The sequence below is a fragment of the Microcystis viridis FACHB-1342 genome (assembly GCF_014698335.1).
GTDB lineage: Bacteria > Cyanobacteriota > Cyanobacteriia > Cyanobacteriales > Microcystaceae > Microcystis > Microcystis ichthyoblabe_A.
In genome coordinates, this window is record NZ_JACJSV010000021.1 from 1 (window position 1) to 57397 (window position 57397).

Sequence of the window (57397 nt, forward strand, 5' to 3'; positions counted from 1 at the left end):
CTATAATCAGATGGCCTCTCTGATGAAAAAGACAGAACAGTATCAAGCTTTACCCGCTAAAGTTTCCCAACAAGTTTTAAGAGGATTAGACCGGAACTGGCCATCATTTTTTGCCGATTCATCATTTGACTATACTTTTACTAACTATCTTTCAACACGAATACGATCATCTGGAAGGAATCCTCTTTCTCGATCGCCTTGCTTCTCCGGCGGATTTATACTCGGAGGAAGAATACCAAAAAATCAGTAATATTGCTGAATATAAGCGATAAAATCGCAAAATATCTCTACATCTTCAAAATAAGTTAAATAGCTTAACGGGACTATCTTTATCTGGCGACAAAATTTTTGTTGGTAAATCTAAATTTTTTGTTAAAATGATAACGATTATCATTCTAGGAGAACTACCCTAACAAACAAACAAATGAACTACTTGACAAAATAAATTAATTATGCAGTAGAACTCTGCCCTCAATTAACTAGGGAGATACTCAAGACTTTTTCGGTGACTAGGAAAATCAATTTTTCCAAGTTTCCGCACCGGAGATAACCCCAAAGACGAGGAAATAAACCGATAGCTTTCATTAGTTATCGTCTAGATGCCCAGAAAAATAAATACTCTAGCAAAGGGTATTTATTAACATTGGTAAAATCAGAAAACTCGGCCGATCAATTAACTATTGGAGTCCATAAAAATATCTATGACCTTAGCTAAGTCCAAAGCAATTTTCGACAATGATGACTACAATCACTTTCCCGAAGTGATTACCGAACCTAAATCGCCGGTATCGGAAGCCGAGATGATGCAAGCGGTAAGAACACTGCTGTTAGGATTAGGAGAAGATCCCGATCGCGAAGGTTTACGAGACACTCCTAAACGAGTAGTAAAAGCCCTAAAATTTCTCACTTCTGGTTATCAGCAATCCCTGGATGAATTGCTGAATGGGGCAGTTTTTCACGAGGATGCTAACGAGATGGTTTTAATCCGAGACATCGATATTTTTAGCTCCTGTGAACACCATATTTTACCAATTATCGGCCGCGCTCATGTTGCCTATATTCCTAACGGGAAAGTGATCGGTTTATCGAAAATTGCCCGCATCTGTGAAATGTACGCCAGACGACTGCAAGTACAGGAACGTTTAACCGCACAAATTGCCGATGCTTTGCAGGGATTACTGCAACCTCAAGGGGTAGCTGTGGTGATTGAAGCGACTCATATGTGTATGGTAATGCGCGGGGTTGAAAAACCCGGTTCTTGGACTTCTACGAGTGCCGTGCGCGGTATTTTTGCCGATTCTGCTAAGACTCGTCAAGAGTTTATGAGTTTGATTCGTCATAGTCCCGATTTTCACTAATTAGTCAGGGGGATTGGGATTATTTTATCGTCCTATCCCCAGTTTTTTCCTAGGTAAAAAACCAGAGCAAAACCAGCTATTTACTGTTTACTTTTTATTTTTAACTCGCTGTTATCATGCTGATTCGTCCCCGTCGTCTTCGTTATACTCCAGCGATTCGCCGTCTTGTTCGTGAAACTGAATTAACCGTTAATGACTTGATTTATCCCCTCTTTATCATGGAGGGAGAAAATCAAAGGGTTGCTATTCCTTCTATGCCCGATTGTTATCGTTATTCCCTCGATTTATTGCTCAAAGAAGTGGTTAATGCCTATAACTTAGGCATTAATGCCATCGCTCTTTTCCCCCTGATTGCCGAGGATAAAAAAGATAATTTCGGCAGAGAAAGTTATAATCCCGATGGCTTAGTGCCAAGGGCGGTGAAAGCGATCAAAAAAGAAGTCCCTGAAATAATTATTATTACCGATGTTGCCCTCGATCCTTTTTCGATTTATGGTCATGATGGTATTGTGGAGGACGGTAAAATTCTCAATGATGAAACCCTAGAAGTTTTAGTGAAAATGTCGCTCTCGCAAGCGGCAGCCGGGGCTAATTTCGTCGCTCCTTCCGATATGATGGATGGTAGGATTGGGGCGATCCGTCGAGCTTTAGATGCGGCTGGCTATTTGGATGTGGGAATTCTCGCTTATACGGCTAAATATGCCTCTGCTTATTATGGTCCCTTCCGAGATGCCTTAGAATCAGCACCAAAATTTGGTGATAAGAAAACCTATCAAATGGATGGGGCTAATAGTCGGGAAGCCTTACGGGAAGCCAGTTTAGACATAATAGAAGGGGCAGATATTATTATGGTTAAGCCCGCTCTGGCCTACCTCGATATTATCCGTCGTCTGCGCGATAGTAGCCATCTTCCCGTCGCCGCTTACAACGTCAGTGGTGAATACGCAATGATTAAAGCGGCGGCAAAACAGGGCTGGATTGACGAAAAAAGCCTGATTTTGGAAACTTTAATCAGTATGAAACGAGCGGGGGCCGATTTGATTTTGACCTATTTTGCTGCCGATGTGGCATTAATGAAACAGGAAAGCCGATTTTAGGGTTTTTGCCAGCGAAATTGATAGAAATTATCCTGCGCTCCCCATACCTGCTGCCCGCTGCTATCATAACCTCGATCGCTGGTATCCATGCCCTGGGAATTTAGAATAATTGTATTAGTTATTTTTACCGCACCTCTGGCATTAGTGGGACAACCCTGGGGGGGAGTTTCTCCCCGATACCCCCCCGCTATCGGTTGTAAAAACACAGTACACACCGACTCGGCCAAATCTGATACATTTAATTTTCTTTCTGTCAAGTCTTTGTTACAAAAATTAATAAAGTTAGGGGCATTATTTAACTTATAAGCTTTCGATTCCACAGTGGAATTATCAGCGCTAGGTTGAATGACTAAAATTCTTTGACGATAGGGTTGATTTAAGCGATCGATAATTGCCTGTTCCTGATAAAGATAAATATTATCCTGTTTGGGGGAAAAATCCACGGCACAGGTGGTCATTTGCACCTTAGCAATGCGGGGGTTAGTCTGCGCTTGTTCCCTGGTATCCATAACCCCAATTAAATGATTAGCCACCCCCTGCACTTGCGGATTAAGGGGCAAAGATTGAGTGAGAAAAAATCCTAGGGCGATCGAAGTTTTCAGCATGAGCAGAAGCTTGATTCCGGTTAGTCTCTAATTAGCTTAAACTAATAAGCAGCAAGAGCAAAAATACCCCTTTTCCCATGGCTAATCATCTGGCTGCATCCGAAAGTCTTTACCTGCGAAAACACGCCGAAAACCCGATCGATTGGTGGTATTGGTGTGACAGCGCCCTAGAAATTGCCGGGAGAGAAGATAAACCGATCTTTCTGTCGATCGGTTATTCTAGCTGTCATTGGTGTACGGTTATGGAAGGAGAAGCGTTTTCCGATCGGGCCATTGCCGATTATCTCAATCAGTATTTTTTGCCGATCAAAGTTGATCGGGAGGAAAGACCGGACATCGATAGTATCTATATGCAAGCATTGCAGATGATGGTCGGTCAAGGGGGTTGGCCGCTGAATGTCTTCCTAACACCGGATAGTTTAATTCCCTTCTATGGTGGCACCTATTTTCCCGTGCAACCGCGCTTTAACCGGCCCGGTTTTCTGCAAGTGTTGCAATCGGTACGTCGCTATTATGACGAAGAAAAGGAGAAATTAAGCAAATTCACGGCCGAAATGCTGGGCGCGCTGCGTCAATCGGCTATTTTACCCCGAGCAGAGACCAATTTAGCCGCTCCTTCCCTTTTAGCCACAGGAATCGAGACAAATACTGCGGTGATTCAGGTTAATCCCAATAACTACGGTCGGCCCAGTTTTCCGATGATTCCCTATGCTAATCTGGCTTTGCAGGGTAGTCGCTTTGGTGACGATTTTGAGGATTCCCTCCGGCAAGCAGCCTATCAACGGGGGGAAGATCTGGCCCTGGGGGGAATCTATGACCATGTGGGGGGAGGATTCCATCGTTATACGGTGGATTCGACGTGGACAGTTCCCCATTTTGAAAAAATGCTCTACGATAACGGGCAAATTGTCGAATATTTAGCCAATTTGTGGAGTGCGGGTGATCAAGAGGCGGCCTTTGAGAGAGGGATTAAAGGCACGGTTAACTGGCTAAAACGGGAAATGACCGCCCCAGAAGGTTATTTTTATGCGGCCCAAGATGCCGATAGTTTTGAGAAGGCCACGGATGGGGAACCGGAGGAAGGGGCCTTTTATGTCTGGTCGGATTTAGAGTTAAGGGATTATCTCTCGACCGAGGAATTGGGGCTGCTGCAGGCTAATTTTACCGTTACTGCCGAGGGGAATTTTGAGGGTCGTAATGTGCTGCAACGTCGGCAAGGGGGAGAATTAGGGAAGGAGATAGAAAATCTGCTCGATAAGTTATTTATTCGGCGTTATGGCAGTTCTCAAGCCCAATTAGCTCTTTTTCCCCCGGCCAGAGACAATCAAGAGGCGAAAACCGTCTCTTGGCCGGGACGCATTCCGGCGGTAACAGATACGAAAATGATCGTCGCTTGGAATAGTTTGATGATTTCCGGTTTAGCCCGGGCCTTTGCCGTCTTTAGCGAACCTTTGTACTGGCAAATGGCTACGGTCGCGGCCGAGTTTATTCTCCAGCATCAATGGTTAGATGGACGTTTTCAGCGCTTGAATTATCAGGGTCAGGCCTCGGTTTTGGCCCAATCGGAGGATTTTGCCTATTTTATTAAGGCTTTGCTGGACCTGCAAACCGCTAAACCCCAAGAAACTGGCTGGTTAGAGGCGGCTATCGATCTACAGGGGGAATTCGATCGCTGGTTTTGGTCCGAGGATGAGGGGGGATATTTTAATACTGCTTCTGATCATAGTCTCGATCTGATCGTGCGGGAACGAGGTTATACGGATAATGCCACCCCTTCAGCCAACGGAATTGCGATCGCTAATTTAGTTCGTCTGTCGCGATTGACGGAAAATCTAGAATATCTCGATCGGGCCGAAAAGGCCTTGCAATCTTTTAGTACCATCCTAGAACAGTCCCCCACCGCTTGCCCCAGTTTATTTGTTGCCCTCGATCACTATCGTCACGGGTTCTGTCTGCGCGCCCCGGAAAGCTCGATCGAACGGCTGTTAGGTCGCTATTTGCCCACTGCGGTGTATCGAGTCGATGACAGTTTGCCCCCTAGCACATTTGGGTTAATTTGTCAAGGGTTATGCTGCCTTGAACCGGCGGAAAATTTAGAACAGTTAGACCGACAAATTGCCGGGGTGATGGCGGGTCCGTCAATACTGCTCGGTTAGGGATTTTTTCTCTCTGCATCTGGTTATTAAAAACTGATTATCTATTGCCCCTGTTGCCTTTTGCCTGTCCTTATAAGTAGCCTATACTCAACGGATTTAGTATTAGTAGTGTGATTGCTCTAAAATAAGGTCATCGCCTGATCAGTATATAGCAATGACCTTAATCGCTGTCATCGATTATGACATGGGAAATCTGCACTCTGCCTGTAAAGGACTGGAAACCGTGGGTGCAGTGCCGAAAATTACCGATTCTCCCCTCGATCTCGAAAAAGCTGACGCTATTGTCTTACCCGGAGTCGGTTCTTTTGATCCTGCTGTCCGGCAAATTCGCGCTCGTCATCTTGAAAAACCGATCAAAGCGGCGATCGCTAACGGTAAACCCTTTCTCGGTATCTGTCTCGGTTTACAAATTCTCTTTGACTCATCAGAGGAAGGACAAGAGGCGGGTTTAGGGGTTATTCCGGGGACAGTGCGCCGTTTTCGCTCGGAACCGGGCATTACCATTCCCCACATGGGTTGGAATCAATTAGACTTCACCCAGCCGGATCATGCTCTTTGGCAGGGATTACCCCCGCATCCTCACGTCTATTTTGTCCATTCCTATTATGTTGATCCCCTTGATAGTCATCTAACTGCTGCCACCGTCACCCACGGCAGTCAAACGGTGACGGCAGCGATCGCTCGTGAGCGTTTGGTAGCGGTGCAGTTTCACCCGGAAAAATCCTCGACTAATGGCTTAAAAATTCTGGCTAACTTTGTTCAGCAGGTGCAAAAATTAGCTTTAGTCTCCTAAATAAGCCTTTAAAACCCGCTCGTTTTTTTGGATTTCACTGGGAATACCATCGGCTAAATTTGTCCCTTCTGCTAATACCCAAATGTGGTGACAAAGGGACATAATCACATCCATATTATGCTCGATAATTAAAAAGGTAATTCCCTGACGATTCCATTCGATAATATGGTCGCTGATTTGACCGATTAAAGTGGGATTAACTCCAGCGGCCGGTTCATCTAATAAAATTAATTTTGGCTCGGTCATTAGCGCTCGGCCAATCTCTAATAATTTACGCTGTCCTCCCGATAAAGCCCCCGCATAATCGTGCGCTTTTTCCCCTAGACCGATCGAATCTAATATGTCCAAAGCTTTGGCACGATTTTCCTGTTCCTGTTGGCGAATTTTTGCCCCCTGAAACCAGACTTTGAGAAAATTTTCTCCCGTTTGTCCCGGACTAGCTAAGAGCATATTTTCTAACACCGTTAATCGGGATAATACCCTGGCGACTTGAAAAGTTCTCACACATCCTTTCAGGGCAATTTGATAGGGAGGCAGCTGATGAATCGGCTGACCATCAAGAAAAACTTCTCCTTTATCCGGGCGAATAAAATTAGATAAAAGGTTAAAAAGTGTGGTTTTGCCGGCTCCATTAGGACCGATTAACCCGGTAATGCTGCCCTGCGGCACGTCCAAATAAGCATTATTGACGGCACGAATGCCTCCAAAACTTTTCGATAATCCTTTGGCAGAAAGTAACATATATAAATTATGAATTATGAATTATGAATTATGAAGTGGGAAGTGTTTTCAGTGAAGAGTAATCGATGAACTGATAACTGATAACTGATAACTGATAACTGAAATTATTTTCCCAAAGTTAACTCCTCTTTTTTGCCGAGGATACCCTGGGGTCGCCAGATCATTAAAACCATGAGCAGCAGACCGATAATCATAATCCGTAAAGCCCCTAATTGGCTATCATTAAAAATATCTAATTGGGGTAGAATAAAGCGAGTCAGGGAATCGTAAGCCCAGAAAATTACTGCTCCTAGTAAGGTGCCGGCATTGCTACCAGAGCCACCGAGAATAATAATAATCCAAGCGTTAAAAGTCAATAACGGTTCAAAATTAGTCGGGTAAATAGTGGTTAATTGCCATGCTAAAAAAGCCCCGGCTAAACCAGCGATCGCACCGCCTAACATCAAAGATTGTAACTTATACCAAAAGACATTTTTTCCCAAGGCCCGGGGAATTTCTTCATCTTCGCGGATAGCTTTGAGGATGCGTCCCCAAGGCGATCGCAAAAGTAATTCTAAACCAGTATAAACGAGAGCGAGGAGGACTAAAACTACCACCATCAGCCCCGCTTTGTAATTATAATCATTCAAGGCAATTACGCCGTTTATATACAGAAAAAGCAGGATTATCGCCCCTAACAACCCCCAAAAGATTAAAGCTCTCTTTTGCGTCGGTTGATAGCTTTTGCCGCTAATTTGCCCGGCTTCGCGCCATTGTCGTTGCAGATTGCGCCCCAATTGCCAGAGAGCAAAGATAGCAAGCAGGGTAAACAGGGCAATAATTAATAATTTGACGGGAAAACTGGGATTTATATCCAAAGGTAGGGGATAACGTTGTAGTCCGAAACTGCCTTTCGTCAACCAATCCTCGTTAAGCACCAGCAAACGAATTAACTCAGACACCCCGATGGTGACAATCGCTAGATAATCGGCTCTTAATCTCAGGGTGGAAAAACCGATGGCTAATCCCAACAATGCCCCTAGGAGCGCCCCGACAATGGCGGCAAAAATCATCGGTACACCCTGTAAAGTTAATAAAACCGTGGCATAAGCCCCTAAAGTGGCAAAAGCAACGTGACCAAAGTTAATTAAGCCAGTAAATCCCCATTGTAGATTTAAACCGAGGGCAAAAATCGCGTAAATACCCGCCCAAATTGTCAGGGAAACTAAATAATCTGTCATCTTAAGTAAAAAGTAAAAAAGGGGTTGGGGGAGTGGGGGAGTGCCGGAGTTGGGGAGAAAAAAGCTGAAAACTCACATCTGATTACTGAAAAGGCTGATTGCTAACTGCTAGTATAATATCAGTTAAAATGGCCTCTGTAGCTTGATGGACAATTGTGACGAGCGGAGGGTGCTAGGCTATTAATAACGAAAAAACCTTGTCCTGTTGATTTCTATGCCTCTTTTGATTCTAATTGCCGATGATGACCCCGGTATCCGCCTAGCGGTCAAAGATTATTTAGAATTAGCAGGTTATAGTGTGGTAGCGGCGAGTAATGGTTTGGAAGCTTTGAATTTATTGGATACCTATCATCCCCATCTTTTGGTATCGGATATCAAAATGCCGCGTTTAGACGGTTATTCTTTGGTGACTAAGGTGCGGCAACAGCCAGAATTTAGGTTATTACCAGTAATTTTTTTAACCGAAAGAGGGTCAACGGAGGAAAGAATCCGCGGTTATCAAGTGGGTTGTGATATCTATCTTCCTAAACCTTTTGAGATGGAGGAATTAAAAGCAGTTATTCGCAATCTTTTAGAGCGATCGCAAATGGTGCAAAGTGAACGTCAATATCAGAAATTAAAACCAGAAGAAAGTCCCAAAACTAGGGATGTTTTAACTTCTTCTTTACAGGACGATTTTAAGTTAACTAATCGCGAGCGGGAAGTGTTAGAACATTTAGCCCGGGGACTTTCTAATAGTGAAATTGGGCAAAAACTGCATCTTAGTTCTCGCACGATCGAAAAATATGTTAGTAGTTTACTCAGAAAAACAATTACTAACAATCGCGCCGAACTGGTTCGTTTTTCCCTTGAACATAGATTAATCGATTAGCTGAAAGAAAAAACTTAAATTTTGTTTTTTACTTCCTCCAAAAGACTGCCACAGGAGTCTAAAAGTAGCTCGATTACGCGGTCAAAACCTTCACGACCACCGTAGTAGGGATCGGGAACTTCTTTTTCTGGGTGATAACGAGCATAGTCACACATTAACTTGATCTTTTCTTGATATTTTCCTGTCCGATCTAGGGATAAAATATCTTGATAATTGGCTTTATCCATGGCTAGGATTAGATCAAAATTCTCGAAATCCTCGCGGGTAAATTGTCTAGCTGTCCCTTGCAGAGGAATACCGCGTTTTTTAGCCGCCGTATTCATGCGAGAATCGGGAGGAGAACCGATATGATAACCCGCAGTCCCCGCAGAATCACAGAGGATTTTATTGCCTAATCCTTCTTGTTCAATCAGATAAGTCATGATATTCTCGGCAGCGGGAGAACGACAGATATTTCCTAAACAGACAAAGAGTAGTTTATAGGGCATAAATTGACTGGTAGAATCATCACTAAATTGCCAATTATAGGGCATTTCTAACATCCCGATAAAGATTTATCCTCAAAAAACTCCTCGCTGTCCATTAACCTAATTTTGGCTAATCCCAAGCTTTCTAAATAATCTTGCCACCCTTGGGGAGTATCTTCGATCGCTAATAATCCTAATATCCTAGCTACGTCTGCTACCCAGGGTAGGGTATGAATTCTATAACCCTGCCAGTTTACCTCTAAGGATAACCAAGCGGGAATCTCTTGGGGGTTAAATTGTTGGGAGGCAAGATAATCAGCTTGAAAGCAGTAAATCCGAGGTGGTTTTTGACTCTCTAACAAGGTTAAACACTCCTTCTAATCTGGACATTAATCTCTTTCCCCATATTTTAGGGGAACCTCAGCATAATTTTTGTTAAATATGAACTTCTCTTGTCAAGAAATAGTTAAGTTTGCTCAAGACAATTTACCCTTAATTCTCCCCTAAGCGAGGACGAATAATTAAATAAATTGCCGGACCGATTAGAGGCAAAAGGGAAATTACCGGGAACAGGAAAGGATTTTTTAATCCCCGTCGGGTTAGATCATCTTGCAGCAAAATTGGACATAATAGGGTTAAAAGACAGAAATCTAAACTCATAACATGAATAAAACGGCTAGTTTGCCACTGATACCAAAAATCAGACCAATTGCCGTTAATTAATCCGTAAGCGATTAAAATTGCCGCAGTAATTAGGGCAATTACTCCTAACCAAGGTGAGTCTAAAAGTTTAATGACCAGATTTTTTTTGCCAGTAAAATTGCTGTTGGGTTGACGGAGAGTTAGATAGGGTAAAATAGCGAAAGCACCCACGGCAAAGGAGGCAAAAGTAAAGGGCCACGCGATGATTTTTTGGTCACGACCATCGATAATTAAAAGGCTAGTGTAGATCAGTGGCCAAACTCCCATCAGGTTGAAAAGAGAGATAATTAACGGGTTAATATTTTGCCATTTGCCAGTGGAAAGATCGATAATTAAATTCATTGTATCTGGTTGATCGGGGGGTGCTAGTAAAAAAGCGTATAATCCGAAGCCTAACCAAAGTAAACCGAGAATAATTTTTGTTAACATGGGAGTAGATAATTAGATTAATTGAGTAATCGGGTCTTCAGCATATATATTACTAGAAAAGTGATCAAAAGATCAAGCAAGATTACCTAATCAATGATCACTAAGTAGGTAGGCGTTAAAAATTATCAGATGCCCCCCTTATTAAGGGGAGATCCCCCCGCCTATCGGCACCCCCCTTATCAAGGGGAGATCCCCCCGCCTATCGGCACCCCCCTTATCAAGGGGGGCAGGGGGGATCGAACCTAAAATCCATTTTTAATTTAATTATAACCAGCTACTTAATTTTTAGGGAAGACGACGAGGATTCATGGTTTCTCCTGGGGTAATTTCTGCACTTTTGGAGTGGAGTAAGCGAGTTTGTTCGAGGATAGTTTCTAAGTCTTCATCCGAGAATTCTTGTACATAGTTTAATTTGACTTCTTCTAGGAAGATAATTAATAACATCTCGATTCTTTCTAGACTGTGACGGGATTGTAATTCCCCGGCGAGAGATTGCCCGAAACGTTGGACTAATTGCTGTAATAAACGCTCAAAAACTTCGTCTTCCTGGGTAATCTTGTCAGCTATATTAACAAAGGATTGATACAATTGACTAGATAGACGATTACTCAAGTCAGTTTTTAACCCTTTCATGCCGGGTAATCGCAATAAGCTCTGATACGCAGGAGTTTGACTGAGAATTTTCTCGATATTGTATTTAATTAAAGCTTCTGCTTCCGGTTTAACTTGCGGTAAAACCTTATCAACAGTGCTATTAACTACTAACCGAAAAATTTCGATAACTTCATTAGTATCATTGAGATTATTATATCCACCACTAAGGGATTGATCGAGAAATTTCTCCACTTGTCCCCGTCGGATATATTCCTGTATTTGATTAATAATTCTCAGGAATATTATCTCAGTAATATCTTTAGAAATTAGCGCAACTAAGCCTTTAACTGCCTGTTCTTTAATCAACCTTAAGTTAATAATTTTAACTTGATCTAGGCGAATAACGGTAGGAATAAATCGCAACCATCTCCAGATAGGAATAAACAGAAAAATATCATACCAACGCCATAACATAGCCTCGCGCCAACGCAGGCCTTTATGAGTGCGAGCAATCCACCAAGTTCTCAGCATAAATTCCCAGAAAAAGATGGTGCCAAAGAAAAAATCGATCGCCTCAAAGTTATCTATCGGTCTCCCATCTTCTCCCAGGGGACGAAAATAATTAGTTTCTATTAAAGGTTGAATTTCTTGATTGAAAAATTTCAACTCTTTTTCCCAGCCATTTTGACTGAGATAATCCCAAGTCCAAAACTTCTGAAAGGCTGCTTTTGCGGAAACATTTTCTGTTTTAAAAACCCGCAAGCGCATTTTATTTTTAATCTTTTCTAAAGTCCCAGTTTTCTCGGCCGAGGCAAAGGGATTATTATCGACCATATTGACACTATTCTGGCGCAAATTTTCTAAAATTTTCTCAATCTCTTGGCGATATTCTCCCAGATTAAACTCTGGGTTAAAGAGTTTTTGATTAATTATTTGATTAAGTTTATTAACTGTATCTAAATATTCACTGGTACTGCGATAGGGTTTAATCCCTTTCACCACATCATAATTAGCGATTCCTCTAACAAAGGGAATTTCTAGGGGTTTATCGGGAGGTATTTGTAATTCTTGAAAGGAAATCGGACCGAGTTTTATTGGTTCATTAAATCTTAATAAAGTTATTTGCAAGCGTCCCTGTAACCAAAAATCTCGCAGGGGAATATAGGTTAAATCGAAAATAACCAGAATATAATTACATAACACCAACAGGGCCATGCAAGTCTCAAAGAGATTGCGCGGGGAAAAACGACGGTTTCTACTCACGGGGGTTTTAGTCAAAGTCATTAGCCTAGAAAGCACACTTTGACCATGGTAAACCGAAAACGCCTAATTTTTTGGACCCAAAGCGATAGAAGTAGTGAAAAAAGAGCGGTTAAACTTAGTTCTGCCTCAGCAATTAATAGATGTGGTCTTCTATTCTGTGATAGCATCCTAGCAGATTCAGTTATATCCCAAGTTACGGCGTTTTTCCTAAAGATGAAGCCTCGTAGCCTCCTAGGGTGTGTTAATAAAGTATTGACAATGTAAATACATCCTGCCTATACTACAAGTATGGATGTCTATTTTGTCCTCAGTGGCATTACTTTTGTTTGGAATGACGAGAAATCTAGGATTAACCCGATCAACCATGACGGTATTACGTTTCAGCAAGCAGCAGAAGTCTTCTTCGATCCACTGCTGGTTGTTGTTGATGCAAGTCGCAATGATGAGGCACGAGATGCGATCATTGGGTTAGATAGACGGTGGAATCTCCTGTACGTCGTCTATATTGAGCGTGAAAACGACATCATTCGGATCATTTCGGCTCGCAAAGCCACACGCAAGGAACGTGAGTATTATGAAAGTTGAGGCATTAAAAAAACGACTGGAGAAAAATCGCCCTATGACTACAATCACGATTCGTATTCCCGAAGATGTGATTGAAGATTTAAAGCGGGTTGCACCGTTACTTGGTTTCTCAGGTTATCAACCTTTGATCCGTGCTTACATTGGACAAGGGCTGCGTGCGGATTTGGAGCGTCTAGAGGGAGATACAATTTCTGCTCTCGTTGCTAGTTTGAAGCGTCATGGTGTGAGTGATGAACTGCTGCAAGAAGCGTTGAGTGAAGTTACTCAGGGTTAGTCTAGGTTTTCAGTTGTAGTGCGATCGCTTGTAGAACATAGAGTTTTATCTGTCGAGGGCGCTTCTTGCGGATAGATTGCTGGAGAGTTTGGAATTCGACACCGATTCAGCGATTGAGTCGATTGAGTTTCTTTAATCTAGCTTTCCAAGAACTGGACTCAGTTTGGTTCATTTGTTCCCTTGTTTCCGTCTACTTTCTTAGCCTACAATATCTTTTTATCACCCATCAATTTTTCCAGCTTCCCTCAATTTTCCCAAACGAGTCCCCATGTACTATCCTCAATAAATGACTAAAGATTATTGTCAGGAGTGACTTTAAAAATGCGACCAGATTTGCAAGAACTAGAAATCACGCTAGGAGAGTTAAAAAGATTAACTGGATTGAATTGGCAGAAATATCAAAAATCAAAAAGAGTATATCTGTTGAGTCCAATAGGGACAATATTGTCTTTGCAAATGTATTTATTGGGTATGCTAGGTTCATTTTTTGGAATTGGTGCTTTCGGATTATTGTATCATTCAGGTGACTTTTGGGTTTTTATTTTATGCGCTTTACCCTCTATGTTCTTTTTTTGGCTACTTGCAAGGCTTGGCAACGAATATAACAAAACAAATGTTTTTGGTAAAGAAATCAATCAGTATTATCAACTTATTTTAAACATTAATACTTTAGATCAATTAGAAGCAGTGGGTAATCCCGTTAAATTAAATGAAAGAGAGAAAGTTTTAGAAGCATTAAGAATTAATCGGGAAAATCTAGTTCGAGCTTTACAAACAGAACGAATTTTGAGAGAAAATCCCCAATTTAGACCAGAACAATTTAATATTGATTTAAGTGACTTGAGATCCTTACAAGCAACCGAAAAAGCCACAGAATATGGTAGATTTTTAGATGAAGCCTTACAAATTGGTGTTAGCGTACAAACGGAGATGAGAAAACTAGAAAATAAACGTTTGGGTTTATAGTCGGCTCTCCATCTTGTATATCTTGTCGGCTGCATTGAGGGTTAAAATTGGTTCCTTCTAATGGTTGCTAGAAATGGGTTATGATGTTTATGCGTTTAGGGGCTAAAGGAGAAAAATCATGGTACGTTGGTCACTAACCGAATCAGCTTTAGGACAAAAAGGCGCAAAAAAGGGAAGCTTATCCCAATACGTTGAAGAAGCGGCACAAAGAGCGAGCTTTGAAGAAACCGTGGATTCTGTCCAAGAACGTAACTTGCGTTATTCCGAGGAAGAAATCGAAGAATCTATCAATGAGGCTATCCGAGAAACTCGTGCTGCGTCTCGTTCTTGATACCAATATTCTAATTTCTGCACTGTTACGCAAAAACACACCGCCTTATCTTTTTTATACAGCTTATCCCTACCTAGGATGAAAATAATTATAAATTTCCTTAGCTAATTGTTCCCCAATTCCTGTCACCTGTTGCAATTGTTCTAGGGAAGCTTCGCGAATATAATCCAGAGAATGAAAATGAGCTAATAAATCTTTTTGTCGCTTAAAACCTAAACCCGGTATCTCATCCAGACGGGAACGGCGACTTTTTTGCATCCTTTGTTGTCGGTGAAAACTAACAGCAAAGCGATGCGCTTCATCCCTGACTCGACGCAATAATTGCACTCCGGGTTGTTCCTTATCTGTCTCTAAAGGAGAGGATTCCCCCGGTAAAAAAATCTCCTCTCTCTGTTTAGCTAAACTAACAACTTTTACCTGTTCTAATAAATTCATCTCCCCTAAAACTGCCACCACTGCCGATAATTGTCCTTTTCCCCCATCAATCATGACCAAATCGGGAAAATCATCACTTTCGGCAATATTATCGGTATTTTCGGCATAACGACGGAAACGCCGGCGAATTACTTCTGCTAAACTGGCAAAATCATCGGAATGGCCGATTTTAACCTCGGGATTTTTGATTTTATAGTGACGATAATGTTGATTAGCGGCCACCCCATCGATAAACACCACTCCCGACGCGACTGCATTAGAACCCTGAATATGAGAAATATCATAACCCTCGATGCGGTGGGGTAGTGCCGGTAAATCGAGAATTACCGCTAAATCCTGCAAAGACTGTAAATCCCGGTCGGCGCTTCTTTTCGTCTTTTCTAACTCATAAAGAGCGTTTTTCTCGACCATAGCTAATAAATCCGCTTTACTTTGCCGTTGGGGGACAGTTAACTCGACTTTGCGACCTTTTTTTTCCCTTAACCACCCCGCTAACACCTCACCTTCCGGTAATTCGCAGGGTAACAGGATTTCGCTGGGAATTTCCACCCCTTCCACCGATAAATAATGTTCTTCTAGGACTTTTTGCAGGATTTCTCCCTCGTTTGCTGACTGACTATCGGCAAAAAATCCCAAACGTCCCACCAAACGACCAGAACGCACTTGGAATAATTGTATGCAACAATGCTGCTCGTCCTTAGCTAAAGCGATCGCGTCCCGGGATACGGTATCATCAGATAAAGAGACTTTTTGATCGGTATTAAGGGCCTGTAATCCGCGAATTTGATCCCTAATCGTGGCCGCTTGTTCAAAATCTAGGTTTTCCGACGCTGCGAGCATCTTTGCCGCTAATTTCTCTAATAATTCCCCCGTCCTTCCCTGAAAAATCATCGCCACTTTCTGCAAGGTTTCCCGATAATCTTGGGGACTGATTAATTTTTGACAAACCCCCGGACAACGACCGATATCATAATTTAAACAGGGACGGTCTTTAAACAGAGGTTGGGGACGTTGACGCAGGGGAAAAGTGCGTTTAATTAGGTGTAAAGTGTAGCGCAGCAGCCTAGTATCGACGTAGGGACCATAATAACGGTCTTTTTGGTTATTTATCCTACGTTTGCGGGTGATAAAAATGCGCGGGTAGGTTTCCGACCAAGTAATACAAATGTATGGATATTTTTTATCGTCCTTGAGGAGAGTATTAAAATGGGGCTGATGTTGTTTAATTAGATTAGCTTCCAGGGCCAAGGATTCTGCTTCCGTGTCGGTGACGATAAATTCAATTTCTGTCACCTGTCGCACCATCAAAGCAATGCGGGGACTAAGGGGTTGACTGGGACGAAAATAGGAACGGACTCTAGACCGGAGTTTTTTGGATTTACCGATGTAGAGAATTTCGCCATTTTGGTCGCGCAGGAAGTACACCCCCGGTTCGAGGGGAATTTCCCGAAGACGATTTTCTAGGCGATCGAGGTCTTGGATTAGGGTAGAGTTAAGATTATTCCCGAACATCTTTTTATATTAGGGTTTGCGGCAAAAAGTTTGTCTTGGGTGTGGGGTGTGGGGTGTAGGGTGTGGGGTGTAGGGTTTTACCGATTTTCAGGGAAAAAGTCCAGGAATTTTCCCCCCCATTACTCCAATGGCCGGTACTTTTGGATTGCAAAAAGGTCTAAAAGTCTTATCGAACAATGTTTTTAGATTTATTCAGCAAACCCTATATTAGACAAAAAAATTACGTCAGTGGGTATTAGCTGACGTTTGGCAAGATATTCGGGGCAAATCTTCACAAAAATTAATAGGCTTCCGATTCGATTTGCTTAATCGGGACGAAACACTCTCCGGGGAGAAGAATCGGTTTATTGTTAAAAATCAATTGGCCGCGATGATTGTCGCGGTTAATAGCGACACCGAAAGGACGTTTACTAACTCGGCTATTGAGGGTACAGTAGATGCGATAAATGCGTCTGGCTGCCCGTAAGACAGTAGGATCTAACAAAATTGGGATTTCCATATCGACACGCTGTTGTTCTGTTTTCTCGGATAGGGCCACCATATCACTCGTCTCCCCACGATTAAATTGAGATATTTATTAAATCAATGGTATATGACGATTTCCGAATTATGCCACTTTTGTTATGATTCTAAAACTTTCAGGATGGCCTGGCCCATAGCTTGGCATCCCACCAAGGTCATACCTTCTGAGAAAATATCTCCAGTACGATAACCGAGGTCTAAGACTTTTTCTACGGCTTTTTCCAGTGCTGCTGCCGCTAAAGGCTGATTTAGCCCATATTTTAACATCATAGCAGCACTGAGAATCTGGGCGATCGGATTGGCTTTATCTTGGCCGGCGATATCCGGGGCCGAACCGTGGACGGGTTCAAAAACTCCCACCCCAGCAGTCCCTAAACTAGCGGAGGGTAACATTCCGATACTACCGGTTAACATGGCCGCTTCATCGGAGAGAATATCACCGAATAAATTGCCCGTGACGATAGTATCAAATTGTTTGGGGGCCCGGACTAACTGCATGGCTGCGTTATCGACGTAGAGATGGGAAAGTTCCACATCGGGATAATTAGCGGCGATTTTCGTCATCCGGTCGCGCCAGAGTTGGGAAACATCAAGAACATTAGCTTTATCGACGGAACAGAGTTTCTTGCCGCGTTTTTGGGCAATTTCAAAGGCTACCTTAGCGATGCGGTCCACCTCCGATTCTAAGTAAACCATGGTATTTACACCGCATTTTTCTCCCGTTTCTGTCTCAAAAATCCCCTTCGGTTGACCGAAATAGACACCCCCGGTCAATTCCCGGACGACCATGATATCCACTCCCTCGATAATCTCCCGTTTGAGACTAGAAGCGTCGATTAATTGCGGAAAAATGGTGGCAGGACGTAAATTAGCAAAAAGACCTAAACCAGATCTTAAGCCTAATAATCCGGTTTCCGGCCTTTGCTGCCGGGGCAAATTATCCCATTTATAACCCCCAATAGCGGCCAGGAGAACAGCATCACTATTTTTACAGGCGCTCAGGGTTGCTTCGGGGAGAGGATTGCCGGTTTCATCAATGGCTGCCCCTCCAATTAAAGCGGTTTGGAAGTCAAACTGGAGGTCAAATTTTTTACCGATGACTTTCAGTATCTCTACGGTGACAGCGAGGATTTCCGGCCCGATGCCATCGCCGGGTAGTAGGGTAATGCGATACTGTTGCGTCATAGTTCTAGAACGGTAAAATAGGTCAGACTCTTGATTATAACATAGTTAGGGTTGGCTGAATAAATCTAAAAACCTTGTTGGATAAGGCTTTTAGACTTTTTTCCCATCAAAAAGTGCCAGCGATTGCAGTGATTGGGAGGAAAATTCCGGGACTTTTTCCCTGAAAATCGGTAAAATCCTACACCCTACACCCAGGAAAAACTTTTTGCCGCAAACCCTAATTAAAGGGGCAGTTAATCCCCAATAACTAGACTAATTCCACATGGGAATCGTCCCCAATCATAAAGCGTAAAGCTTTTGGACGTTGGGGGGCGATTTCTAATTTTGCCCGTCGTCCGATAACACTATCAACTATGCGCTGATGAATGCCAATAATCGTGGCATCTTTGAGAATTACACTGTGTTCTATGTCGGCATCAATTAATTTTACTCCATTAGCTATACTGCTGTAGGGACCGATAAAACAATTCTCAATGTGACAATTTTCTCCAATAATGACAGGACCGCGAATGGTACTATTAATAATTTTACTACCCTGACCAATTTGTACCCGTCCGATCACCTGACTATTAGCATCAATTTCTCCCTGTAAAGCGATTTCTAGACTGGTATCGAGGATAATCCGATTTGCTTCTAATAAATCATCTTTTTTACCGGTATCTAACCACCAACCCAGTAGTTTATTGGCTTCTACTGCTTTATTTTGATTGATTAATTCTTGGATAGCGTCGGTAATTTCTAACTCACCCCGGCCCGAAGGTTGAATAGATGCGATCGCTTGGTGAATGGTGGGGGCAAAAAAATAAATCCCCACCAAAGCTAAATTTGAGGGGGGTTCTTTGGGTTTTTCGACTAAGTATAAAACTTTGCCGGTTTCATCTACTTTTGCCACCCCAAAAGCACTAGGATTAGAGACTTTTCGCAATAGAATTAAAGCATCAAGGGACTGTTTTTGGAAAGAGTCTAAAAAGGGCGATAAATCATCCTCGATTAGGTTATCACCCAAGTACATAATAAAGGGGGAATCTCCTAGGAAAGATTGGGCAGTTTTAACCGCGTGAGCTAATCCTGCCGGTTGATCTTGGCGAATATAAGTTATCTTAGCGCCAAACTGTTCACCATTGCCCGTGGTCTGACGAATTTCTTCCCCAGTTTCGGGACTGATAATAATGCCAATATCGGTAATTCCTGCGGCCACAATTGATTCGATTCCATACCATAAAATCGGTTTATTGGCCACGGGAACTAACTGTTTTGCCCCGGTATAAGTTAGGGGACGTAACCTCGTACCTTTACCACCAGATAAAATTAGTGCTTTCATAGTTTTAAAGATTAAATAGTTGGTTGAGCATAGCTTTGAGAGAATCTCGCCAATAGGGAGGAATATAATCCAATTGTTGCGAGATTTTTTGACCAGAAAGAACCGAATAGGCCGGACGCACTGCTGGGGTAGGATATTCAGCAGTAGTAATGGGAATTACTCTCTGAATTTTTAAGGGAATACCGCTTATTTTTGCCTCCTCAAAAATCGCTTTAGTTAAATCAAACCAACTGGCGACACCGCTATTAGTAAAATTATAGATTCCTGGGGGATTATCGACATTAATTAGAAGGTGAGTAATGGCCGTGGCGATATCTTTTGCCCAAGTGGGACTTCCCACCTGATCAACAACTACTTTTAACTCCTCTCTTTCCTTGCCTAATCTCAGCATAGTTTTGACAAAATTACTTTTGCCATAACTGCCGTAAACCCAAGCAGTCCGGAGGATAATTGCCTGAGAATTAACAGTTTTAATTTCCTCTTCTCCCCTTAACTTTGATTGTCCATAAACCCCTAAAGGATTAGTTAAATCGGTTTCTAGATAGGGGGTATTTTTCCGACCATCAAAGACATAATCGGTGGAAATGTGGAGAAATTTAGCTTTAATTTTCTCGGCAGATTCCGCCATAATTTTCGGGGCTATAGCATTGATAGAATAGGCTAAATCTGGCTCGGTTTCGGCTTTATCCACTGCCGTATAAGCGGCGGCATTAACCAGATAATCGGGGTGAATTTCCCTAATTAACTGGCTGATTTTTTCCGAGTTATTTAAATCTAGTTCTTCTCGACCGATACTAATAACTTCGCCCAAGTATGGCAAAGTTACTTGTAACTCTTGTCCTACCTGACCTTTAGCACCAATTAGTAAAACTTTTTTCATCGTCTTTAGGGGAAAACTTCCACGGATTTAAAGGGTTGTCCAGCTTGGTCTTTAGGGGAGAGAATCGGGGGGGTCTCTAGAGGCCAATCAATCCCTAAATCGGCATCATTCCATGAAATAGTTTTTTCGTACTTTGGATAATAATAATTAGTGGTTTTGTAGAGAAATTCTGCTCGATCGGAGAGAACTAGAAAGCCATGGGCAAAACCTTCGGGAACCCAGAAAATCCGTTTATTTTCCGCACTTAAAACACAGCCTACCCATTGCCCAAAAGTGGGGGAACTTTGACGCGCATCCACTGCCACATCAAAAACACTACCGCTCACTACTCGCACCAGTTTACCCTGGGGATTGGGGATTTGATAGTGCAATCCTCGCAGGACATTTTTTAAGGACATAGAGTGATTATCCTGGACAAAAGTGGTATTAACCCCAGTTTTCTCTCGAAAATCTTTCTGATTAAAACTCTCCAAGAAAAAACCTCGATCGTCTCCGTAAACTTGCGGTTCAATAATTAAAACATCAGGAATTTCCGTCGGAATAACTTTCATAAAATCGGAGACAAGATAACTTTTGCGGGTAGTCTAGCACAAAAGGGCATTTTTTTCTAAAGTTTTTTATTAATCTTTCCCCGGTAACTGAATAATGATAAGATGAGCCTAACTTAGTCAGAGCATAAACGACGTGGTACAAGTCTCTACACACACCGCTACTCAATCTATCCCCATGGAGGGAGAAGCCTTAAAAAACTGGTTACAGACTAGGGCTAATCAGATTATCGCCGGCGATCGACTCAGTAAGCAAGAGGCCCTAGCTTTAACTGCGATCGAAGGTCAGGAAAATATTTTCAGCTTATGTGAAGCTGCCGATCGCATTCGTCAGGCCTGTTGTGGTAATACGGTGGATTTATGTAGCATTATCAACATAAAATCGGGAAGTTGTTCGGAAAATTGCAGTTTTTGTTCCCAATCCGTCCACCATCCCGGTCAAGATTCGCCTATCTACGGTTTAAAAAGTCGCGAGGAAATCGTCAGCCATGCGAAAGCGGCAGCCGACGCGGGGGCCAAACGCTTCTGTTTAGTTAGTCAAGGCCGGGGATTAAAGTACAATAGCCCCAAATCCAAGGAATTCGAGGAAATACTGGCCACAGTTCAAGAAATCATCGAAACCGCCAAGATTAAACCCTGTTGCGCCTTGGGAGAGTTAACCCTCCCCCAAGCCCAGGCCTTAAAAGAAGCTGGAGTTACCCGTTATAATCACAATCTGGAGGCTTCCGAGAATTTTTATCCTAACGTGGTCTCCACCCACAGTTGGCAGGATCGGGTAGAAACGGTAAAAAACCTGAAAGCGGCGGGAATTCAGGCTTGTACGGGCGGAATTATCGGTATGGGGGAAAGTTGGACTGATCGCATTGATTTAGCTTTTTCTCTGGCGGAATTAGAAGTGGAATCAGTGCCGATTAACCTATTAAACCCCAGAAGTGGCACCCCTTTAGGTCATTTACCCAAACTGGATCCTTTTACTGCCCTAAAAGCGATCGCTATTTTCCGGTTTATCTTACCCCAACAAATCCTCCGTTATGCCGGGGGACGAGAGGCAGTGATGGGAGAATTGCAAAATCTGGGGCTAAAATCGGGAATTAATGCTATGCTGATTGGGCATTATTTGACCACCCTAGGACAACCGCCCCAACAGGATCAGGCGATGTTGGCTGATCTTAGTTTAATAGGAGGAGAAGCCCCCATCCCCGGTGAATACCAACCCCAACAGACAACCTAAATCACGTCGAGGACGAGAATCTCCGCCGCGGCGCACTTCCGCATCGGTTCCCAATGAGTTAATCTGGGCCTTGATTGGCTTGTTGCTGACAATTTTTAGTACATTTGTTCCAGTAAGCCTAGCTAGTTGGTCGGCTGCGGGTCTATCTTCGCAAAAACTAGGCATAACTTACCAAATTGGGGCAGTATTGTTAACGGGCTGTCTGGGGGGCAAAAATGCCGGGCTTCTTGCCCAGGTGGCCTATATTTTTCTCGGTTTAACTTGGTTGCCGGTGTTTGCTCAGGGTGGGGGAATGGGTTATCTGAAAGAAGCCAGTTTTGGCTATATTTTAGGCTTTATGCCGGGGGCATGGCTGTGTGGTTGGCTGGCTTTTCGCTGGCGGGCTAAGATAGAAACTCTGGCTTTAAGTGCCTTTGCCGGTTTGTTAGTGATTCATCTGTGCGGTTTATTATATATGCTGGGATTGTCGATTTTTCAGCCCCAAGCCAGTCAAATCACCTTTCCCGATAGTTTGCCCACCCTATTTATGAATTATTCAGTCTGGCCATTTTTAGGGCAGTTAGTAGTAATTTGTGTGGTGGCAATTATTGCCTTTTTCTTCCGTAAATTATTATTTTATTGATGCCAGAGCCAATGTTAAAAAAAAATCGCTGGTTTTGGATAGTGGCGGTGCTTGGTCTAAGTTTAGACCAAGTAACTAAGTATATAACCGTGCAGAGTTTTGAGCAAATCGGTGATACTTTTCCGGTTATTCCGGGGGTTTTTCATTTAACCTATGTGATTAATACCGGGGCGGCTTTTAGTGCTTTTCGGGGCGGTGTTGGTTGGCTCAAATGGCTATCCTTATTAGTTAGTTTGGGATTAATGGCTTTTGCTTACTTTGGACCGCATTTAAGCCGTTGGGAACAATTAGCCTACGGTTTTATTTTAGCAGGGGCTTTCGGCAATGGTATCGATCGCTTTTTGTTTGGTTATGTGGTGGATTTTCTCGATTTTAGATTGATTAATTTTCCTGTTTTTAATCTGGCTGATGTCTTTATTAATATCGGGATTATTTGCCTATTAATTTCTACCTTTCCCCACAAGTCGCCTCGTTCTAAGTAGTGCCTTGGCTCTCTTAGGTTTGGTGGGTAAAATGTATTCACCAAATACAGTCCTGCTGGCGAGGGAGTGGAAGGAACCACTCCAGACACAGAGGACACAAAGATTGATCTATCCTATATCGCTTAAACTTATCACACAGAACCCAGAAGAGCCTTTATCCTCGATCGGGTGAGAATTGCCCACCCGAAAAACTATGCTTCTGTTTCAGAAATAGAGCGATCGAATTTACTAACTAACTGAGGATTTTCTGACCAAGCATCGATAATACTAATATTCCCATTGAGAAAATTCTGTTTAATAGCGCGACGTTGAATTTTGCCACTGGCAGTTTTGAGAATTGTTCCCGATTTAGCTAAAACAATGGCATGGGTCATAATTTCGTGTTCTTCGGCGATTTCCTGACGGATATCGGCGATTAATTTGGCCGTATCTAATTCCCCGCTGCGACGCTCTAATTCCTGGACAATAACTAACTGTTCTTCCCCGTTATCTTCAATAGAAAAAGCGGCGCCATAATCGGGACGAAAAACCTCATTAAGATGCTGTACTGACCATTCTAAATCTTGGGGATAATGATTACTACCACGGACAATAATTAAATCCTTAATCCGTCCCGTGATATGTAATTCCCCATCGAGAAGAAAACCTAAATCTCCAGTGCGTAAAAACGGTCCTTCTCCTGTATCAGCAAGATAAGCTTGAAAAGTTTCTTTGGTTGCGTCTTCCCGTTGCCAATATCCAGCGGCCATACTGGGGTCACTAGCCCAAATTTCGCCCACTTCATCGGCTGCACAAAGGGTGAAAGTATCGGGATTAACCATAGCTATACGGGTATCACAGACGCGACGACCACAACTGGGGACGTATCTAACTCCCGTAGTTCGATCAGAGCCTACAGGGACAATTTTACCGCGTTCGTAGGCGGTTGCATCCAAAGCGGTAATAATTGGGGTGGTTCCCTTGGGTTTATTGGAAATCAAGAGGGTATATTCAGCTAATCCGTAGGCAGGGGCGAAAGTTTGCCAAGAAAAGCCATAATCGGCAAAAGTATCGACAAATTTGGCCATGACCTTCGGGTTAATCGGTTCGGCGGCATTTCCCGCGGCCTGCCAACTGCTCAGGTCTAATTCCGCTAAATCGGCAGCTTTAATCCTGCGAGTACAAAGATCATAGGCGAAGTTGGGCGCTTGACTATGAGTAACTTTGTACTTAGTAATATTTTTTAACCACTGCATCGGACGCTTAATAAAAGCAAAGGGAGACATGAGATAGCAGGGTGTACCGTTGTAGAGGGGGACGGTGATACCCTCGACTAACCCGTAATCGTGAAAATAGGGCATCCAAGTGAGGGTAACGCTATCCGGTTCGTAACCACAAGCTTTTTGCAAGTAACCGCAATGGTGCATCAGGTTAAAATGACTTAACATCACTCCTTTGGGGATATTAGTCGAACCGGAGGTATATTGCAGATAGGCAAGCGCCGATTTATCCACCTGGGGATCTTGCCATTGGTCCGCCAGGGAAATATCAATTCTTTCGGTAGTAATCCATTTCATTTGGTCGAATTCTGGGAATTCTTCCTTAACACCTTCAATAAGAGTCAGAATACTTTCGGTAACTAAGGCAAAGGTGGCATTAGCATCCTTGACAATTGCGCGTAAACGGGGCAGAGTGCGCTTAAGTCGTCCCGATTCCGGTGGGGGGACGGGAATGGCAATCACTCCCGCGTAGAGACAACCACAAAAAGCGGCCACTACTTCTAAACTTTGAGGATAGAGTAACAGGGCCCGTTCTCCCAGCGCCTGGTATTTTTGCAAATAGGCGGCGATTGCTCTTGCTTGGCGATCGAGTTCACTGTAGGTTAAAGGTGGGGTTTCTTTTTTGCCATCAATAAGAAAAGTGTAGGCATGGCCCTCTGGTTGTGCCGTGGCGCGGTAACGTAAGAGTTCTACTAGGGTGGCAGGTTGAATTAAGGTTTCAGTCATCGTTGTTATCGGACTTATTGGGGCTATTGTATAGAAGTTTTAAGGTGCGGAGGGCGATCGGTCAAGGTATAGGATTAAGTTATTGGTTGGCTCTCTTAGGTTTGGTGGGTAAAATGTATTCTAAGATACAGTCCTGCTGGCGAGCGAGTGGAAGGAACCACAAAGACACAAAGGACACAGAGATTGATCACTCCTGTATAAGTTAAACTTATCACACAAAGAAGAAGAGAGCCTATTAGCTGAAATCCCCCCGCCTTATCTCTGCAATTGTGAGAAAAAAGCTATAATTAATCAATCCTAAAATACCGGGAAAAAGTCATGACAGCCCTAGACATAATCCCAGAAGTTGCCTATCCCCCCACAGATTTATGGAGTGATGAACCACCATTGGAAAGTGATCTACACCTGCAACAGATCATCATTCTCCTTAGTTGTCTAGAATTATTATGGCGCGAGAGGAGTGATTACTACGCTTCGGGAAATCTAACCATCTACTACAACGCGGAACAACTAAAAAAACGTGATTTCTGTGGTCCTGATTTTTTTGTGGTTTTAGATACCGAAAAACGCCCCCGCAAAAGTTGGGTGGTTTGGGGAGAACAGGGTAAATATCCCGATGTAATTGTCGAAATTCTCTCCGATTCTACGGCCAATATTGACCGCAATAACAAGAAAATTCTCTATCAAAATACCTTTCGCACTCCTAATTATTTTTGGTTCGATCCTAATACTTTAGAATTGCAAGGATTTAGACTAATTGGGGGACAATATCAAGCCATTTCTCCCAATGACCGGGGTTATCTGTGGAGTGAACAGTTAGGATTATATTTAGGCATATTTGACCGGAAACTGCGTTATTTTACCGCCGATGGTCAATTAGTCCCCACTCCTCAAGAAGCGGAATTAGAGCAACGACAGGCAAAAGAACAGGCTCTTTTAGAGAAAGAAAGGGAACGACAAGCCAAGGAAAAATTGGCACAAAAATTGCGAGAATTAGGCATCGATCCCGATACAATTTAACTGAAGTGGCAAAAGTCCTAAGTAGTCAGATGTTAAAATCAGACACCCCCCTTATTAAGGGGGGATCAAGGGGGGATCGACACCCCCCTTATTAAGGGGGGATTAAGGGGGGATCAAGGGGGGATTTATAATCAGCTACCTAGAGAAAGTAAACCTAAATGAGAGGTCGTGAGAAAACTTATGAGTGATATTGAACTTCGGCAGTCAGTTTATGACCTTCTTTCATCCCTGAGAGGATTAGATGCGCTCAAAAAATTATTCTGGTCTGAGTTAAATTACGAGCGAGAAAATCAAACCCTGTCCCGACGCAATTGGCCAGATAAAGCAGTAGAAGCATTAGCAGAAGATCCAATTTTATTAGCTTCTGGGGGGGAAGATTTTCAGGTTATTTATGCTCGTCTCAACTCTAAGCAACTGCTGCTCAATTTAGAGCGTCTTGTCGTTACTCAACTGCTAAAAAACCATCCCTACACTCTCTTTGTTTTCTCTGATTTCCACCAAGAACGGTGGCATTTTATCAATGTTAAATATGATGTCAAACAAGAAAAACGGCAAGTCTTGCGGCGAATTACAGTGGGTCCGGGGGAACAGTTACGAACCGCCACAGAACGCCTAAGTTTACTGGATTTAGATAATATTAGTTCCGAGTCTCCTTTAGCGATTCAGGAACGTCATGATGAAGCTTTTGATGTTGAGAAAGTTACTAAGAAATTTTTTGAACAGTATCGCTCGGTCTTTGAAAAAGTTGAGCAATTAATTACTAAAACTATCCCTAATGCTGACCAGAGAAGACTATTTACTCAGAAGCTGTTTAATCGCCTGATGTTTATTGTTTTTATCCAGAAAAAAGGTTGGCTGAAGTTTAACGAACAAACAGACTATCTAGAAACCTTATGGCAGGATTATCAGAATGATAACAGCACCTCGGACAAAAACTTTTATTATAATCGCTTGACTCATCTGTTTTTTACGGGACTGAATAATCCCCAACAAACGGATATTATTGGTATCAATAACGGTGGTTTTCTTCGGCAAATAATCGGCACAGTTCCCTATCTTAATGGGGGATTATTTGAACAGGATGAGGATGACCGCAATCCTAATATAATAGTACCCGATCAGGCGATCGATGTTATCTTACAGGGCCTTTTTAGTAATTTTAATTTCACTGTAACTGAGAGTACACCCCTTGATGTGGAGGTAGCAGTGGACCCAGAAATGTTGGGAAAAGTGTTTGAGGAATTAGTCACGGGGAGACATGAATCAGGCAGTTATTACACACCTAAACCGATAGTTTCTTTTATGTGTCGGGAGGCTTTGAAGGGATATTTAAGCAGTAAATTAACTTCTGAAAATAAAGAAGCGATTGAGCTTTTTGTTGACGAATATAATGCTATTAATTTAAAGAATCCAGAGGCAGTTTTAGAAACCTTAAAACAGGTCAAAGTCTGTGATCCTGCCTGTGGAAGTGGAGCTTATTTATTGGGAATGTTGCATGAGTTATTAGATTTGCGTCAGTGTTTATTTGCTACTAAAGGCATTGATTATAAAACGGTTTATCAGCGCAAGTTAGAGATTATTGAAACCAATATCTATGGAGTTGATATCGATCCTTTTGCGGTTAATATTGCTCGCTTAAGGTTATGGCTTTCCTTAGCGGTTGAATATGAGGGAGACAATCCGCCACCGCTACCCAATTTGAAGTTTAAAATCGAAACAGGAGATAGTCTAACTGCTCCTAATCCCCAAGGTTCTGGGATGGTGCGCGAGGAGTTTATCCATCGGTTTAGGGAAGCTAAAGCGAAGTATTTAAGAGCGCATTTAGGCAGTGATAAACAAAGTCTTGAACAGGAGATTAATGAGGTTAAGAAACAGATTGCTTTATTAACTCATGGCAGTGCTTCTGTGATTGCGAGTGATAAGGAAGCTATCTCAAAAGGGTTTGATTGGGTGGTGGAGTTTGCCGAGGTATTAGCGGAGGGAGGTTTTGATATTCAGGTAGCAAATCCCCCCTATGTGAGACAGGAATTGATTAAGGATTTAAAACCAACTTTAAAGCAGGTTTACCCTGGCGTTTATACAGGAACATCGGATTTATATTGTTTCTTTTATGCGAGAGCTTTACAATTACTTAAAACTGGGGGAATGTTAGCTTTTATTTCTTCTAATAAGTGGTTTCGGGCAAAGTATGGGGAGAAGTTAAGACAGCATATCGCTGATACTTGTCAGGTAAAAAGTATTACCGATTTTGGTGAATTGCCAGTTTTTGCAACCGCAGCCACTTTCCCAATGATTTTTATCTCTCAAAAGAGTAGTAAAATTAGTAATTTACCGATTTTTACTCAAGTTAAATCCTTAGAAGAACCTTATCCGGATGTCTTAGCTATTATTAAAAAGACTGGACAGAATTTACCAAAAGATGCGATTAAGGGAGCAAATTGGTTGCTCACAGATAGTAACAATGCTGACATTTTGCAAAAAATGGAAAAAGTGGGAATTACTTTAGAAAATTATATTAATACCAAAATATATGTTGGCTTAAAAACTGGATTTAATCAAGCTTTTTGGATTGACGAATCTCAGAAAGAACAATTGTTAAAATTGGACTATAGAAGTCAAGAAGTAATTAAACCTCTGATAGTAGGTAAGGATGTTTGTAAATGGTATATCAAGTACCAAAATAAATATCTAATCGCAACAAAAATAGGAATTAATATTTATGAATATCCAGCTATTTTAAATTATCTAAAACAATGGGAAGAGAATCTAAAACAACGCAGTGATCAAGGAAACTATTGGTGGGAATTAAGAGCTTGTGCGTATTATTCAGCTTTTGAACAAAATAAAATAATTTTCCCTGATATTTCTTTAGAACCTAGATTTACTCTTGATTCAACCGGTGCTTATGTTGATATGACCGCACTTATCATTCCTGTTAATGATTTATATTTATTAGGTTTATTAAACTCCAAATCTGTTTGGAATTATCTTCAACAAAAGGCAGCAGTATTAGGAGATGCACAGAAACGCGGAAGAATACGGCTAAAACGTCAATATGTAGCCAAAATCCCCATCCCTCTCGCTTCTGAATCTGAAAAAGAACCCATCATTAAATTAGTACAAAAATGCTTAGATGCCAAAGGAGTTAACTGTGAAGAATGGGAGAAAGAGATAGATGAGAGAGTAGCGGCATTGTATGGATTGTAAAGGGTTAGATACCCGAATTCTTTAAGAAGTCGGGTTTCTGAAATCATCACAGCGAATCTGTTAAAATAGAGGTAAATAAACCAGTCGTCAGATGAGAGAGTAGCGGCATTGTATGGATTGTGAACCTTAAGATTGTTACAAGATGCTAAAATTAGGAAAACCTGCTAAAATCAGGATATGCCAGCTAGGGATATCACAGAGAGGAGATCGTAGAATGGTAATCAACTACAGTGAATTAGTTAAATCCCTCATTGAAGAACAAGCTAAAATTCAGCAGTCTAGTGAAATTTCCCTAGAAATAATCTTTGACGATCTGAGAAAACATTATTTATTAGTACAAGTTGGTTGGCATAATAATCATTGGATTTATGGATGTCTTTTACATTTAGATATTATTAACAACAAAGTTTATATTCAACAGAACAACACAGAAATTTCGGTGGCTGAAAAGTTAGTTGAACTAGGAATTCCTAAAACAGATATTGTCATCGGATTTCACTCTCCATTTAAACGAAAATTCACAGAATATGCCATTAATTAGGAGTAAAAATAATATGGAAAAAACAACTTATCAAGCATTATAATTACCGATTGAATTAATTCAGAAACCTCTCTCTATTCTAGATCGTGAAACTGCCGTCTTAGTTGAGCAAGCTTTATCCTAAACTACTATGAAAATACAAGGAATTATCAAAGGCAATACTATTGAGCTATTAGAGGATTTATCTCTTCCTAATGGCGTAAAAATTTCTCTAGAAATCCCCGATAATTTAATTTCTAAAAAAGTATCATGGGAACAAATTGAAACCTCAATCGGAGTCTGGAAAAATCAACCAGAACTCGATGATATATTTTCTGAAATTGACCGAGAGCGCCATGCCGATCTAGGTGTGGAAATTAAATTCGATGATTAAGCCGAAAATTCATGTATTTACTGGATACTAACATCTGTATTGCCATTCTCAAAGGGAATCTGACGGTCGTTTCACATTTTAGACTTAAGTATCAGGAATCTTACCTGTCCACTTTAGTCTTAGGGGAACTATATAAAGGAGTTTATTGCTCAACTCAGTTAGAACGTAACTTAGATACATTAACCAGATTTGCCAACCAGTTACCGATAATAGCTTTTGATGAACAAGCTGCAATCGAATTTGGCAAAATTCAATCTGAACTTAGAAAAATTGGCAAACCAACAGGACAGTTAGATGCTTTAATCGCAAGCGTTGCTCGTTCTCGGCAGGATATTTTAGTAACCGATAATACTCGTCATTTTGAAAATATTTCTAATCTAGTAATAGAAAACTGGTTACAGCCCTAAAATTAAAAAATTGAACTATGCCTACCCACGACATCATCGACAATCGCCAGCAAAAATTAGTCGATAACATCAACCAAATTCTTCACTCTTCAGAAGCCGCTCATTTTGCCGTCGGTTACTTCTTCCTCTCCGGCTTTACTGCGATCGCAACTCGTCTCGCCACCATCCAACAAATGCGCCTCCTGATTGGCAACACCAGCAGCAGGGAAACCATCGAACAACTAGCAGAAGGCTACCGCCGCTTAGAACTAATTAAAAACCATCTGGAAGCACAAGAATACCCCAAACGGACAGAACGCAAGCAGATGGCAACAGAAACCGCCGACAATATTCGTTCCAGCGTCGAACTAATGGACCAAACAGATGAAGCAGAAACCTTAGTAAAAAATCTGGTTCAAATGATTGAAGAAAAACGCCTTCAGGTGCGAGTTTATACTCAAGGGCGACTCCATGCTAAAGCCTATATCTTCGACTACGGGACAATTTATAACCAGCAGGGACAACCTTTGGAACGTCAAGAAAAAGGCCTTGCTATCGTTGGTTCTTCTAACCTTACTTTATCAGGAATTTCCCACAATACCGAACTTAATGTTATCGTTCACGGTAATGAAAATCATGCCAGTTTAACAGAATGGTTTAACCAACTTTGGCAGGAAGCAACAGAATTTGATGAAACACTGATGCAGTCTTTAAAACAGTCTTGGGCGATGATGCCAGTACGTCCCTACGACATCTATATGAAAACTCTCTATATGCTCGTGCGCGATCGATTGACAGAAGAAACTGCCAGCGAAATGATGATAGATAACGAAATTACCGAGAAACTAGCAGACTTTCAAAAAGTAGCAGTTAACCAAGCAGTTAAACTCATCCGCGAGTATGGGGGTTGTTTCGTTTCCGATGTGGTAGGACTAGGAAAAAGCTTCATTGGTGCTGCCATTGTCAAACGCTTTGAACAAGTAGAAAAAGCCCGCCCCTTAATTATTTGTCCAGCGCCACTGGTGGAAATGTGGGAACGCTACAACGAAATTTATCAACTTAACGCCCGCGTTTTATCGATGGGATTGCTGCGGGAAGATGAAACCAGTGGCATCAGAGTTTTATTAGAAGATTTTAAATACAAAGATCGAGATTTTATCTTAATTGATGAAAGTCATAACCTGCGGAATGCCGCAACCCAAAGATATAAAATCGTCGAAGCCTTTTTGGCAGCCGGGAGACAATGCTGTTTCCTGACAGCAACTCCTCGCAATAAAAGTGCTTGGGATATTTACCATCAGATTAAGCTTTTTCATCAAGATGATAAGACAGATTTTCCCATAGATCCGCCCGATCTAAAAGAGTATTTTCGATTAGTAGAGAAAGGAGAAAAACAGTTACCTGACTTGTTATCTAACATCTTGATCCGGCGCACCCGCAACCACATTTTACGCTGGTACGGCTTTGATGCCAAGACTCATAAACCCGTAGATGCAGACAATTTCAAGGATTATTTAAACGGAAATCAACGCGCTTACGTTATTGTGGGTGGTAAGCATCAGTTTTTTCCCAAAAGAGAACTACAAACCATTGAATATAGTATTGAAGATACCTATCAAGGACTTTACCAAGAACTGCGCCAATATTTAGGGAAATCTCGCCAACAGCAACCAGCTAACCCTCGTAAAAATGAACTTTGCTATGCTCGTTATGTTTTGGGAAATTATGTATTACCAAATAAGCGCAAACAAGAACCATTACTCAGTTTACAAACTGGGGGAGCAAATCTAAGAGGACTGATGCGAGTTCTGTTATTCAAACGCTTTGAATCTAGCGTTTATGCCTTCCAACAAACTGTTAAGAAATTACTGCAAGTCCATCAACGCTTTCGAGAAGCTTTACGCCAAGGAATTATCCCCGCCGGAGAAGAAGCTCAGGCAATTCTCTATGAGCCAAACAATGGGGAAGAACAAGACATTATCGATGCCTTGAGTCAGGCATCTGGGAAGTATGATATAGCTGATTTTGATGCCACAATATTACAGAAACATCTTGAGCATGACATCCAATTGCTAGAGAAAATTTTGCACTTAGTTGAGCCAATTACTCCAGACAAAGATGCGAAATTACAAACCCTTAAAAGCTGGTTGAATAAACCCCCGCTGCAAGATAGCAAGTGCCTCATCTTTACTCAGTATGCTGATACCGCCTCTTACTTATATCAAAACCTCAATCCTAACGGCGATCGAGACGATCTAGAAGTCATCTACAGTGGCGATAAAGATAAGGCGCGGGTAGTGGGAAGATTTGCCCCCAAAGCCAACAAATACTATAAATTGACCCCGGGAGAGTCGGAAATCAAAACTTTAATTGCTACCGATGTTTTAGCCGAAGGTTTAAACCTACAAGATGGCAACCTGATTATTAATTATGACCTGCATTGGAATCCCGTCCGACTTATTCAAAGGTTTGGTCGGATTGATCGGATTGGCAGCGAGAATGATGTGGTTTACGGCTTTAATTTTCTCCCAGAGACGGGATTGGAGCGGAATCTAGGATTACGGCAAAAACTCAAAAACCGCATTCAAGAAATTCATGAAACCATCGGCGAGGATGCGGCAATTCTTGACCCAACGGAACAGCTTAACGAAGAGGCTATGTATGCGATTTATGAAAAAAGTAGCAGCCATCAATTAAGTTTGTTTGAAGATGAGGGAGAATTTCTCGACCTCAATGAAGCCGAAGAAATTCTCAGACAACTCCAGCGAGAAAATCCGGCTGAATACGAACGGATAGCTAACCTGCCTCATGGCATCCGAACGGCTCGCTTTTCTCTCAATAAGGGCATAATTGTCTTCTGTGAAGCTTCTTACCCTAACCGCAAAGATTGGAAGGGCTACCAGCAATTATATTGGCTCGATGAACAGGGAGAGATCATATCAAAAGATACTGCCCGCATTTTAGGAATGCTCAAAACTAACCCAGAAGAAGCAGCACTGCCGCTGCCCAAAAATTACAACCAAGCAGTCATGCAAGTCAAGATTAAATTTGCCCAAGAAGTCCAGCACCGCCAATCGGAACGGGAGTACAGCCGTTCTCTGACTCAAGCACAGCGCTACATCTTGCGAGAATTGGGACTGCTGTTTAAAACCACTCAGGATGAAGAAATCCGTAAGCAGGTTAACCTATTAGAACAGGCCTTTCGCCAACCGATTACCACTGTACTGAAGCGCGAGTTAAACCTGATTAAGCGCCGTAGCCTGACAGGAGAAGCTTTGTTTAGCGAACTGAAGAAATTATACAGCCAACATGAGATGCGGGACTGGTTAGATCGCCGTCGCTTGCAAGGTGAGGAGCAACCAATTCCCATCATTATTTGCAGTCAGGCTTTAGTTTAGAAACGGCGATCGGTCAAGGTATAGAATTAAGTTATTGGTTAAAATCCCGCCCGCCTTATCTCTGCAATTGTGAGAAAAAGCTACAATTAATCAATCCTAAAATACCGGGAAAAGTCATGACAGCCCTAGACATGATCCCAGATGTCACCTATCTCCCCACAGATTTATGGAGTGATGAACCACCCTTGGAAAGTGATCTACACCTGCAACAGATCATCATTCTCCTTAGTTGTCTAGAATTATTATGGCGCGAGAGGAGTGATTACTACGCTTCGGGAAATCTAACCATCTACTACAACGAAGAACAACTAAAAAAACGTGATTTCTGGGGTCCCGATTTTTTTGTGGTTTTAGATACCGAAAAGCGTCCCCGCAAAAGTTGGGTGGTTTGGAGAGAACAGGGTAAATATCCGGATGTAATTGTCGAGATTCTCTCCGATTCTACGGCCAATATTGACCGCAATAACAAGAAAATTCTCTATCAGAATACCTTTCGCACTCCTAATTATTTTTGGTTCGATCCTAATACTTTAGAATTGCAAGGATTTAGACTAATTGGGGGACAATATCAAGCCATTTCTCCCAATGAACAGGGTTATCTGTGGAGTGAACAGTTAGGATTATATTTAGGGATATTTGACCGGAAACTGCGTTATTTTACCGCCAATGGTCAATTAGTCCCCACTCCTCAAGAAGCTGAGTTACAGCAACGACAGGCAAAAGAACAGGCTATTTTAGAAAAAGAGCAGGCTCTTTTAGAGAAAGAAAGGGAACGACAAGCTAAGGAAAAATTGGCACAAAAATTGCGAGAATTAGGCATTGATCCCGATACAATTTAGGGGAAATATTATTTTCTAGTAACTATGGTGACAGCAGCGCCCCTAGTGGGTGTAATTATGGGCAGTGATTCCGACTTACCCACCATGAAAGAAGCGATCGCAGTTTTAGAGATTTTTCAGATTAGCCACGAAGTCGCCATCGTCTCAGCCCATCGTACCCCCGAAAAAATGTTTGAATACGGCAAAAACGCTCATAAGAGGGGAATAAAAGTGATTATCGCTGGAGCGGGTGGTGCTGCCCATTTACCCGGGATGGTGGCATCTTTAACCCCCTTACCCGTGATTGGAGTTCCCGTAGTCACGCGCACTTTACAAGGGTTAGACTCTCTCTATTCAATTGTACAGATGCCCGCAGGCATTCCCGTGGCCACGGTGGCGATCGGTAATGCCAAAAATGCCGGACTTTTAGCGGTTCAAATTCTCGCCACTGGTAATACTGATCTTTTAGAGCAAGTTATCGCCTATCGTCAATCCCTCACCGATTCCGTCCTCGAAAAACAAAGCAATCTTCAACGACTAGGCTATCAAGACTATCTAGGGCAGAGTTCACCTAAGTAGGGTAGATTGAGAAAAGATTAAGTAACAAATTATGAAGTAATTATGCGTTGGATCACCGCTTGTGTATTGAGTCTATTGCTCTTTTTTGCCCTACCCATAGCGGCTTATGCCGATAGCCCGACTATTAGCGAAGAACAGATTAGAGAAGGGGAAGTTATCGCCGAAAAAGCCCTAGAAGCCACAGAAAAAGGCGATTACGCCCAGGCCGAAAGCTATTGGACCGAATTAGTCGCCAAATTCCCCACTAACCCCGCCGTCTGGAGTAATCGCGGCAATGCCAGAGTTAGTCTCAATAAATTAGAGGATGCGATCGCTGATTTCAACCAAGCGATCGCCATTGCCCCCGATGCCCCCGATCCCTACCTCAATCGCGGCACCGCTTTAGAGGGAGAAGGCAAATATCAAGAAGCGATCGCCGATTATAATAAAGTTTTAGAACTAGATCCCAATGATGCCTTTGCCTATAACAATCGCGGCAACGCTGAGGGCGGTTTAGGGGACTGGGAAGCCGCCGTCAAAGACTATCGCCAAGCCACTCAACTAGCCCCGAATTTTGCCTGGGCGCAAGCTAATCTGGCCCTGGCCCTGTACGAATTGGGCAGATATCCCGAAGCAGTCCAAAAAATGCGGAATATTGCCCGCAAATACCCCATGTTCCCCGATGTCAGAGCCGCCTTAAGCGCCGTTTTATGGACCCAAGGACAACAGGGAGAAGCGGAAAGCAATTGGGTAGCCGCCGTCGGCATGGATACCCGCTATCAAGACCTCGATTGGGTAAAAAGCGTGCGCCGTTGGCCGCCGAATATGGTTCTAGCCTTAGATAAGTTTCTTAACTTAAAGTAAAGAATTACTAAATATGGTTGGCTGAATAAATCTAAAAACCTTGTTGGCTAAGACTTTTAGACTTTTTGTCAATCAAAAAGTAGCAAATATGGGAGTGATCGGGGGGAAAATTCAGGGACTTTTTCCCTGAAAATTAGGTAATTGACCCCCTCAAAATCGGTAAAACCCTACACCCTACACCCCATACCCCACACCCCACACCCCACACCCTGTCCCCACGAAAAACTTTTTCAGCAGACCCTAAATAGTAACTTTTCTAGCAGTAGCGGGGCTGAGAGTCCAATTATCCTGAAATCAGCGACTAAAATACAATTGAGGCCTGATAGTTCCATTATCCTCGATCGAATAACCAGGCTCTGGAAAGGAAAAGGAATAGCTAGAACGGGCCGATGGCCCAATGCTATAATCCAATTACAGGGATAGATTGGACTCTATCAGTATCCGCCGCTACTGTACACCTTAAATCTTAGCCAGAATGCCAGATTTACACTTGCTTAATTCTCATCCACAGGCCCTAGAAACCGCCTTCATCGCCACTGCCGACCGGTCTTTTTCCTCCCCTCTATCCCTCGACCTCGCCAGAATTAATCAACGTTTTGACTCCGCTAACGCCGCAGAAATCGTCGCTTGGGCTGCGGCCACCTTTGGGGAAGGTTTGGTGATGAGTACCAGTTTCGGCATTCAAGCGGCGGTGATGTTGCACCTCGTCACCGCAATTATCCCCGATATTCCCATCATTTGGATCGATACCGGCTATCTTCCCCCAGAAACCTATCAATTTGCCGAAGACTTAAGCCAACGCCTCCATTTAAACCTGAAAGTTTATCAATCTCCCCTCAGTCCCGCCCGCATGGAAGCAATCCACGGTAAACTGTGGTCAAATAACGATCTCGACTCCCTCAATCTCTACGACAAAATCCGCAAGGTGGAGCCGATGCAACGGGCCCTGAAGGAATTAAAGGCCACCGCTTGGTTAGCAGGTTTACGTCGCGACCAAACCGACCACCGCAAAACTCTCCAATGGGTCAATCAACAGGGCGAACGTTACAAAATATTACCGATACTTGACTGGAATGCCAAAACCATCTACGACTATCTGACTAAATACGATCTTCCCTACCATCCCTATTTTGATCTAGGTTATGTCTCCGTCGGCGATTGGCACTCCAGTCGGCCTTTAACCGCCGATGATAGCAACGAACGAGACACCCGTTTCAAGGGTTTAAAACAAGAATGCGGTCTTCATTTACCCTTAACCCCCGGAGAAGCACAAAGTCTCGACGCAAGCTCCCTATAACTGCCGGGGTGGAAAATTTGCCGGTGCGATCGGTTCCTAGACGTTAGACAATGGTTAATGATTATTAATCCCCCATTAACCATGGCTATTTTAGAAAGTTTTCTCGAAGTCGGCCCTCTCAAGTGGTTTTATCGACAGGTTAACCCCGCTCAACAACCGGACACAACCCCCGTGATCCTACTCCATGGTTTACCCGCCCATGGCTATATTTGGCGGGAATTATTGACCAGTTTAGAAGAATATAACATTAATGCCATTGCCCCCGATTGGATCGGTTCCGGTTTATCCGCTAAACCCGATGCCAGAGATTTCGCCTACACACCTAGCGCTTTTTGTCAAGCCTTGGCCGATTTTATTCAAGCTCTCCAATTGCCGAAAATCTCCCTCATTGTCCAGGGTTTTTTAGCCTCCGTCGGGTTACAATACGCCCTAGAAAATCCCGATAAAATTGAGTGCTTGATCGTTTTAAATACTCCCCTCTCCAGTGATGTCAAATTACCCTGGATAATGAAACAATGGGGACTACCTTTCCTCGGAGATATGGCGACTCAAGACCCCTTATTAGTCGATCGTACTTTAGAAACTGGTAGCGGTTTTGTGATTAGTGATGCAGATCTGGCTATTTTCCGTCAACCTTATCTAAAAACTTCGGCAGTGGGTCGCGCTTTACTGGCCACGATTCGCAATTTAAACCTATCGAAAACTATGGCAGAAATTGAGACAGGTTTAGAGAACTTTGAAAAACCTATCCTTTTTGTCTGGGGAATGGCGGATCCTTGGTTATCTTCTGTCACTGTCGAAAAATTAGCTACTAAATCAGGAGTGGAATTAATCTCCCTCGCGGAAGCAAAACACTATCCCCAAGAACATTGGTCAAAAGAAATTAGTCCCCAGATTATTAATTTTCTCGGACGCAAAACCTAAAACCCGATACTTTCTGGGAATTGATAGCAAAATCTCCCTAGAAAGTATTGATCAAGTTATCCTTAGTATATCACTGTAGTTCTGCACTGGCCACCACCTATGGAAATACCAGCTTTAGGAAGGATAAATATAACAAATAATCCCCCAGATATTAATAATTTAACCGATTGGGAGCGAGTTAAATCGATGAGCGATCTAGAAATCGAGGCTAATGCTTTGTCAGATCCCGATGCACTTCCTTTTGATGATGATTGGGAAAATGCGGCGATTATTTCTGCTTACAACAAATTAACATCTCAATAATTGCTAAAACTGATAATTGTCTCAGGGTTACTTGTTATGAAAGTTTAATAGACTGTTGTTCAAGAAAATAGTGATAAAATTTTTTGTTAGCTCAAAACAATAAGCAGGTGATTATTTGATAGTAATCATTCCACGTTATCCTCAAATCGAATTACTTAATATTGATTATTTGAACCATATTTTCAAGTCTATGTATATAGGCTTGATGATGTCTCCATGCTTCTAAAATACTTTGTAATAATTCATCTTTTGAAAAACAACCAGAATCAGCTACATCTTCAATTTGTCTGATTAGATCATCTTCTAACTCCAATTCTAGCATACTCACTTGTTTAGTTGTGTCTGCCATACTTTTATCTATCTAAAAGTTGATGGAACTATCATACCATAGGAACTCAGCACTGTGGTATCTATTAAACCCCACAATATACCCATTGCTAGGTCTTGCATATATGTATATATAATACCACCTACTAAATACCCTATTATACCCCCTGTTGTACCTAATCATGAATAAAACCTAAGATTATTTTGGTTAAAATTTGCGAAAAATAGCCTTTTAATAGTAAATAAGTCGATAAGTCGATGGTATTTGACCTATTGCACCCATTAAGTACCGTCAGGACTCGTTTATGTTGATTTGACATATCTGGTGCGATTGCTTGACATATCTGGTGTAATTGCTTGACATATCTGGTGTAATTAGGGTAAGATAGGATACTGTAGTTAGGATGCTAAGTTTCTAAAGGCAGACTATTATGGACATCTATAAGAAAGGACGATGACAACCCTTAAATCAGACTGTAGGGTCAATTCATGAATTGACCCTACTATAGCCCTCAATGGTAAAAATGGCTCTTCTCGACCTTAGTGATCAGTTATCAGTGAATCGATACAATCCATTCACTAAATTAACAAAAAAAAATGGCCACCAGACAATTTCGAGTAAATCTTAGTCAAAAGGACTCTGAATATCTTAAAGAAATAGCTAAGGACCTAGGCTTAACAGAGTCTGAAGTCATTCGTAAAGGATTAAAACTCATGGCTTTATATGCTAAAACTGAGACGGAAGAAGATACTCAATTAATACTTCAAAAAGGTAATGAACAGAGACCACTACTAATTGTTTAGTTATGACCAGTGATTCAAAAAATGAGACAGGGGAAGTTAACAATCCAAAAGATCCCAGCGCTTCTTTGGCTCTTCCAACTGAAAGGAACTCTGTGCGTCATAACCTAAAGAAGAATCAGGATGGTTATCATTTAGACAATGAAGTATCTGGATTTGGTAAACCAGCTACAGCTATATCACCCTCAGACCAAAGACATAATTTTAATACTAAAGTAGCTGGTTCCTTAGCAAGGTGGCTTTGGTTGGGATTGTTATTCACTGCTTTTTCACAAATTGTTTCTATTTTTTTCATTTCTTTTGCTTCTCTTGGAATTTTTAATTTAAATATAAATTTGAAAGCTATCGAAGAACAAGAAGTACAAAGTAGAGTGGATAAAGCGGCAACCCTAATTAATGATTCTTCTAAGACAATTTATACTTTTTTAGGGCCAATAGCTACAGCAGTCACCGCCTTTTATTTTAGTGGTTTGGGTAGTTCGTCGAAAACTAACGATGAAAACTCTGAAAATGAAAAAAATGAATAGAACTTTCAAAAAAACACGAAAAAATCTCTCCCATTGGTAATTTTAGTACAAGGGCCAGAAATCTCAACATCAGAAACCTCTCCTCCCCACTCTCCTATACTTTTAAAGTGGAATAAAGTTTTAGCTTAATTAATCTGGCTACAGGCCTGTTTTTGTCGTTTCTAAATACCCCTGATAACTTGAACGGAACTGTTCGATCGATAAGTCCTTTGTCCAATATTCTACCAGAGCATGACCCCAGGCCCAAGCTTCCCTGTCGGCAGTGCTAGAATTTTCTAATAGTATTGGCCAAAGTGCCAATAAATCAAAACTTTTATTCTCCGTATTCAAGAGAGAAGAAAGCTCGTAGGCCATCTGTAATTTACCGATCGCTACTGGTAATTGTTCCACAGGAATTTGTTCAGCTAAAAGATAGGCTAAGGTCGGTCTTCCCGTGGCTAAAGTGGAGATAAAACCTAGAATAGGACTTTTTAATAGGGCCGTTAAACCTTGCCCCGTGGCCATCTGTAAAGTATAGCGATCGATTATTTTCGCCGCTGCCAAGGTTCGAGTTTCTAAATCCGCTAAAAAACGGGCCAAACGCAACTGTTTTGCGGGTGAAATTGCCCCCAGTAAAGCGATTGATAACTCCTCATCCCCCCAAGCTTCTCTATCCGGCTGTTGACTGACCATCGGCAAAATGCGATCGCAAAGATCCTCGAATAATTCCGCCCGATACTGCAAGCATTCGCGGATATTGACTTCTTTGGGACTTTCTCCCGTCAGCCAATTATAGGGAGGTTGCCACTCTCGCACCGGACGCAGGCGATCAACTTGAGAAACACACACTATAACTGGTAAATTGTCAATAGTTTGTTGCAAATCTTTAAGAAAAGCCTCATCCATGGCTAGGGCGGGATCGAGGGCGGGAGTTACCAGAATCAATAAATCGGCGTTTTCGGCATAATTAAGAACCTTTTGCCGATCATCAGCCCGATTTGCCTGTTCATAGCCCGGAGTATCCCAGAGGATTAACTCGTCCCCTTCTGGGGTTTGCCAATGGTAGGATTGGATCGCGTCGGTACTGGGCAAGAGATCCACTTGGGCTAAATCGGCCCGAAAGAGAGTATTGATTAAACTGCTTTTGCCGGCCCCGGTGCGTCCAACCAGCAGAATGTTAACCGGTTGGCGATCGATTTCCGTGATCGGTTCAGCTTGGGCGAGAATTTCCTTGAGAGTAGTGGTGGCGATTTTGGTCTTGGTGGGGAGAGTGGGGGCGAGATTGCCGCCACTGTAGAGTAACACCGCTTGGCGAGAGAGGTTTCTTAGGGCATTTTCCCGCAAAACTTGCCCTAAATTGACTAATAATTGCTGATCCGCTCGATCGCTGTACTTTTGACTGGCAACTTTAGCCACAGCCGCAGCGGGATTGATCACCCATTGCGCCCAATTCCAGGCCTGCCAAAGTTTCTGGGCCGAGGGTTGCAATTTTTGATAAACTTCGTAGGCCTGATAGGCTTGGCCGATGGTGATTTGATTCAGGGCCGGGGAAAGATTCTGCATCCAGCGATCGCTATCATCCACGGTTCCCCGAATTAAACCGTAGGCCTGGGGAATGTAAATATTTAATAAGGGGTACTTGACATCGGGGTAATATATATGAGCGATGGCACTGACCAAATCCTGACAGCGTTGCCAAAAAGTCGCCCAATCTTCCCAAACCGGGCGATCATTGCGGGCCGCGACGATAATCCTCTCGATAATTTCCTCAACATTGCCCCCGGAATCACCTTCAGGAGGGGTTAATTCTGCCTTAATTTCCCCGATGGCGGCTTCAATTTCCCCGACTGCTGGGCGCGTCCATTTGACCAACAGGAAGCGCCAAGCGACAAAAATCAGGGTAAAAACTGCCCAAATCCAATTCAAACCCCATTGATTGATCTGGACACTGGCGGCCACGATCAGAAAAATCACCACGGCGGCGATCGGAACTGCTAAAATCAACCCTTGCCAAGTTTTTAACCGTAACATTTCTCGATCTGGTTTTTTTCCATTCTAGCGATCTCTGATTGTCGGTTAGGGGGCAGTCCTGATGCCAAAGTTGGCACCGCCAAGCCTGAAAATATTCTGATTGACGAATTGGCGTTATTTCAGCTTCTATTTTCCAGTCAGTCCCGATGAAAAAATTTTCACCCCCACAGATGAAAGAGGTTTCCTTCCCTACACCCCACACCCCACACCCTACACCCTCTTTCAAGTCAGAAATTAGACAGTGGCATCAATTTGGGCGAGGATTGCTGTGGACAACTGACAAAGTTGTTGATGACAAGGGCCATTACTGGCCATGATCCCCCCCCATTGCCGCACATCGCCGCGATTATAGCGCACGGGTTGACCGTCAAAATAGGAGAATTTGCCGCCTGCTTCCGTTAAAATCAACTCTGGAGCGGCAAAATCCCAGTCTTTAGCGGCCGATTTCCCCGATAGGGAGATATAAACATCGGATTTTTGTTCGAGGATCGTGGCAATTTTACAGCCCACACTGCCCACATAATTTTTACCGAAGAAGGGTATTTGACTTAATAGATTATCAAAACGTTGGTCGCGATGGGTACGACTAACTACCAGATAGAGATCGGTAATTTTATCTTTATTGGCAACTTTTACCTGTGTAATATTGCCGTCGCTAGTTTCTAGAAAAGTGCCTTTTCCTTTTTGGGCAAAATAGAGTTTTTCTTGATCCGGTAAGGCAACCACGGCGATGATCGGTCTTCCCTGATAACATAAGGCGATATGTAGGGCATATTCTCCCGTTTTGTCGATAAAATCGCGGGTTCCGTCCAAAGGATCGATAATCCATACCCAATCTTTCGGGATAGCTTCATTGCCTTGATGGGTTTCCTCGCTCAGATAACCAAAGTCGATATCCGAGAAATTTGTTTGTAATTCCCCTAAAATATAATGATTTGCCGCTAAATCCGCCGCCGTCACCGGTCCGCCTTTTTTTTCCTCGTTGACGGCTAAATCCTGTTCACCCCGGTGGTAGGATTGGAGAATTTTAGCACCACCCCAACCCACGGCACGAGTCACAGCTAAAATGCGATCGAGTGTTTCGGTATCTTGACAGGTTAAATTAATCATAAAATAGCCTCAGTTTTTCAGACCTATTATCTACTAAATTGAAAGACTGGCATCTTAGCTTATCATCCCTTGCTTCCTAGCTCCTGACTGGCTTAATTTTGCCCTTGCCAAAAATAATCGGCGGGTTTTTTGGTTTCTTCCGGTGATGATTGGGGAGCGTCTCCCAAGAAAACCGAGCGCTGGCTGACGCGATCGCCTAATCTTCTTTGGACTCGACTGGGAATACCGTAACCGTAGGCAATATGACCTTTTCCTGCTAGGACGATGATCTGATAGTGGGGATGAGCTTGCCAGAATTTAGCGATCGCATCGGCCATGGTTTCATCCCAGAGGACCTGTGCCAGAAAAAAGCGATCGAATCCCTGACTTTTGCCCCCCGTGTGTTGCTGATAAACGGCTAAGATCTGTTGACGGTACTCCTCGTTATCCTGGTTTATTTCGCTTTTAGGGGGAATGTAGGTCATTTCTGAGGTGGAGAGGCTTTCTAAGCCCTCTCGTGCCACTTTTCTAGTGATTTCCGTGGGTGTATTTAGGGCGATCAATGGTAGTTTTTTCGCCTTGGCCAAGCGCAGGATCGGGGCGTAAAATTCCCAATCAAATCCCCAACGTTGGTCGTATTCACTTTTTTCTCTCAACTGATTTTCGCTAATTTTGCCGGCTAAATACTGATCCAAATAGATTTGGTAAGGACGTTGAAACATCTCGAAAGCGATCGCTATTTGGGGATTATTAGCCTGTAAATACTCGATAATAGCTAATTGGGTCTGATGGTCGGCTTGACTATCGTGCCTTTCTCCCAGATAAATAATCTCGGCTGTTTTTAAATCGGCCAGAATTTCTTTTTGGCTATTAGTAAAACTCCAGGCCCGGGGCAGCAAAATAAACAGTAAGCAGAGGGCAAGGAAAACGGGAAAAAAGCGTCGAGAGAATTTCATCTTTTCAAAGGTCTTTTAAAAAACTGATCTTAACCGAAGCCAAGACAAAAAGGGTGAGCAATGCCCACCCCCAAAAATTTTCAGAGAACCTTTCTGGTTTAGTAGGTTTCTACGTGCCAGCGATGTTCTTTTTTCAGTTGTTTCTGATAGACAGACCAATCAGCGCCATTTTTAGCAGCAGCACCACTGATAGCATCGTCGATACCATCTTCCATCCCTTTCAGTCCGCACATATAAGCGTGGGTTTTGGGACTTTGGAGTAGATTCCAGATTTCGTCAGCGTGTTCGGCTACCCGGTGTTGAATATACATTCTGCCGCCCTGGGGATTTTGCTGTTCCCGGCTGATGGCATAGGTGAGACGGAAGTTATCGGGGAATTCCGCCGCGATTTTCTCTAATTCTTCTTGGTAGAGAATATTGGCCGTTTTGGGAACTCCGAAAATCAACCAAGCTAGACCTTTGAATTTATAATCTTCGTGTTGTTCCTTGAACATCCGCCAGAGGAAAGCTCGGAAGGGAGCGATTCCCGTCCCGGTGGCCATCATAATGATAGTGGCATCTTCATCACCCGGTAGCAGCATTTCCTTACCCACGGGACCAGTAATAGCCACATCGTCCCCCACCCCTACATTACAGAGATGGGTGGAACAAACCCCATAAACGGTTTCCTTGGTTTCTGGGTGTTGGTATTCCAACTGACGCACGCAGAGGGATACGGTTTTATCGTCTAATTTATCACCATGACGGGTGGAGGCGATCGAATAGAGTCTCAATTTATGAGGTTTGCCATTAGCATCGGTACCCGGGGGGATAATACCGATACTTTGGCCTTCTAAATAGCGTAAATTGCTCCCAGAAAGGTCAAAGGTGACGTGTTGTACGATGCCGATACCCCCCTCATCAACGAGAGGATAATTCTCGATACATTTGCCGATAAAGGGTTGATTCGGACGGTAGATGTTGACGGGGATATCTGTTTTTTCTTTCGCTTGAGTCATGGCCTTTTTCTTGGTCTGTTCGGGGACGGGCGATGATTGAGCGATTGGCTGTGGTGTGGAGGCACTAGAAACAGTTGCTACGGGGGCAATCCCATTGAAGGGTTTGATGCTGACGATACGACCACCTAAACGGGTAATCCGACGCATTTCTTGATTCATGCGACTGTAGGGAACCGTGAAAAACACGCTTCCACTCTGACGGATTGAATAATCCAAGCTGTCAGTATTGTCGTTTTGATTGAGACCCGCCACTTCGTAAACAAATAAACGGTTTCCCGCTAGTGTACTCGGACTGTACATTAAATATAACTCCCAACTCAAGTCACGATAATCGTTCCATAGTTTAGCCTACCATCGGTACACTACACCTAGGCCTAATTGAGAGTTATCTTAAAAAAACCACAGACATCGCTTTTATCCTTTTGGATAGGATAGGTTAAGTCTCTGGTTAAAATCTGTCACATTTGCAGCATTTTACTTTTTATTAAGATTTATGTTACTTTTTCCCGTTTATGCTAAAAATCCCCCTGGTTGGCCTGATGAGGACAAGAGCGGGGGACAGATATTAGCAATAATTATTTTTTGACATCCTCGCCGCCCTAAAAGTGCGGCGATTCCTAAACCTCACGATTTAAGTTTCTGCTTCCACCACCGTCGCATACCACAGTTAAAAAACCATGTACTGTCTTACACAGAGTCCACAGACTTTCGCCCCATTTCAGAAGCCCGATTCCGTGTGTCCCACGGTACGTTGACCGCCTATAGCTTCTTGTACTTGTTGCGCGCGACTTTTTACCCGGCCAAGCTTTTCTGGTCGGAACCCCCTAAGCCGAGTTTTCAAGGTGCTGCGCCGTCCACTTGGTTTTCGAGACTGGCCTTTTAATTCTAACGTAAAGCCAACCCAGAACGGCGGGGTTTCAGACCCAAAATTTCCGATGAACTACTCGGCCGCAGCAGCGTTTAAGGGTTTAATGCTGACGATGCGAGCGCCTAAACGGGTAATCCGACGCATTTCTTGATTCATGCGGCTATAGGGAACGGTTAAAAAGACACTGCCACTCTTACGGATAGAATAATCTAGGTTATCAGTATTGTCATTTTGACTCAAACCGACGACTTCATAGACAAAAAGGCGATTTTCTTTGGCACTAGAGAGACTTTGCATCGAAATGGCTCCTACATTGATGTTATAGTTCTCTAGTTTAGCCTAGCAGGGAGACTAGCAATCTAGTTAGGGTTTGCGGCAAAAAGTTTCTCGTGGGGCCAGGGTGTGGGGTGTAGGGTGTAGGGTGTAGGGTGTAGGGTTTTATTTTAAGGTACTTTTCCCCTGAAATTTCCCCCCGATCCCTCCAATGGCTGGCACTTTTTGATTTTCCAAAAGTCTAAACGTCTTACCCAACAAGGTTTTTAGATTTATTCAGCCAACCCTAGTTAATGGCCGATTTACGCCTGTTTATTCTACCATAACGCTCGATCGCAATTGTCCACAGGCCGCATCGGTCGCTAAACCTCTCGAATAACGGACAGTAACGGCGACTTTTTCCTGTTCTAAAATAGTTTTAAAAGCCTTAATTCTTTTTTCATCAGGCCGTTGATAATCCACCTCCTGAATGGGATTATAGGGGATTAAATTGACGTGAGATTGAAACCCTTTCACCAGTTTGGCTAATTCCCTTGCGTGTTCGGGTAAATCATTTACTCCCGCTAAAAGAATGTATTCAAATGTCACTCTTCGTCCCGTGATTTGAACGTATTCCTGACAGTCTTGGATCAGATTACTTAGGGGATAATGGTCGGCACTGGGGATTAATTTAGCTCGAACTTGTTGATTAGAAGCATGAAGACTAACAGCAAAAGTTACTTGTAAATTATGTTCGGCTAGTTGCTTGATTTTATGGGGTAATCCCACGGTAGAAATCGTTAAACAACGCTGACCGATCCCCACATCTTGATTCAGGGAATGAATCGCTGTCACCACTTCGGGGATATTTAATAAAGGTTCCCCCATCCCCATAAATACCACATGACTAACTCGCTGTTGAAAATCCTCCTGTACTGTTAATACTTGGTCAACGATTTCATAGGCTTTTAAATTACGAGTAAAACCCCCTTTTCCCGTGGCACAAAAATCACAGGCCATCGGACAACCCACTTGGGAAGAAACACAGACTGTTAATCTTTTTTCACTAGGAATTCCTACCGCTTCGATAATTAAACCATCCGCCAGTTTTAGCAGATATTTACGAGTGCGATCGGGTGCTACACTGCGATAATGTATAAGGGAACGACCGATAGGATAATCCGCCAGCTTGCTGCGCCATTCTTGGGGGAATACGGAAATATCCGCCAAAGAATGCACCCCTTTTTCGTATAGCCATTGGTGTAATTGTTTACCCCGATAAGCGGGTTGTCCCTGGTCTTTTACCCAGTCGGTCAGTTCCTCTAAAGATTTCGCTAGTAAAGTCATAATTATTATCGTTGATCACCTTATCATTCTAACCGATCGCTCATGCCTAGTAGCAAAATCGTAACAAAATTGTATTGATTAATTGACATTTTTTCCCTTTGCTCCTTCTCTAGTCTTTGTTAGTCAATTAAATACTTAAAACTATAACTTAAGTAGGTAGGTGTTAAAAGTTTTCAGATACCCCCGCCTATCGGCACCCCCCTTATCAAGGGGGGCAGGGGGGATCGAACCTCAAATCCATTTTTAATTTAATTATAACCAGCTACTTAAACTGAGCCTGACGACAAAAATAAATCTAGTCTTAAGCTTGACTTTTTTACTTTTCATTTAATCTAACTGTTCAAAGGGAACTGTCAGCGCCATAATAATCGATGGACTTCGATCGAGAACAGAAATTTTATGAGTTGCCAGCAAAAAAAGTCAATATGGGGAAATAAGGAGCTATTCAGTTGTAAAAGCAATATTTAAGCGAAAATTTATGAAAATCGCTATTTTATCGCAAGATACTTCTCTTTATTCCACCAAGCGACTGAAAGAAGCGGGAGAAGCTCAAGGCCATGAGGTACGAGTGATCAATTATTTGCGCTGTTACATGAACATCACCTCCCATAAACCCACGGTTGTTTATAACGGTAAACCCTTAGAGAGTTTCGATGCGATTATCCCCCGTATTGCCGCCTCAAAAACCTTCTATGGAACCGCAGTAGTCCGACAATTCGAGGTGATGAATGTTTTTACTGCCAACGACTCGCAAGCAATTTCCCGGTCGCGGGATAAATTGCGTTGTCTGCAAATCCTGGCCAGGGAAGGGATAGGTTTACCGGTGACGGGAATTGCTCACGCAACTCAAGATATCGATGGTTTAATCGAAACCGTCGGCGGCACCCCTCTAGTGATTAAATTATTAGAAGGAACCCAAGGTATTGGGGTAGTCTTAGCGGAAACCGACCAAGCAGCCAAGTCAGTTATTGAAGCTTTTCGGCAACTAGAGGCTAATATTCTAGTACAAGAGTATATTAAAGAGGCCAGTGGGGCAGATCTGCGCTGTTTTGTCATCGATGGAAAAGTGGTAGCCTCGATGAAGCGACAGGGGGCCGAAGGGGATTTTCGTTCTAATCTTCACCGCGGTGGCAAAGCAGAAAAGATAAAATTAACCCCAGAGGAACGCAGTACGGCTATACGGGCCACTAAAGCCATGGGTTTACGGGTTGCGGGTGTGGACTTATTGCGGTCTAATCACGGGCCTGTGGTTATCGAGGTGAATTCCTCTCCCGGTTTGGAAGGAATAGAAGCGGCCACTGGTGTGGATGTGGCCAAAAAAATTATTGATTTTGTCGCTAAAAATGCCACCCTAGTCCTAAATCGCGATCGATATCAATATTAGCCGTCAGCCTTGCATCAGTTATCAGTTATCAGTTATCAGTGGGTAAGTTATCAGTCAATAGTATTAAGCGATAAGCTCGGAGCTGCCTTTTTACTAAAAAAAAGCTCCCCACACCCCACACCCCACACCCTACACCCTACACCCACTTTCAAGTCAGATGTGATTGATCAGTCGGCAAATACACGGACGCTATCGGGAATAATCGATAGTTTTACCTTTGTACCGATGTCTAATTGGGTGTTAATCGTTGTTCTAGCGTGGATTTGGCTGCCGGTGGCCGTTAGCAGACAATAACGGTATTCCCGTCCTAAAAATTGGCGATCGCAAATAACTAGCTCTCCCGTCTCATCCGGCTTAATTTTGACATCTTCCTCTCTCAGCATCAATTCCCCTTTGTCCAAATCTTGACCATCAGGGATTTCCCAGACTCCTATCTCGGTTTGCCATTGTTCCCCCTCCCGTCTAGCGGGGAGGAAGTTAGCTTGGGTGACAAACTCAGCCACGAATCGCGAGGCCGGATGACTATAAATTTCTTCGGGATTGTTAATTTGTTCTAATTTTCCTTGACAAATGACCGCAATTGTGTCACTGATCACCATTGCTTCCTCCCGGTCGTGGGTGACAAAAATGGCTGAGATACCAGTCGCTTTCAGGATATGACGGATCTCGTGTCGTAAGCGTTGCCGGACCTGCACATCGAGATTACTTAAAGGTTCATCTAAGAGGATTAAAGAGGGTTTTGGGGCTAAAGCGCGGGCGAGGGCGACTCTTTGCTGTTGTCCTCCCGATAGCTGATGGGGATAACGTTTTTCTAGTCCTTGCAGTCCGACTAAATCCAAAGTTTCCGCCACCCTAGCGTTAATAGCTTTGGTCGATAATTTCTCCCCAGAGTTTTTTAAACCGAAGGCGATATTGTCAGCAATGGTTAAATGGGGAAAAAGAGCGTAATCCTGAAAAACCATGCCCGTATTGCGTTTTTCTGGGGGAATAAAGGTTTTTTCGTCGGCAACTATTCGCCCTCCCAATTCAATCACTCCTTGAGATGGTTTTTCAAATCCCGCAATCATCCGCAGTAGAGTGGTTTTACCGCAACCCGACGGACCCAATAATCCGAGAATTTCGCCCTCTGTTAAACTAAAACTGATATTATCGACAGCTAGAGTAGGAGAAGCGGGAAAACGCTTGTTAACCTCGGATAAACGCAGAATGACAGACTTTTTCATGGTGAGAAAGACAATCGCCCAGTCAGTGGCAGGGCTATTTACTTAAGAATTATTCCTAATTAGTTCACTACTATTATTTATAACATCTCAATGGACTAATTAGGAAACTTTCTCAAAAATTTCATGCTCACACCTGAAGATATTATTCTCGTTCCCCGGGGGGCCGAGCATAGCTCAATCCGTCGAGGATTAAGGAACATCGGCGATTTAGCCCCGCAAATTATCCCGATTAACCTTGGCGCTCCAGAATTTCTCGACAGTTCCCCAGTCTCTAGGCAATCTCTAGAATTTCTTAATAAGTTTACGGGAAAAATTGTGCTGATGGGATTAGCGGGTAGTCTCAGCGATCGCTATCGGGTCGGAGATGGGGTAATCTATCAAGGTTGTGGCGCGGAAACGGGGAGTTATTGGCAGTGCGAACCAGAAATAACCGCAGAAATCGCCCAATTAACCGGATATAGTCTCGTTAAAGGTTTAACCAGCGATCGCCTGATTAGCCGATCCGAGGAAAAACGACGTTTAGGACAGGGGGGCTATGAGGTGGTAGATATGGAAGGAGCAAGGATTTTAGCGGCTTTACCGGGGCAAAAAGTGGCAATTGTGCGCGTGATTAGCGACGAGGTGACACAGGATTTACCCGATTTAGCCCCGGCAATTGATAATCAAGGTCAGCTGCTACCATTGCCCCTAGCTCGACAAATGTTAATCCGTCCTCTCCCGGCCTTCCATTTGATTCAAGGTTCCCTAAAAGGTTTATCCGTACTAACTCAGGTGGCGCGAAAGTTGTGCGGCAGTAATTTTTAAAAGTTGCTTGCAGATTATTTTTTTTCTGTGCTATAATGGTTAAGCTAAAATCAAGCGGATGTGGTGGAACTGGTAGACACGCACGTTTGAGGGGCGTGTGGCTTACGCCTTGCGAGTTCGAGTCTCGCCATCCGCATAAACTTTTATCTGCCCTCTGACAAGAATTGCCCTTGTCACCCATCGTCAGGGATGGACATTTGGCCATCAAAATTTCCTAACTCACCCTTTCAGGTGGCTTAGGTTTGACTAAGTTTAGTTAAGCGGTTGCGAGTAGCGATTTAGCCAAAGCACTAGGTCGTTTAATGCCGTAAAATCCAACAAAGCCTCAGCCAAGGACTCTAATTGCTCGATTTCTAAAGACTGAATCTGGGCAGCCAACACCTCATCCACTGCACCAAAACGACGTTGCAACAGACGCAAAATCAGGGCAGATTCTCCTTCCAGTCGTCCTTCCAGTCGTCCTTCTTCCTTGGCTTCACGATATACCCTTGTATCTGCCAATTGTAGTCCTAGCATCGCTTCCACCTCCTGCCGACTCAAGTTAGTAAATTTATAGACCATAATTGTGGCAATCATTTCTATTATGGCGCGACTGGCTTCTGTATCTGCAATTTGCTCTTGGGTTCGTGCCAGTAAATAGCGGGCTTTTTCTGGTGCTTGGGTTTCTTCCACAGTAGTGAGTACCATCAAGGCAACCCCTAACGGTAACTGCTGAATTTCCCCTAATTCTTTCAGGTAAATTCGATGCACTTGCTCACAATTGAGCAGCGCCCGGTAAGGATGGGCATTACTTTGTTCTAGGCTGCGGGTGGGATAGATGACAACAATTTGCCAATCGGCAAATCGTTCTCGCTGACGGTAAAAATACAAAAATGATTCACCAAATACCCTTTCATAGAGTCGTTCGTCTTTTTGAAATTGCACTTCGCAAAAATAGATTACCCCGCTACTATCATTATCGGGTGGCAGGAATACGCCATCGATCTCAAATTTGGGTTCTTTGACGGCTACGGAGTCAAAGCGGTATTCGGTGGCATTATCTGGCGGGTTTTCCAGTAAATCGAAGAGAAGGGAGGGGGATTGTTGAAAAAGCCGGTAAAATATCGAGTCTCGTTTCATCGCCAATTCAAAAATGAAACGCATCAACCTCAAGAGGGAGCATCTCACCTTTGTAACCCCTAAATCAGGTTTTTATGTCAAGCTATTTTGAAAGCCTTGCTGGAAAACAGTTTTAGAGATAAGTATAATTACTCACTTGCATAAATGAGATGCTCCCACCTCAAGACCTCAAGAGTTGACAAAGAAAGGCTCATCAGGTACTGTCTGAGCCTTATCGGAAGTTAACGACGGCGGGTGAGTTCAGCCGTTAGACTGCCAATTTCTTGGTCAAGATAGTTCCGGTTACTTTTGGGCAGGTGCTATACTGTAGTGAGGTTTGTAAATGGTTTCTCCCATGAAAAATAAAGCCATTATTGTACTGGGGGCGGTTGCCGCTCTTGGGTTGGCTGCAACCTCAACTTTACTTATGACACGTCCATCTGGAAATTCTCCAGATTCCGCCTCTGCTCAATTTTCTCCCAACGGCATGGGTATGATGCATCATATGCAGGTCAGTAGCGAGTTTAACTATCTTGCCCAAATGATTCCTCACCATCAGGAGGCAATCGATACCGTCCAGGTTATTCTGACACGCACTAGTCGTCCTGAGATGAGGCAGTTTGCTCAAAAGATCATTCAAGTGCAAACTGCTGAAATTGCTCAGATGAAAAACTGGCTCAACGAGTGGTATCCCGGAAGGAATATTAGCGTTTCCTACGTTCCCATGATGCGCGATCTGAGTCAAATTCAGGGCGATGCCCTAGATCAAACTTTTTTACAAGATATGATTAAACATCATATGGGAGCCGTGATGATGTCGCAAATGCTCCTGAATCATAATCTGGTGAAGCATCAGGCTGTCCGGCCTTTTGCTGAGAACATTGCCACTAGCCAGCGCCGGGAAATTCAGCAGATGCAAACTTGGTTGATGGCTTGGTTTGGTGATCGCAATCCAATGGGTGGGATGCATCATTAGCTGGTATTGCGATCGCGATTTTGTCGGGTGCGTTCCCTAATGCAAGTACGCTTAACTGATACAAAAGTTCTGGTGTCCCCTAAAACCAGAGACTTATCGCCTCAAAATAAAGATAACTGCTATATCCTTCTGTTCACTTTAAAATAAAACCGTTAGCTTGCTGGGGATTGAGAGTGACAATCCCAAAATCTCTACCTAAACCCTTCCCTTTCGAGGTAAATATTTCATGAGCCAAACGATCACACCTTCTTCCTTAAAAGCTAGTTTAGCCCCCAATACGACTAGAGCAGCAACGGTGGACGATGGGGGAAATGTGCTAGGGGAATTTCTGCAAGAAACTCTGGCCATGACTAAACGTCTGTTCATCCAATTAAAACGTCGTCCTTCAACCCTAATCGCGGGGGTAATTCAGCCCTTTATGTGGCTGATTTTATTTGGAGCTTTATTTTATAATGCCCCCCAGGGACTATTCGGCAACGATCTCAGTTATGCTAAATTTCTCGCCCCCGGAGTGATTGTCTTTACCGCTTTTTCCGGGGCCTTAAATGCCGGTTTGCCGGTAATGTTCGATCGAGAATTTGGCTTTCTTAACCGTCTCTTGGTAGCACCTTTAACCACTCGTTACTCGATCGTGGCCGCTTCTACCATCTATATTATCGCCCTCAGTTTCATCCAAACCGCCTCGATCGTGGCCGCTAGTGCCTTTTTAGGGGCCGGATTACCCAGTTTAGCTGGATTAGGTGCGATCGCTTTGATTGTTTTCCTAATAGTTTTGGGGATGACTGCCTTAAGTCTCAGTTTAACCTTTGCCCTACCCGGACATATCGAATTAATCGCCGTCATTTTCGTCACCAATTTACCGCTTTTATTTGCCAGTACCGCCCTCGCTCCCTTAAACTTTATGGCAGATTGGTTAAAAGTAATCGCTAGTCTCAACCCTCTTACCTATGCGATCGAACCGATCCGTTATATTTATTTCAATCAGCACTGGTCTTTTGATAGCATAGTCTTACAAACCCCTTGGCTTGACCTCAATTTCTTGACAGTTTTAGCCCTGCTCTCAGCTTTTGATCTGCTAATCCTTTTAGCAATTCAGCCCTTACTTCGTCGTCGTTTTGCTTAAATCAGTTATCAGTTATCAGTTATCAGTTCACTGAAAAGCTTGTAACTTTCTCACCACCAAAAACAAGATAATTTTCTGAGGAGTTAGTTAGATTATGAATACTCAAAAAATGTTAATCAAATCGTCTTTATTTCTAGCTACTATTCTATTAGTCGGGGCTGATTTTAATCCGCAAGTGTTAGCTCAAAGCTTGAACCCCAGTCAACCGGACTATCAAAAAAATGAACGTAGTTCCGATGGCAGGGATGCTCTCGGTGGTTTTGATCCTTTAGACTTGATTCATAATAGTAATTTTCGCCGTAGCCGGGACGGATCGGAGTTTCAGGAAGATACTCGCAATAACATCAACCAAGCGGCCGAGGAGTTTAAACGCAAGCAAAGAGAACAACTGGAAAATCTGCAAAATTCTACCCCAGAAACCAAATAAAACCCCTTTTTGATTTGCCTTTTGCCCATCCTAACCAGGAGATTGATTTTGTCCTATTGCTTAGTATATATGATCGCTAAGTGCAGATGATCTGAGAAAGACCGATAACTGAAGAGCATTGGGGGGTTTATCTTACACGAATTTATATTAAACTTAGGATTGGTTTATTGAATTATCATCTTATTAAAACTGTGGAAGTAATGGAAATCGGGCAAAAAGTCAAGGTCTGTCGCTTAAGAGACCGCGTTAACTCGGATGTAGCGGGTAAATTGGGTAAAGTGGGTGTCATCAAAAATTTTAAGATGACCGATGGCAGCGGTGTTGGTGCTGTTGTCCAGTTCGATGATAAAACCGCTACTTGGTTTTTTGAAGATGAACTCAAACTCATCTAAATATAACGCTTAGGAACTAATTATGTCCTTAATTTTGACCTTTTTGGGCAAGGGGGGCAGCGGTTGCAGTACAATAGCGATCGCTTCGGCAAAGAAAATGGCTGGTCTGGGGTCAAAAGTTCTCTTGGTCGGTCAGGATCCTAGCCCTGCTTGGGGATTACTCCTCAAGGCCTCCCCTAGCTCCTCCATTACGGAAATTGCCCCCAATCTCTCGGTTGTGCAGCTTAGTAGTACGCATTTACTAGAAAAAAGTTGGGAAGAAGTCAAGGAATTGGAAAAGCAGTATTTGCGTTCTCCCACCTTGAAAAATGTTTATGGTCAAGAGTTGGGCGTTTTACCCGGAATGGACCAAGCTCTAGCCTTAAATTTCCTGCGGGAACAGGATAAAAGCGGAAATTACGATGTCATCATCTACGACGGCAGCGGAGATATCAACAGTCTGCGAATGTTGGCGATTCCAGAGGTGGGCAGCTGGTATTCACGGCGTTTTCGCCAGGTTTTCAGCGATTCTGAGATTGGTCGCACCCTTTCTCCCTTTTTCCAACCAATCGCCGCCGCCGTGCTGAATTTCTCCTTTAATCCCGACGGTTTAGGGAAGAAGGTCGATAATAACATTCTAGACGAGGGACGTTCCGCTTTAGCCGATCCTCGGCGAGTTTTAGCCTATCTAGTCACCAATGATGATCCAATTGCGATCGCAGAGGCCAAATATCTTTGGGGTGGGGCGCAGCAAATCGGTTTAAATGTGGGGGGAGTGATTTTTAATCGCTGTCAGAGTGCCACCGAGGATTTTGCCCCGCTGCCAGCGGCGATTTTACCCGACCGTCAAGGAGAAGATTGGCAGGAGTTAATCGCCGAGTTACCCAATTTTCTCACGGTGCAGCCGCCCAAACCGTTAATAATCGATACGGCAGCCGGTCAGGTCAAGGTTTATTTACCCGGATTCGAGAAAAAACAGGTAAAACTGACGCAATCGGGTCCAGAATTAACCATCGAAGCCGGGGATCAACGGCGTAATATTGATGTACCACCGCCTCTGACCGGAAGATCGGTAAAAGGGGCAAAATTCCAAGAAGGTTACTTAATTATTTCTTTTTAAGGGATTATGTCGAACAGCGAGATAGAAAACAAGGATAATCGAGGCGCAAAAACTCGCCAATTATTGGGCATGAAAGGGGCCTCATCGGCAGAAACCTCCCTCTGGAAAATCCGCTTACAATTGATGAAGCCGATCACTTGGATTCCCCTAATTTGGGGGGTTGTCTGTGGGGCAGCTTCATCGGGTAATTATACTTGGTCTTTAGAAGATGTCTTAAAAGCGGCCACCTGTATGTTACTTTCTGGTCCGTTGATGACCGGTTATACCCAAACTTTAAATGATTTTTACGATCGAGAAATCGATGCAATTAATGAACCCTACCGTCCGATTCCTTCGGGGGTGATTTCTATTCCGCAAGTAGTCGGCCAGATTTTGGTTTTATTAGCAGGTGGGTTAGGAATATCTTATCTTCTCGATCGCTGGGCTGGTCATGATTTCCCAATCATGCTCTGTTTAACCCTATTTGGTTCTTTTATCGCCTATATTTATTCAGCACCGCCTTTAAAATTAAAACAAAATGGTTGGCTAGGAAATTATGCCCTCGGTGCTAGTTATATAGCATTACCTTGGTGGGCAGGTCACGCCCTTTTTGGTCAGTTAAATTGGACAATTATGATCTTAACCCTCATCTATAGTCTGGCGGGGTTAGGCATTGCTGTGGTCAACGACTTTAAAAGTGTGGAAGGTGACGAAAAATTAGGCTTAAAATCCTTGCCAGTTATGTTTGGAATTACCACTGCAGCTTGGATTTGTGTGATTATGATCGATGTTTTTCAAGCGGGAATTGCGGGCTATCTGATTAGTATTCATCAGAATCTTTATGCCGCTATTT

The 57397-nt window shown here is 43.0% G+C and carries 58 protein-coding genes, 1 tRNA gene and 1 pseudogene (1 of these 60 cut by a window edge); 37 read left to right on the forward strand and 23 right to left on the reverse strand.

Annotated elements, in window-relative coordinates:
• Nucleotides 1-146 precede the first annotated feature (146 nt).
• From H6G40_RS08985 to hemB, 3 genes and pseudogenes are all read left to right on the forward strand, one after another.
• Nucleotides 147-272, forward strand: a pseudogene (locus tag H6G40_RS08985) (peptide deformylase); the annotation flags it as partial.
• Nucleotides 273-701: 429 nt separating this feature from the next.
• Complete coding sequence (folE, locus tag H6G40_RS08990; protein ID WP_002752393.1) at nucleotides 702-1358, forward strand: GTP cyclohydrolase I FolE; 657 nt, start codon at nucleotides 702-704, stop codon at nucleotides 1356-1358.
• 116 nt (nucleotides 1359-1474) lie between these two features.
• A complete protein-coding gene (hemB, locus tag H6G40_RS08995; protein ID WP_002758385.1) occupies nucleotides 1475-2455 on the forward strand; it encodes a porphobilinogen synthase in 981 nt (326 codons plus the stop codon).
• Here hemB and H6G40_RS09000 read toward each other — a convergent pair.
• Nucleotides 2452-3060, reverse strand: a complete 609-nt coding sequence (locus tag H6G40_RS09000; RefSeq protein ID WP_190537547.1) for a chromophore lyase CpcT/CpeT — start codon at nucleotides 3058-3060, stop codon at nucleotides 2452-2454. The two genes, hemB and H6G40_RS09000, sit on opposite strands and share 4 nt — an antisense overlap.
• Nucleotides 3061-3137: 77 nt before the next feature.
• Here H6G40_RS09000 and H6G40_RS09005 point away from each other — a divergent pair, with 77 nt between their 5' ends.
• Nucleotides 3138-5216, forward strand: coding sequence for a thioredoxin domain-containing protein (locus H6G40_RS09005; protein ID WP_190537549.1), 2079 nt, complete (start codon nucleotides 3138-3140; stop codon nucleotides 5214-5216).
• A 154-nt stretch (nucleotides 5217-5370) separates the two neighbouring features.
• Nucleotides 5371-6009 (forward strand): imidazole glycerol phosphate synthase subunit HisH, encoded by a 639-nt coding sequence (gene hisH, locus H6G40_RS09010; RefSeq protein WP_069474537.1) that lies wholly within the window; start codon nucleotides 5371-5373, stop codon nucleotides 6007-6009.
• Here the strand turns inward: hisH and H6G40_RS09015 are convergent.
• Both H6G40_RS09015 and H6G40_RS09020 read right to left on the reverse strand, forming a co-directional pair.
• Nucleotides 5998-6750 carry an ABC transporter ATP-binding protein gene (locus H6G40_RS09015; RefSeq protein ID WP_069474538.1) on the reverse strand — a complete coding sequence of 251 codons (753 nt, stop codon included), beginning with the start codon at nucleotides 6748-6750 and terminating at the stop codon, nucleotides 5998-6000. The two genes, hisH and H6G40_RS09015, sit on opposite strands and share 12 nt — an antisense overlap.
• Nucleotides 6751-6854: 104 nt before the next feature.
• Nucleotides 6855-7970 carry a branched-chain amino acid ABC transporter permease gene (locus tag H6G40_RS09020; RefSeq protein ID WP_002742401.1) on the reverse strand — a complete coding sequence of 372 codons (1116 nt, stop codon included), beginning with the start codon at nucleotides 7968-7970 and terminating at the stop codon, nucleotides 6855-6857.
• 214 nt (nucleotides 7971-8184) lie between these two features.
• On the opposite strand from H6G40_RS09020, the gene H6G40_RS09025 reads away from it, so the two are divergent.
• Nucleotides 8185-8841, forward strand: coding sequence for a response regulator transcription factor (locus tag H6G40_RS09025; protein WP_002731853.1), 657 nt, complete (start codon nucleotides 8185-8187; stop codon nucleotides 8839-8841).
• A gap of 14 nt (nucleotides 8842-8855) precedes the next feature.
• On the opposite strand, the gene H6G40_RS09030 is transcribed toward H6G40_RS09025, so the two are convergent.
• The 4 genes from H6G40_RS09030 to H6G40_RS09045 all read right to left on the reverse strand — a co-directional run bounded on the left by H6G40_RS09030 (nucleotide 8856) and on the right by H6G40_RS09045 (nucleotide 12317).
• Entirely contained in the window at nucleotides 8856-9374 is a 519-nt protein-coding gene (locus tag H6G40_RS09030) for a low molecular weight protein-tyrosine-phosphatase (protein ID WP_069474568.1), read from the reverse strand.
• A 2-nt stretch (nucleotides 9375-9376) separates the two neighbouring features.
• Nucleotides 9377-9670, reverse strand: a complete 294-nt coding sequence (locus H6G40_RS09035; protein ID WP_002752383.1) for a hypothetical protein — start codon at nucleotides 9668-9670, stop codon at nucleotides 9377-9379.
• A 130-nt stretch (nucleotides 9671-9800) separates the two neighbouring features.
• Nucleotides 9801-10439 carry a DUF2834 domain-containing protein gene (locus H6G40_RS09040; protein WP_069474539.1) on the reverse strand — a complete coding sequence of 213 codons (639 nt, stop codon included), beginning with the start codon at nucleotides 10437-10439 and terminating at the stop codon, nucleotides 9801-9803.
• Nucleotides 10440-10724: 285 nt separating this feature from the next.
• Nucleotides 10725-12317, reverse strand: a complete 1593-nt coding sequence (locus H6G40_RS09045) for a hypothetical protein (protein ID WP_069474540.1) — start codon at nucleotides 12315-12317, stop codon at nucleotides 10725-10727.
• Nucleotides 12318-12584: 267 nt separating this feature from the next.
• Here H6G40_RS09045 and H6G40_RS09050 point away from each other — a divergent pair, with 267 nt between their 5' ends.
• From H6G40_RS09050 to H6G40_RS09065, 4 genes are all read left to right on the forward strand, one after another.
• Nucleotides 12585-12881 carry a BrnT family toxin gene (locus H6G40_RS09050; RefSeq protein WP_002784536.1) on the forward strand — a complete coding sequence of 99 codons (297 nt, stop codon included), beginning with the start codon at nucleotides 12585-12587 and terminating at the stop codon, nucleotides 12879-12881.
• Nucleotides 12871-13155 (forward strand): hypothetical protein, encoded by a 285-nt coding sequence (locus H6G40_RS09055; RefSeq protein ID WP_190537552.1) that lies wholly within the window; start codon nucleotides 12871-12873, stop codon nucleotides 13153-13155. Before H6G40_RS09050 ends, H6G40_RS09055 begins: the two co-directional genes overlap by 11 nt.
• Nucleotides 13156-13476: 321 nt before the next feature.
• Nucleotides 13477-14121: a CDP-alcohol phosphatidyltransferase family protein gene (locus H6G40_RS09060; RefSeq protein WP_190537554.1), complete on the forward strand. Its 645-nt coding sequence runs from the start codon at nucleotides 13477-13479 to the stop codon at nucleotides 14119-14121.
• Between the two features lie 118 nt (nucleotides 14122-14239).
• Nucleotides 14240-14452, forward strand: a complete 213-nt coding sequence (locus H6G40_RS09065; RefSeq protein WP_016516995.1) for a ribbon-helix-helix domain-containing protein — start codon at nucleotides 14240-14242, stop codon at nucleotides 14450-14452.
• Between the two features lie 69 nt (nucleotides 14453-14521).
• On the opposite strand, the gene uvrC is transcribed toward H6G40_RS09065, so the two are convergent.
• From uvrC to rfbC, 6 genes are all read right to left on the reverse strand, one after another.
• Nucleotides 14522-16399, reverse strand: coding sequence for an excinuclease ABC subunit UvrC (gene uvrC / locus H6G40_RS09070; protein WP_190537556.1), 1878 nt, complete (start codon nucleotides 16397-16399; stop codon nucleotides 14522-14524).
• A 280-nt stretch (nucleotides 16400-16679) separates the two neighbouring features.
• Nucleotides 16680-16940, reverse strand: coding sequence for a hypothetical protein (locus tag H6G40_RS09075; RefSeq protein WP_002734814.1), 261 nt, complete (start codon nucleotides 16938-16940; stop codon nucleotides 16680-16682).
• A gap of 80 nt (nucleotides 16941-17020) precedes the next feature.
• A complete protein-coding gene (gene leuB / locus H6G40_RS09080) occupies nucleotides 17021-18106 on the reverse strand; it encodes a 3-isopropylmalate dehydrogenase (RefSeq protein ID WP_123230197.1) in 1086 nt (361 codons plus the stop codon).
• 247 nt (nucleotides 18107-18353) lie between these two features.
• Nucleotides 18354-19427: a glucose-1-phosphate thymidylyltransferase gene (locus H6G40_RS09085; RefSeq protein ID WP_069474544.1), complete on the reverse strand. Its 1074-nt coding sequence runs from the start codon at nucleotides 19425-19427 to the stop codon at nucleotides 18354-18356.
• Between the two features lie 4 nt (nucleotides 19428-19431).
• A complete protein-coding gene (gene rfbD, locus H6G40_RS09090; RefSeq protein WP_069474545.1) occupies nucleotides 19432-20307 on the reverse strand; it encodes a dTDP-4-dehydrorhamnose reductase in 876 nt (291 codons plus the stop codon).
• A 5-nt stretch (nucleotides 20308-20312) separates the two neighbouring features.
• Nucleotides 20313-20858 carry a dTDP-4-dehydrorhamnose 3,5-epimerase gene (gene rfbC / locus H6G40_RS09095; protein WP_069474546.1) on the reverse strand — a complete coding sequence of 182 codons (546 nt, stop codon included), beginning with the start codon at nucleotides 20856-20858 and terminating at the stop codon, nucleotides 20313-20315.
• A 133-nt stretch (nucleotides 20859-20991) separates the two neighbouring features.
• Here rfbC and bioB point away from each other — a divergent pair, with 133 nt between their 5' ends.
• From bioB to lspA, 3 genes are read left to right on the forward strand one after another with little or no spacing between them, the layout of a single operon-like run.
• Nucleotides 20992-22086 carry a biotin synthase BioB gene (gene bioB / locus H6G40_RS09100; protein ID WP_042790378.1) on the forward strand — a complete coding sequence of 365 codons (1095 nt, stop codon included), beginning with the start codon at nucleotides 20992-20994 and terminating at the stop codon, nucleotides 22084-22086.
• Entirely contained in the window at nucleotides 22058-22708 is a 651-nt protein-coding gene (locus H6G40_RS09105; RefSeq protein ID WP_002732446.1) for a biotin transporter BioY, read from the forward strand. The genes bioB and H6G40_RS09105 overlap by 29 nt, the downstream gene beginning before the upstream one ends.
• Before the next feature lie 11 nt (nucleotides 22709-22719).
• Nucleotides 22720-23190 carry a signal peptidase II gene (lspA, locus tag H6G40_RS09110; RefSeq protein WP_002732466.1) on the forward strand — a complete coding sequence of 157 codons (471 nt, stop codon included), beginning with the start codon at nucleotides 22720-22722 and terminating at the stop codon, nucleotides 23188-23190.
• 191 nt (nucleotides 23191-23381) lie between these two features.
• Here the strand turns inward: lspA and H6G40_RS09115 are convergent, their stop codons facing one another.
• Nucleotides 23382-25175 (reverse strand): fatty acyl-AMP ligase, encoded by a 1794-nt coding sequence (locus H6G40_RS09115; RefSeq protein ID WP_069474548.1) that lies wholly within the window; start codon nucleotides 25173-25175, stop codon nucleotides 23382-23384.
• A gap of 318 nt (nucleotides 25176-25493) precedes the next feature.
• Between H6G40_RS09115 and H6G40_RS09120 the strand changes: the two genes are divergently transcribed.
• The 12 genes from H6G40_RS09120 (at nucleotide 25494) to H6G40_RS09175 (ending at nucleotide 38864) form a co-directional block, all read left to right on the forward strand.
• Entirely contained in the window at nucleotides 25494-26195 is a 702-nt protein-coding gene (locus H6G40_RS09120) for a Uma2 family endonuclease (protein WP_002731540.1), read from the forward strand.
• A gap of 180 nt (nucleotides 26196-26375) precedes the next feature.
• The gene (locus H6G40_RS09125; protein WP_190537558.1) at nucleotides 26376-29402 is read left to right on the forward strand and encodes an Eco57I restriction-modification methylase domain-containing protein; all 3027 of its coding nucleotides are present in this window, start codon (nucleotides 26376-26378) and stop codon (nucleotides 29400-29402) included.
• 214 nt (nucleotides 29403-29616) lie between these two features.
• Nucleotides 29617-29943, forward strand: a complete 327-nt coding sequence (locus tag H6G40_RS09130) for a XisI protein (protein ID WP_190537560.1) — start codon at nucleotides 29617-29619, stop codon at nucleotides 29941-29943.
• 130 nt (nucleotides 29944-30073) lie between these two features.
• A complete protein-coding gene (locus tag H6G40_RS09135; protein WP_149979770.1) occupies nucleotides 30074-30316 on the forward strand; it encodes a hypothetical protein in 243 nt (80 codons plus the stop codon).
• 11 nt (nucleotides 30317-30327) lie between these two features.
• Nucleotides 30328-30723, forward strand: a complete 396-nt coding sequence (locus H6G40_RS09140; protein ID WP_002734590.1) for a type II toxin-antitoxin system VapC family toxin — start codon at nucleotides 30328-30330, stop codon at nucleotides 30721-30723.
• 17 nt (nucleotides 30724-30740) lie between these two features.
• Nucleotides 30741-34100, forward strand: coding sequence for a helicase-related protein (locus H6G40_RS09145; protein WP_190537562.1), 3360 nt, complete (start codon nucleotides 30741-30743; stop codon nucleotides 34098-34100).
• Nucleotides 34101-34216: 116 nt separating this feature from the next.
• Complete coding sequence (locus H6G40_RS09150) at nucleotides 34217-34939, forward strand: Uma2 family endonuclease (protein WP_069474570.1); 723 nt, start codon at nucleotides 34217-34219, stop codon at nucleotides 34937-34939.
• A gap of 24 nt (nucleotides 34940-34963) precedes the next feature.
• Complete coding sequence (gene purE, locus H6G40_RS09155) at nucleotides 34964-35497, forward strand: 5-(carboxyamino)imidazole ribonucleotide mutase (RefSeq protein WP_069474555.1); 534 nt, start codon at nucleotides 34964-34966, stop codon at nucleotides 35495-35497.
• A 42-nt stretch (nucleotides 35498-35539) separates the two neighbouring features.
• Complete coding sequence (locus tag H6G40_RS09160; protein WP_002732506.1) at nucleotides 35540-36340, forward strand: tetratricopeptide repeat protein; 801 nt, start codon at nucleotides 35540-35542, stop codon at nucleotides 36338-36340.
• A 475-nt stretch (nucleotides 36341-36815) separates the two neighbouring features.
• Nucleotides 36816-37637 carry a phosphoadenosine phosphosulfate reductase gene (gene cysH / locus H6G40_RS09165; RefSeq protein ID WP_016516985.1) on the forward strand — a complete coding sequence of 274 codons (822 nt, stop codon included), beginning with the start codon at nucleotides 36816-36818 and terminating at the stop codon, nucleotides 37635-37637.
• Nucleotides 37638-37694: 57 nt separating this feature from the next.
• Nucleotides 37695-38561 carry an alpha/beta fold hydrolase gene (locus tag H6G40_RS09170; RefSeq protein WP_190537563.1) on the forward strand — a complete coding sequence of 289 codons (867 nt, stop codon included), beginning with the start codon at nucleotides 37695-37697 and terminating at the stop codon, nucleotides 38559-38561.
• Nucleotides 38562-38660: 99 nt separating this feature from the next.
• Nucleotides 38661-38864: a hypothetical protein gene (locus H6G40_RS09175; protein ID WP_069474558.1), complete on the forward strand. Its 204-nt coding sequence runs from the start codon at nucleotides 38661-38663 to the stop codon at nucleotides 38862-38864.
• A gap of 151 nt (nucleotides 38865-39015) precedes the next feature.
• Here the strand turns inward: H6G40_RS09175 and H6G40_RS09180 are convergent, their stop codons facing one another.
• Nucleotides 39016-39213: a hypothetical protein gene (locus H6G40_RS09180; RefSeq protein WP_036400102.1), complete on the reverse strand. Its 198-nt coding sequence runs from the start codon at nucleotides 39211-39213 to the stop codon at nucleotides 39016-39018.
• A gap of 575 nt (nucleotides 39214-39788) precedes the next feature.
• On the opposite strand from H6G40_RS09180, the gene H6G40_RS09185 reads away from it, so the two are divergent.
• Both H6G40_RS09185 and H6G40_RS09190 read left to right on the forward strand, forming a co-directional pair.
• A complete protein-coding gene (locus tag H6G40_RS09185; RefSeq protein ID WP_069474559.1) occupies nucleotides 39789-39995 on the forward strand; it encodes a ribbon-helix-helix domain-containing protein in 207 nt (68 codons plus the stop codon).
• Nucleotides 39996-39997: 2 nt separating this feature from the next.
• Entirely contained in the window at nucleotides 39998-40519 is a 522-nt protein-coding gene (locus tag H6G40_RS09190; RefSeq protein ID WP_069474560.1) for a hypothetical protein, read from the forward strand.
• A 138-nt stretch (nucleotides 40520-40657) separates the two neighbouring features.
• On the opposite strand, the gene H6G40_RS09195 is transcribed toward H6G40_RS09190, so the two are convergent.
• Complete coding sequence (locus H6G40_RS09195) at nucleotides 40658-42529, reverse strand: GTPase family protein (RefSeq protein ID WP_069474561.1); 1872 nt, start codon at nucleotides 42527-42529, stop codon at nucleotides 40658-40660.
• Nucleotides 42530-42629: 100 nt separating this feature from the next.
• Between H6G40_RS09195 and H6G40_RS22935 the strand changes: the two genes are divergently transcribed.
• Nucleotides 42630-42767, forward strand: coding sequence for a hypothetical protein (locus tag H6G40_RS22935; RefSeq protein ID WP_002733871.1), 138 nt, complete (start codon nucleotides 42630-42632; stop codon nucleotides 42765-42767).
• Here H6G40_RS22935 and H6G40_RS09200 read toward each other — a convergent pair.
• From H6G40_RS09200 to rlmN, 5 genes are all read right to left on the reverse strand, one after another.
• Nucleotides 42764-43639: a 3'(2'),5'-bisphosphate nucleotidase CysQ family protein gene (locus H6G40_RS09200; RefSeq protein ID WP_004158732.1), complete on the reverse strand. Its 876-nt coding sequence runs from the start codon at nucleotides 43637-43639 to the stop codon at nucleotides 42764-42766. The two genes, H6G40_RS22935 and H6G40_RS09200, sit on opposite strands and share 4 nt — an antisense overlap.
• Before the next feature lie 92 nt (nucleotides 43640-43731).
• Nucleotides 43732-44574 (reverse strand): ChaN family lipoprotein, encoded by an 843-nt coding sequence (locus tag H6G40_RS09205; protein WP_190537565.1) that lies wholly within the window; start codon nucleotides 44572-44574, stop codon nucleotides 43732-43734.
• Nucleotides 44575-44672: 98 nt separating this feature from the next.
• On the reverse strand, nucleotides 44673-45872 hold the full coding sequence (gene petH / locus H6G40_RS09210; protein ID WP_002734368.1) for a ferredoxin--NADP reductase: 1200 nt from the start codon (nucleotides 45870-45872) through the stop codon (nucleotides 44673-44675).
• 640 nt (nucleotides 45873-46512) lie between these two features.
• Nucleotides 46513-46737: a phycobilisome linker polypeptide gene (locus H6G40_RS09215; protein WP_002732223.1), complete on the reverse strand. Its 225-nt coding sequence runs from the start codon at nucleotides 46735-46737 to the stop codon at nucleotides 46513-46515.
• Nucleotides 46738-47025: 288 nt separating this feature from the next.
• Complete coding sequence (gene rlmN, locus H6G40_RS09220; RefSeq protein ID WP_123230209.1) at nucleotides 47026-48039, reverse strand: dual-specificity RNA methyltransferase RlmN; 1014 nt, start codon at nucleotides 48037-48039, stop codon at nucleotides 47026-47028.
• Nucleotides 48040-48517: 478 nt separating this feature from the next.
• Here rlmN and rimK point away from each other — a divergent pair, with 478 nt between their 5' ends.
• Nucleotides 48518-49423 (forward strand): 30S ribosomal protein S6--L-glutamate ligase, encoded by a 906-nt coding sequence (gene rimK / locus H6G40_RS09225; RefSeq protein ID WP_002734374.1) that lies wholly within the window; start codon nucleotides 48518-48520, stop codon nucleotides 49421-49423.
• 167 nt (nucleotides 49424-49590) lie between these two features.
• Here rimK and H6G40_RS09230 read toward each other — a convergent pair whose 3' ends face one another.
• Nucleotides 49591-50646: an ABC transporter ATP-binding protein gene (locus tag H6G40_RS09230; RefSeq protein WP_069474564.1), complete on the reverse strand. Its 1056-nt coding sequence runs from the start codon at nucleotides 50644-50646 to the stop codon at nucleotides 49591-49593.
• A gap of 123 nt (nucleotides 50647-50769) precedes the next feature.
• On the opposite strand from H6G40_RS09230, the gene H6G40_RS09235 reads away from it, so the two are divergent.
• Nucleotides 50770-51450 carry a nucleoside phosphorylase-I family protein gene (locus H6G40_RS09235; protein ID WP_069474565.1) on the forward strand — a complete coding sequence of 227 codons (681 nt, stop codon included), beginning with the start codon at nucleotides 50770-50772 and terminating at the stop codon, nucleotides 51448-51450.
• A 54-nt stretch (nucleotides 51451-51504) separates the two neighbouring features.
• Nucleotides 51505-51586 (forward strand) — tRNA-Leu (locus H6G40_RS09240).
• A gap of 116 nt (nucleotides 51587-51702) precedes the next feature.
• Here H6G40_RS09240 and H6G40_RS09245 read toward each other — a convergent pair.
• Nucleotides 51703-52569, reverse strand: a complete 867-nt coding sequence (locus H6G40_RS09245; RefSeq protein WP_002734444.1) for an Rpn family recombination-promoting nuclease/putative transposase — start codon at nucleotides 52567-52569, stop codon at nucleotides 51703-51705.
• Nucleotides 52570-52891: 322 nt separating this feature from the next.
• On the opposite strand from H6G40_RS09245, the gene H6G40_RS09250 reads away from it, so the two are divergent.
• From H6G40_RS09250 to chlG, 6 genes are all read left to right on the forward strand, one after another.
• A complete protein-coding gene (locus H6G40_RS09250) occupies nucleotides 52892-53524 on the forward strand; it encodes a DUF305 domain-containing protein (protein WP_002732073.1) in 633 nt (210 codons plus the stop codon).
• 226 nt (nucleotides 53525-53750) lie between these two features.
• A complete protein-coding gene (locus H6G40_RS09255) occupies nucleotides 53751-54647 on the forward strand; it encodes an ABC transporter permease (RefSeq protein ID WP_002733759.1) in 897 nt (298 codons plus the stop codon).
• A 94-nt stretch (nucleotides 54648-54741) separates the two neighbouring features.
• Nucleotides 54742-55074 (forward strand): hypothetical protein, encoded by a 333-nt coding sequence (locus H6G40_RS09260; protein ID WP_002733222.1) that lies wholly within the window; start codon nucleotides 54742-54744, stop codon nucleotides 55072-55074.
• Nucleotides 55075-55274: 200 nt separating this feature from the next.
• Nucleotides 55275-55466, forward strand: coding sequence for a cytochrome b6f subunit PetP (gene petP / locus H6G40_RS09265; RefSeq protein WP_002742483.1), 192 nt, complete (start codon nucleotides 55275-55277; stop codon nucleotides 55464-55466).
• A gap of 22 nt (nucleotides 55467-55488) precedes the next feature.
• A complete protein-coding gene (locus H6G40_RS09270; protein ID WP_002732524.1) occupies nucleotides 55489-56565 on the forward strand; it encodes a Get3/ArsA fold putative tail anchor-mediating ATPase NosAFP in 1077 nt (358 codons plus the stop codon).
• A gap of 6 nt (nucleotides 56566-56571) precedes the next feature.
• Nucleotides 56572-57397 carry the 5' portion of a chlorophyll synthase ChlG gene (chlG, locus tag H6G40_RS09275; protein WP_002733514.1) on the forward strand. Its footprint extends 155 nt past the window's final position, so 826 of the gene's 981 nt are visible here — the first part of the coding sequence; the start codon lies at nucleotides 56572-56574; its stop codon lies beyond the right edge, outside the window.

Coding starts and splice junctions, on each gene's coding strand:
- folE (WP_002752393.1), top strand. CDS start 702: ATGACCTTAGCTAAGTCCAAAGCAATTTTCGACAATGATGACTACAAT.
- hemB (WP_002758385.1), top strand. CDS start 1,475: ATGCTGATTCGTCCCCGTCGTCTTCGTTATACTCCAGCGATTCGCCGT.
- H6G40_RS09000 (WP_190537547.1), bottom strand. CDS start 3,060: ATGCTGAAAACTTCGATCGCCCTAGGATTTTTTCTCACTCAATCTTTG.
- H6G40_RS09005 (WP_190537549.1), top strand. CDS start 3,138: ATGGCTAATCATCTGGCTGCATCCGAAAGTCTTTACCTGCGAAAACAC.
- hisH (WP_069474537.1), top strand. CDS start 5,371: ATGACCTTAATCGCTGTCATCGATTATGACATGGGAAATCTGCACTCT.
- H6G40_RS09015 (WP_069474538.1), bottom strand. CDS start 6,750: ATGTTACTTTCTGCCAAAGGATTATCGAAAAGTTTTGGAGGCATTCGT.
- H6G40_RS09020 (WP_002742401.1), bottom strand. CDS start 7,970: ATGACAGATTATTTAGTTTCCCTGACAATTTGGGCGGGTATTTACGCG.
- H6G40_RS09025 (WP_002731853.1), top strand. CDS start 8,185: ATGCCTCTTTTGATTCTAATTGCCGATGATGACCCCGGTATCCGCCTA.
- H6G40_RS09030 (WP_069474568.1), bottom strand. CDS start 9,374: ATGCCCTATAATTGGCAATTTAGTGATGATTCTACCAGTCAATTTATG.
- H6G40_RS09040 (WP_069474539.1), bottom strand. CDS start 10,439: ATGTTAACAAAAATTATTCTCGGTTTACTTTGGTTAGGCTTCGGATTA.
- H6G40_RS09045 (WP_069474540.1), bottom strand. CDS start 12,317: ATGACTTTGACTAAAACCCCCGTGAGTAGAAACCGTCGTTTTTCCCCG.
- H6G40_RS09050 (WP_002784536.1), top strand. CDS start 12,585: ATGGATGTCTATTTTGTCCTCAGTGGCATTACTTTTGTTTGGAATGAC.
- H6G40_RS09055 (WP_190537552.1), top strand. CDS start 12,871: ATGAAAGTTGAGGCATTAAAAAAACGACTGGAGAAAAATCGCCCTATG.
- H6G40_RS09060 (WP_190537554.1), top strand. CDS start 13,477: ATGCGACCAGATTTGCAAGAACTAGAAATCACGCTAGGAGAGTTAAAA.
- H6G40_RS09065 (WP_016516995.1), top strand. CDS start 14,240: ATGGTACGTTGGTCACTAACCGAATCAGCTTTAGGACAAAAAGGCGCA.
- uvrC (WP_190537556.1), bottom strand. CDS start 16,399: ATGTTCGGGAATAATCTTAACTCTACCCTAATCCAAGACCTCGATCGC.
- H6G40_RS09075 (WP_002734814.1), bottom strand. CDS start 16,940: ATGGTGGCCCTATCCGAGAAAACAGAACAACAGCGTGTCGATATGGAA.
- leuB (WP_123230197.1), bottom strand. CDS start 18,106: ATGACGCAACAGTATCGCATTACCCTACTACCCGGCGATGGCATCGGG.
- H6G40_RS09085 (WP_069474544.1), bottom strand. CDS start 19,427: ATGAAAGCACTAATTTTATCTGGTGGTAAAGGTACGAGGTTACGTCCC.
- rfbD (WP_069474545.1), bottom strand. CDS start 20,307: ATGAAAAAAGTTTTACTAATTGGTGCTAAAGGTCAGGTAGGACAAGAG.
- rfbC (WP_069474546.1), bottom strand. CDS start 20,858: ATGAAAGTTATTCCGACGGAAATTCCTGATGTTTTAATTATTGAACCG.
- lspA (WP_002732466.1), top strand. CDS start 22,720: ATGTTAAAAAAAAATCGCTGGTTTTGGATAGTGGCGGTGCTTGGTCTA.
- H6G40_RS09115 (WP_069474548.1), bottom strand. CDS start 25,175: ATGACTGAAACCTTAATTCAACCTGCCACCCTAGTAGAACTCTTACGT.
- H6G40_RS09120 (WP_002731540.1), top strand. CDS start 25,494: ATGACAGCCCTAGACATAATCCCAGAAGTTGCCTATCCCCCCACAGAT.
- H6G40_RS09125 (WP_190537558.1), top strand. CDS start 26,376: ATGAGTGATATTGAACTTCGGCAGTCAGTTTATGACCTTCTTTCATCC.
- H6G40_RS09130 (WP_190537560.1), top strand. CDS start 29,617: ATGGTAATCAACTACAGTGAATTAGTTAAATCCCTCATTGAAGAACAA.
- H6G40_RS09135 (WP_149979770.1), top strand. CDS start 30,074: ATGAAAATACAAGGAATTATCAAAGGCAATACTATTGAGCTATTAGAG.
- H6G40_RS09140 (WP_002734590.1), top strand. CDS start 30,328: ATGTATTTACTGGATACTAACATCTGTATTGCCATTCTCAAAGGGAAT.
- H6G40_RS09145 (WP_190537562.1), top strand. CDS start 30,741: ATGCCTACCCACGACATCATCGACAATCGCCAGCAAAAATTAGTCGAT.
- H6G40_RS09150 (WP_069474570.1), top strand. CDS start 34,217: ATGACAGCCCTAGACATGATCCCAGATGTCACCTATCTCCCCACAGAT.
- purE (WP_069474555.1), top strand. CDS start 34,964: ATGGTGACAGCAGCGCCCCTAGTGGGTGTAATTATGGGCAGTGATTCC.
- H6G40_RS09160 (WP_002732506.1), top strand. CDS start 35,540: ATGCGTTGGATCACCGCTTGTGTATTGAGTCTATTGCTCTTTTTTGCC.
- cysH (WP_016516985.1), top strand. CDS start 36,816: ATGCCAGATTTACACTTGCTTAATTCTCATCCACAGGCCCTAGAAACC.
- H6G40_RS09170 (WP_190537563.1), top strand. CDS start 37,695: ATGATTATTAATCCCCCATTAACCATGGCTATTTTAGAAAGTTTTCTC.
- H6G40_RS09175 (WP_069474558.1), top strand. CDS start 38,661: ATGGAAATACCAGCTTTAGGAAGGATAAATATAACAAATAATCCCCCA.
- H6G40_RS09180 (WP_036400102.1), bottom strand. CDS start 39,213: ATGGCAGACACAACTAAACAAGTGAGTATGCTAGAATTGGAGTTAGAA.
- H6G40_RS09185 (WP_069474559.1), top strand. CDS start 39,789: ATGGCCACCAGACAATTTCGAGTAAATCTTAGTCAAAAGGACTCTGAA.
- H6G40_RS09190 (WP_069474560.1), top strand. CDS start 39,998: ATGACCAGTGATTCAAAAAATGAGACAGGGGAAGTTAACAATCCAAAA.
- H6G40_RS09195 (WP_069474561.1), bottom strand. CDS start 42,529: ATGTTACGGTTAAAAACTTGGCAAGGGTTGATTTTAGCAGTTCCGATC.
- H6G40_RS09200 (WP_004158732.1), bottom strand. CDS start 43,639: ATGATTAATTTAACCTGTCAAGATACCGAAACACTCGATCGCATTTTA.
- H6G40_RS09205 (WP_190537565.1), bottom strand. CDS start 44,574: ATGAAATTCTCTCGACGCTTTTTTCCCGTTTTCCTTGCCCTCTGCTTA.
- petH (WP_002734368.1), bottom strand. CDS start 45,872: ATGTACAGTCCGAGTACACTAGCGGGAAACCGTTTATTTGTTTACGAA.
- H6G40_RS09215 (WP_002732223.1), bottom strand. CDS start 46,737: ATGCAAAGTCTCTCTAGTGCCAAAGAAAATCGCCTTTTTGTCTATGAA.
- rlmN (WP_123230209.1), bottom strand. CDS start 48,039: ATGACTTTACTAGCGAAATCTTTAGAGGAACTGACCGACTGGGTAAAA.
- rimK (WP_002734374.1), top strand. CDS start 48,518: ATGAAAATCGCTATTTTATCGCAAGATACTTCTCTTTATTCCACCAAG.
- H6G40_RS09230 (WP_069474564.1), bottom strand. CDS start 50,646: ATGAAAAAGTCTGTCATTCTGCGTTTATCCGAGGTTAACAAGCGTTTT.
- H6G40_RS09235 (WP_069474565.1), top strand. CDS start 50,770: ATGCTCACACCTGAAGATATTATTCTCGTTCCCCGGGGGGCCGAGCAT.
- H6G40_RS09245 (WP_002734444.1), bottom strand. CDS start 52,569: ATGAAACGAGACTCGATATTTTACCGGCTTTTTCAACAATCCCCCTCC.
- H6G40_RS09250 (WP_002732073.1), top strand. CDS start 52,892: ATGGTTTCTCCCATGAAAAATAAAGCCATTATTGTACTGGGGGCGGTT.
- H6G40_RS09255 (WP_002733759.1), top strand. CDS start 53,751: ATGAGCCAAACGATCACACCTTCTTCCTTAAAAGCTAGTTTAGCCCCC.
- H6G40_RS09260 (WP_002733222.1), top strand. CDS start 54,742: ATGAATACTCAAAAAATGTTAATCAAATCGTCTTTATTTCTAGCTACT.
- petP (WP_002742483.1), top strand. CDS start 55,275: ATGGAAATCGGGCAAAAAGTCAAGGTCTGTCGCTTAAGAGACCGCGTT.
- H6G40_RS09270 (WP_002732524.1), top strand. CDS start 55,489: ATGTCCTTAATTTTGACCTTTTTGGGCAAGGGGGGCAGCGGTTGCAGT.